This is a genomic window from Caballeronia sp. LZ032 (assembly GCF_031451315.1).
Classification (GTDB): domain Bacteria; phylum Pseudomonadota; class Gammaproteobacteria; order Burkholderiales; family Burkholderiaceae; genus Caballeronia.
On record NZ_JARUXP010000005.1, the window covers coordinates 285,539 to 340,665 of the forward strand.

The window sequence follows — 55,127 nt, forward strand, 5'->3', positions numbered from 1 at the left end:
TCGAGGCTGCTGAGGCACGCATCAATCAAATCCCTTTCTTGTGCATGCCGGACAACAACCGCTTTGCGCCAGAAGGTGTGCTGCTTCCGGACTCGGATCGAACTCACTGACATTGGAAACGAACTTCTCTGCGCTCCCGGTCTTGACCCGCGGCGGCGCTGGAAATGCTCGACCTAACACAACGACGGGAGGACCCCGCATGGACTTACGCGAAATTCAACGACTGCATGCGCAGTTCGCACCGGACTCGATGACCATTGACCTGCCGCGGCAGCTCGCTGCGCTCCCGGCGCCGGCCAATTTGACGGTAGACGCCAGGACACCCACGCTCAAAGTGCGGCTCCCGAAGGTGGTGCCTGTTGCTCGCCGTAGCCTCGTCGCAGTCGCTATCGCCGCTATGGTGGCTATGGCGGGTATGGGAGCCGCGTCGTTGTACAAGTCGGTGGGCGCGCCCTCCTCGCACAACCTGAAGAAGACGGTTGCCCAACCGCAACCCGATCAGAGCCAACGGGCTGCAACGGAAGGACAGCCAGTCGCCGCAGCGACGCGCCCGATCGATGCAGAACCGCCTCATCCGGTAGCGCTCGCTCCGACGCTGACCGGGAAGGACGTCGCTCCTGCTTCCTCGATCGGCCTGACGGCTGATCAGTTCAAGAATTCGCTGGGCACGACGGGCGGCCCCTCACCGAGCGTGGCCGCCACCAAGCCGCCCCCTGCAGTCTCCAACGATGAGCAACGAGCGGCTGCCTCACCTATTCATCAAGCGCATCGCGAGACAGAGGCGGCTACCCAGGCTTCCAACAAGTCCGCGACCTCAGTGACGCCTGCGCAACCTCCGGCACAGCCTGCCGCAGACGAACATGCGTCGCAACAGAACGTGGCACCAACCCGCACGCACAGCTACCGCCACCGCTCGCATTCGCGCGATGAGCAGGTAAGCGATGGCGATACCGGGTCGGGAACGAGCAAGAAGTCGGCACCTGCGAACCGCGCCGGCTCTAACGAAGTGCAGATGTTCTGAGGAAACGACACCATGAAAACCGAACTCAATATCACGCTTATTGCGCGCGGCTGCGCGATCACCGGCGACATGGTCGTGGATCACGGCATTTCGTTCTTCGGCCTGCTCGACGGCGGCATCATCTCGACGCAGGGTCTGCTGCACGTCGGCGAAGGCGGACTCGTAAAGGGCTCCGCGCAGGGCGAGCACGTTCGCATTGACGGGCGCGTCGACGGAGATGTGCACGCTCGGGGCTCGCTGGAAATCAACGGCCAAGTCTCGGGCGACATCTTTTACTCCGGCACGATCCGCCTTGGTCCGCGTGCGTCTTTGAATGGCACGCTGAAGCGCGTTGCCAGAATGCTGACGATCGAGGCCGATTCGACGCCGGACGAAGGGCCTATCGGCGGTCCGCGCCTGGACGACGTGAAAGGCCAGGAACGCGCGGAATCAAATGTGACAGAGCTCTCCCGCGCAAAGGCCTGAGCTTCCCTATAAGCCCGATGATTTGCCGATAACGGGTCAAAGTCTCTTAAGGACCCATTGCGCCGTCGGTGGTGGCGACCACCGATTCACAGGTTTGGGCGGATGCGCAGCGCAAAGCCCTCGACGCCCAACTAGACGAGCTTTTCGGTACTTCGGCTGACGATCTCGAAGCCGCGCCCGCGCCTCGTTCCAAGATCTCCTGACGCTCTTTGATGCAAGTATGACAACCCTCGTTCACCTCTTCGGTATCTCCCCCAACGTTCTCGAACTTGTTGGGAAGTCCCTCGTTTTCGCGCTCTTGCTGGCCCTCGCGAGCGGCATGCAGTTCGCAAACATGGGCTTCGTTCGCTTTAAAACATCCACTAGCGGCGACGAGAAGACGCCGGCACGCGACGCACCGACCCTACATCCGGCGCCCGGGAAAGGAGACGCAAGTGCGTGAGTATGCGCTGTTGGATGAGGACACGACCACCGGATGGGACGCGACAGCCGACCATGAAGCCGATTGACCCTATCTTCGACTTTCTCACTGTGACGTGGGACGCGGCCGCAAGCGCTGACCATCAGTACGGCACCGGCGAACTAGCAAGCCCAGTCACTAGACACTCTCGCCGGTACGGAATTCCAAAGATGCGTCCAAAGTACATCGCGAGTTCGCTGGGCAGATGGCCTTGATAATCTGCGTCTGCGACGTCGCCAGCTATCTGCTTCAGCATATCTGCTGCCCGTATGCCCAGCCGCATCCGCAACTGCTGCGACCACACCATCACGCCGTCAAAATCTCCGCTAACCACGAACAACAGCAAGACGGGAGGCGGGGCATGTCGCCTGTTGGGCAGCGCATGGAGCTCCGCCCAACACCCGCGCGTAACTAGATAAGCGGTGCGTTCGGCCATGTTCAGCAGTTCAAGAGCGAAATCTTCGCACTGGGGACTTCCAGCCACGCGTCCCGTCAGTCGGAATTGGACAGTAACCTGGTCAACCGCATCGTTGGGAACGCTGATGGCGACGTCTTCGCCGCAATCATTGAATTTGGACAGCGTCTCCGCCACGTCACGCGTGTCAAGAGCGTCGTAATTGACGTGTGGAGGCGGGATCTCACCCCGCTCGACAGCCGAGAAATCGGGCACTAACCATAGACCAAGGACGTGGCGAAATGTCGACATGACCGGTTCCTCGAGCGTGGCGGGAGTGGTAGTCGATGGTATACGTGAAATTTTGGAGTGCCGCCAGGCCTTTAGGGGCGTGAAACGGGCGCGCACAGATCAGGCGGCTGCAGCTACCGCCGTCAGTTGCGCTTCCACGACGAATCGTGATTCGAAGTTCTTCGACGTGCCGGAGATCATGAGCGACTCTCTCGCACGCGTCATTGCGACGTAAAACAAACGCCGCTCTTCTGGTTCGGTGGACTTCGGGTCCGGCACGATTGTCTCCTCGCTGCGCGCAATCCACACGTGGTCCCATTCCAGCCCTTTCGAGCTGTGCATGGTCGTCAAGATAAGCGCGCCCGGCGTCGGCTCATTGTTGTCCTGGCGCAGGAACAGCAGCCGCTCGGCGAAACTTCCGGAAAGGCGTGACAGGACGTCGTTCGTCGCCTGAATCGCCCGGATCGCTGAATCCTTCTTCGCGTATTTCAGCATCCACTCGGCGACGCCGGAGAGCGTTAGCGAATAAAACTTGCGATCGCACAGACTTTGCCATTCGGCGAGCCGCTTCATGAACTCGCGATAGTTGGTCGCCACGTCCTCTGGCAGCCCGAGGACAACCAACTCCGCCCGTCCTTTTTGGGTCAGTTCTGCCCCCATATCGGCATGGAGTGCGCGTAACTGCTGAGCGGTCAGCCCTAGGTGCGCGAGTACAGCATCAAGGCCCGTGTCCTTGATTCGCTCGACGATTTCGAGCAGGTTGCACATTAGGGCACCCTCCGGGCGGCTCAGCACCGACGCGCCCGATGCACGGTAATATTTGACGCCATGCGAGCGGCAGACAGACTCGAGCGGGTCGAGGATGCGATTGGTACGCGCAAGGATCGCGCAAGACTGCCCTTGCGCGAGGAGCGGCCCGAGCACCTCGACCGCCGCAGTTGCTTCCTCATATTCGTCTGGATGGCGGGAGGTTTGCACGTTACCGCCCGAGCCCTTCTCCGCACGCAGCACCTTCGCGATCCGGTCGACGTTGTTGCGGATCACCCGGTCCGCTGCGCCCAGAATCTCTGCCCGGCACCGGTAGTTGCTGCCTAGGACAACAGGCTTCGCGGCGAACGACTGGATAAACGACTCCATGCCTCGGTAGCCCAGCGCCTCGCGGAAGGCGTAAATGCTTTGGTCATCGTCGCCGACGACCGTCACGATCGAGCCTGCCTGGGCGTGCAGTTCAATCCAGCGGTACTGCAACGGGTCAGTGTCCTGAAACTCGTCAACGAGCAGATAGGTGAACGCGTATGGGGCGATGGTGCCTTGCTCCATCCCCTCTACAGCGAGGCGCAGCATGTCCTGGAAATCGATCTTGCCGTTCCGTGCAAGCGCGTCCTGATAGGCGTGATACAGCTCGCCGTCGGCAGTGTCCGGGTCGCACCGCCCGAAATTGGTTTTGATCTTCTCGATCGTTGGAATGACGTCTTCTGCCTTTCCGTCGCGGCCGAGTTCCTGCATCACGCGAATGAGGAGGCCGAGCCGGTCGCCATCGGAGGCGATATCGAGCGCGCGCGCGCCGGGACGCTTAAGTTGCTTGAAGGCCAGCGAATGGAAGGTGCCTGCGATCAGGCGCTTCTTCACCGACTCGCCGGCAGCGGCCAGGATGCGCTCGCGCAATTCGAGCGCGGCATCCTTCGAGAAGGTGACGGCGCCGACCGTCGCCGAGCTGTCTTGTAGCAGCAGGGCTGCTTTCGTGGCGATCGTTTTCGTCTTGCCCGCGCCCGGACAGGCGATCGCCACGCAATGCTGGCGCAACTGGGCGACTTCCCGTTGCTGGGGATTGAGTTCGTCCAGCATCGCGTTTCCTTAGTTGCCGCGGACCGTCGTCATCAGCTTCAGGTGCGTCATGTACCCGCGAATGCCAAGCGGGTTGAAGCGTTTGAGAAAGTTGACAGCCTCGTCGTCGACATCGGACTGATCGCGAATGCCGTTCCAGACCATGAAGTCGAAGTGATCCATCGCCCGGTCGAACTTCATGATCGCGCTAAGTACGCGCATCGAAAAGCGCGAGTAAGCCTCGACCTCGATATCCATCGCAGGCATCGGGATCGTCGGCTCGAACACAAACTCTTTGTTGGCACGAAGCTCCGCTTCCTTCTGCTGACGGAACCCTTCGGCCACACGCAGTTGCTCGTCGACGTAGCTCTCGATGCCCGCAAGCAGCTTTTCGAGCGCGCTGTTGACCACTTCCTTGTCGTTCTCGCCGAAAGTCGAGCGGCCGAAACGCTGCATGTTGATGCTCATGCGGTTGATGTACGGCCACCATTGTTCGAACAGCGGCTTCAGCCGGGTGTGGTTCAGACGCACGCGGGCGGTCACGACTGCTGCGCCGGAAAGCTGGCGGTCCAGCAACTGACGGCCGATCTCACGGCGGCGCTTGATGATGGCGATACGCTCAGCAGCCGGCAGGTCGCGGAAGAGCTTCCGCGTCTTGGCGACTTCTGCCCGCTTCATGTCGGCGTCGTCGGTGGAGATCACACCTTCCTTTTGGAGGCGGTCTGCATCGGCCTCCATTTGCGTCAACTCCCTCTCGAGTTCGCCGTCGTCCGCGCCGTCCGTCGTGAGCGGCGCCTCGACCGTACCTTGTTCAAGCGCGCTCAGCGCGACCTTTTCTTCACTGCCGGGTTCGACAACCGTGCTCATTCGCCATTTCTCCTATCTGGACCGCATCGGGCCCGTTTCATCGTGGGGGATAAGGCAAGCGAAGCGCGTTGCCCATATTCAATATTGTTGCGGCGGGGGCAGCGTGTGGTGGCTTGAAACGGTGACTATTTGAAGCGCCTTTCACCGATTGGCAGGCGCGCGCGCAGGCAGGCAGTTTGGGACGGTGGCAATGCGGACGGACGAGAAAAAACAAAAGCAACGCTATCCGGATAGCGTTGCTTTTGAAGAATGAAGCTGTTTTTCGTGAGCTTTCGAGGTGTCGTGCGATTTATTTCCCTATCTCGACGACTGGAACGACTCGGCCGCCTTCCACAGGAGACCTCCGAGGAGCGCCGCAACGGCGACCCAGTAGCCGACCAAGACCGGCAACGGAACCACTAGCACCGCGAATAGCGTGCCGGTCACCAGCAGCAGCCCGTGCCCTGCCAGATGGAAAGACAGGGGACTCACAAAACCCGCAGCCGACGCTTTGATCTTGCGGCGTGCCGCACCGTCGATGAACATGCCGAGGGCAAAAAGCAGCGTTCCGATGATCCACATCTTCATCACCATTGCGCGGAACAGCATCCGGTACACGAGCAGCCAGAAATTCTCAGTCCAGGTATGGGCGAACGATGAGAACCCGCCGTCGTCCAAGCCGCCTACCTTTCCGGAGGCATTTAGCGTGCGGTGCAGCAGTCCGCTATCGACAAACGCATGGCGGAACTCGTCGTTGGCGCTGCGCATGGCGCGGTCGACCCGGTCCTGCCCTACTGACTCAACGAGAGAACGTGTCTCCGCTTCCGGCACCTCGAATAGCTTTCGCTCCGGGATCGCTGGCATGACCGCGATAGCTAGCACCGGCACGAGCAGAAACCACACCTTGATGTGCGAACCGAACCGACTAGCCATGCAGCACCTTGACCAGCATGAGGGCGGGCACCGCCACGAGCGCCATCAGTCCGCCCCAAAAGAGCGCCGGCCGGAATTCGGCGATCGTCGCCAACGCGTAGCACCGGGCGCCCGCGCCGTAAGTGAATTCCTCGGGCACGGCCGCGCTCACATCGCCGTCGAATGCAGCAGCCGTGTCGCGTGCGCGCTGGGCCGTGCGCGGCTCAACTCCCGACAGCTTCGCTATGATCGTAACGGTGAGCGACATCGTATTCCTCGAAGTAACGGCGGAAAGCTTCCCCTTGAAGCACGCGTGCGGCGAGCTGGAACGCCGCGGTTCGCTCGGTGATCTCTTCCGGGCAACGCTCATCGACCATTTCGAACTGGTACTCAAAATGGCGCGCTTCGAACGCCGGAATCGCCTCGACCATCGGACACCACACGGACACCTTGTCGCCAGACCGCGCGACAAGCCGGCGGGCGTACAGAGCTTTCGATGGCTCGAACAGTCCCTGCATGAACGCGATATGCTGGTCGCCCGTGCGCTTGGCGCGCCGGAAACCATCCAGCGCCGACTCGATCATCTCGGCGACCAACGGCCCTTTGTCTCCGACAAAGCGCTCCCCGATGAAGTCGGCCACACGCGAGCAGGCGAGCTCCAATTCCGGTGCGACATTAAAGACCGCAACCAGTCTGTGCGAGAGCTTGTGATCGCGAATGACGTTTTTATATGCAGCGGACATAATCTTGTGTTTTAGCCTTCGATGATAGGAATTCGACCTTGGTACACGGCACCGCCAGAGATGCGCATGAAGTACTGCAGATTCGGCAAACTGTGAAGCAGCTTGACGGGAATGAGCGGCACCTTCTCCAGCTGGATGGACCGGGACTGGGAGCCGCTGAATTCAAGCGCGTGCGCCTCGGTCGTGGTGTTGGTGCTGTTGGACACGTTCACCACGCGGATCGCAGTCTCGCCCACCTTGTCCGAGAACCACTTTGCTGTATCTGAGTCCTCTAGTCTAAGCACCACCTGATTATTGAGGTTACCCAAAACCTGCAGCATTTTCGCTGCGTTTCCCAGTTTCGCTTCGAGGTCGGCACGCGCCTGGAATGCGACAAACGCCTTGAATCCCGCACCGCGGCCTTTGTTCAGGATCTGAATCACCTGCTCGTTGATGGCCTCCGCGATCTCATCGATGATCAGCACGACATCGGGCTTCTCAGCATAGAAGTTGTAGATCGCCCCGCACACGGCCGCCACGTCCGACAATGCCATCGAGGCGATTGCCTTCTGCACGATGTTGTTTGATAGCGAGTCGAGCCCCATATACAAGACCGCCTTCTGCTTGATGATCTTGTCGATGTCCCAGATCTCGCGCTCGTCGTCGAAGTCGTCCGCTTTTGGCGCGAGCATGAGACCGGTTTCCCCGGTCGCCAGCATCTGTAGCAGCGGCAACGCGGACGCGATGATCTTCATGTAGTGCTCGCGGTCGTGGGTGTGCGTGGCGATCAATCCATCGATCGTCTCGTGCCCGCGATCGTGAGCGGCGAAGCGCTCGAGATACAACTTCACCATCCCGTCAATCAACGAGGCGTCGTTGCGGCGCTGCGCGTCTTTTACGGTCGCCGTCACCGTCAGTTCTTCCCAGTCGGTGAGGCCCTTCTCGATGAAGAAACGCCGAAGCCCGCGGTCGAGTAAATTAGCGATGCCTGACTGTGCGTATTTGAGGATCGAGCGCAGGTTGGGCTTGTCGCCGACATACAGCTCGCCTTTCACGGCGCGGTCAATGAAGAGAAAGGCGAAATCACGGAACTGGCCTTCCTCCATCAACTGAGCGATGCGCGACGGGATTTCCGACGGCTGCGACCAGTTCTCGAGCGGGTTCAGGCGGATCGACTCATGCGGCTTCGCCTGATTGAAGTACAGGAACTTGCGCCCGGTGCGCGCGCACTCCTTCTCCACGCGCTTTTTCCACTCGTCATCGTTCTTCGGGTCGACGATGATCAGGACGTCCTTCGGGTTGTGGATCACCTGCGTGGAGATGACTTCGTAGGTGCGGGTCTTTCCCGCGCCAGTCGTGCCCGCCACCAGCGTGTGACCGCCCATCGCCTTATAGTGAAACGGCACCTCGACCTTCTTCTGCTCCATACCGTGGATCCAGGACGATCCCTGCGGCATGCGATCGCGAATGCTGTCGCGCGGACCGAATAGCCGCTCGATGCGCTCCTCCACGGTCCGGCCTATCTCGGTTTTCGGCAGCCACTTCGGCAACGACGGAATGTCGGTTACGGGCATCCGGAGGATTTCGTGGGCAATCTGCGTATGCTTCTGCGTCCACTCGTATCCGATGCCCAGATACATCGAGTCCGCTGTCTTCCGCATCGCGTTCTGCGTGGCAAGAAGGTTTTCGATGCGAATCTTGCTCAGCCATTTCGTTGAGATGGCCATGCGAAAGCTCAGTGCCTTCCATATCTGGAGCGCACGGATCGACAGCAGGGCCGCGCCGGCTAGCGCAAACGCCCAGCCGTATGGCATCCCGGAGATCAAAATGCCAACGATGACGATGGGCCAAACGAGAAACGGACGAAACTCGTAGATCGGACGGAAGTGATTGACGTAGTTCATGCCGCGGGTCGCTCCACGATGAGACGTCCGGCGCGCTCAACGATGCAAATGTCATTGCCGTGTGCGCGCATGAGGAGACTGCGCTTCTTGAGTTGTTCGACAAGGGTATCGCTCGTGATGCCGTATCCGCCGACGAGCCGCTTCTTGACGGCCAGCCCCTTCTCTTCCCACGTCACTTCCGCCTTTCCGGTCGCCACGTCGCCAGCAAGGGCTTTGAAAAACTCTTTCAGCATTGCAGCGCCGGGTCCCAGGAGTTCCGTCAATTCTTCGTCAGTCGGACCAACTCTGCTTGCATTGGACCTTGCGGGACGCGCTGCGGCAGGGTCGACGGGCGCCGGGCGCGACGCAGGCGCGCTCGGGCCGGTCGAGGGCTCAGCCGCGGCCGCACCAGCGGCCTGTGCTTCGCTGCGCTCCAACGCATCGAGCAACGACTGAGAGAACTTCGGCGCAGAGGCACTGGCCTGCTGCTCCGACGCGGCCGTTGCTCCAACAACGGCATCGTTCTGCGCGGACACGTCGGCTTGAGGCGCTGAAGCGGCGGCCGCCGACGGCCGTGCCTGGCCTGCGGAAGCATTGACAGTCTCCGGGGCGGGCGTCGCGACGAACTGCGGCTCAAGCGCGAGCGCGACGTGCACGGCTGAGGGAACGTCATACTTGACCGGCGCGAAGACGGCGCGTTGCGCCTTGCGTTCAAAGTCCACCGCAACGTCCATGGCCTGCCGCACCACCTTGTGGACGAGGGGTTCGAACCCCTGCGGGCTGCGCTCAGGATTGATCGCGTTGAAGAGGTCGTCCAGCACCGTTGTGTCGAACCCTGAGAGCAGCTCGGGTGTGATGACGGTCTGGGCAAACATGGCGGTGCGCATGCGCTCGCTTTTCAGTGGCGTCACACGCCGCTCAACCGCAAACTGACCGGCTCCGATCCACGTGCCGAACGCCCCGTGCGCCGCCGGATTCCACTTCGTGCGGTCCGAGAGCCGCACCATCTCGAAGTGGCGAAATGGCTCGTCCAGCAGCGTGCACGCAGCGGCCAGGAAGACGGCGTAGTTGTATTGCGGCTCCAGCCGGCGACGCTTGTCAGACGTGAGGTCAGCCGCGAACTTCTGCCCACCCGCGAGCCGCATGGCATAGAACGTCGATTCGATCGTCGCGCGGAATGCACCGCCCGGCTCGCAATGCAATTCGGGCGTCAGCGGCATGGAAGAAAACCAGTTCGCGCAGCGACGTAACACTGCGAGCCACTTGCGCGCGAACTCCGTTTCGGTGCTCTCGTTCGCGCATTGTCGAACAAGCTCAATGCGCTTCTGGTGCGTGGCGAATAGGTCCTCGGCAAGGATAGCTTCGTGAGCGGTGGTCATCACATGAAACCCTTTGCCAACTTCAGCGCCGCAGTGCCCGTTGCACTTGCACCGCCGCCAAAGATCGCCGCAAGCTTCGGAATCTCGAGCGACAACAACAGGATGAATATCGCCAAATTGAAGACGTAGATCGAGTTCACCGTTGTGGCCCCACCAACGCCAGACGCCTTCGACACCGCATCGCCGATCGACGATCCAATGAGTTTCATCAGGATCGCGACGACGACGACATACATTCCGGCGCTGATCATCCAGTCCAGCCACTTAACGAAGTAGTTGCGGGTGTAGGACGAGAAGCCGAGAGCGATCGCGATTGGCCCAAGCACGATTCCAATGGCCGACTGAATCTGCCCGACTGCCGAGTAGTAGATGAACACGATCGCCGCCAAGCACATCAAGAACGCGGCCAGCAACATGACCATCGCATCAGACAAGACCGCGGGAAAGTTCCAAAGGCTGATTGACGTCAGTTTCTCCTTTAGCCCGTCGAAGATGACCCCCGCCAAATGCGCCATCTGCCCACCCGTCGACGAGTCCGAGGCGCCGCTGATATGAGCCGCCAGTTGCTGAAACCATGTCCAGAACCCGCTCGCGCTCGCCGTGTAGCCGAGGTAGAGGGCAACGAAGATGCCAAGTACAGCGACCTCCTCGAATAAATTGACCCAAGCAGAGATCGGGTGATGGGTGCCGGCGAATCGAACACCGACGAGGACCAGCGAGATGACGCCCAAGCCCCAGGCGAACTTGTTCGCCTCGTCCATCACGCCCGAACTCGCAGTGATCGCGTTGGGTATCAAATTGCCTACGAGCGAATCGATTTGGGTGACTGCCGTCTGCGCGCCCTTGCCAAAGTCGCCGTCCGGACTGGCAAGGAGAGCCGCCGACCCAGCGGCGGTCGCAGAACTCGCAGACGCATTAGCCGCTTGGGCAAGCGCTCCAGCCGGGAACATCGCCGTGGCGACGATCGTTGCCAAGAGCAGGACAACAATCCGAAGTGTGGCCATGCAAGAACGCGCCATCACTGCCCCAGTACTTTTGACGACCCGATTTGCGCGTCGAATGCAGCGCGCTGCTGGTCTTGCTTTGCCTTAATGGCCGCTTGCGTCGCATTGTTCGTCTGCTGGTCCGCGACCGTCGCCGAATCCTTCACCGCATCGCTGCGCTGCTTCGCTGCCATCATCGTAAGAAGGTCGCTGTTCTGACTGGAGATGATGTCCAGCATGTGCGTGGTCAATTGAGCGGTGGCTTCCATCGTCGGCGACATGTTCAGTTGGTCCTGGATCTCCTGCCGGCGCTTCGCGAGCGTGCTCACATGCGAGATGACGTCGTTGCCCTGCTGGAACAGCTGCTTGGCAGTCTTGTCGTTGTTCTGCAGCCGCGTGTTTTGGTCCGTGAACCACTGCTCGGGCGTCTTTCCCGACTGCGTGATCAGAGCCTGCACCTTGCTTGCGTACTCGGCGTTGTTCTGCAGCCCACCGTACAGGTCCTTCAGTGCGTCGGTGTACTTGGTCAGGCTTGAGATGTCGCTCGTGATGCTTTTGAATTGCGCAAGCATCGCGGACGGATCGAGGTTGGTCGCCTGCTTGAGCTGGTTAAGCATCATCTGGTACTGATAGACCAGGTTCGAATCCTGATAAACCTCACCCTTCACGGCGGCCACTGCCGTCATGGTGTTTTGAAGGAAGTTCGATGCGTCGAACACGGGCATGTTCGCGTAGGTCTGCTGGACGAGACCAACCGTCAACACGCCGGTCGCGGCGATGCAGCGGAGCAATTTTTTCATCATGGCGGTACCTTGCAGATAAAGCGTTAAGCGTTGACGAGTACGTCGCGCACGTACTCCTCCTGCCACTGTGGGCTGCCGGACTTGACGTGCTTGTCGAGGAGCGCCTGCGCCCGGCCGTCCGAGCGGAGGTAGGCGAGCGCTTCTTTCGGGAACTGGGCCTGCAGCATCCGGCTTTGCTTCGCCGTCACCCACAGGTAATCGCGATTGGGCACTGCGTCCGAGATCATCTTGATCTGATGCGGCGTGAGGCCGAACACATCGCGGTACAGGTTTTGGTTGTTGATCGCGTCGCTGTTGGGCAAATAGATCAGGTTGGGAATGTTCTCTTTCAGAATCTCGAAGTTCGGCACGCGTGCGAGTTGCCCAAGAGACTGCGTCGCCATCACCAGTGCCGCGTTGAGCTTTCGGATCGTCACCGCCCAGATTTCAAGGCGCGCATAGAACTTCGGGTAGGTAAAGAAGAAGCCTGCCTCTTCAATCTCAATCACGGTGTAGCGCTTGCCGTCGAGAATCTGCGCGATCCGGTAGAACGCGTAGTCCATGAACAACGCGGCGGCCACCGGGAAGTTCTGGAACAGGTCGCCCATTTCGATCGACAAATCGTCCGAGATTGCGAAGCCGTCTTCGGCGTGATCGAAGAACTTGCCGTTCTTGTTGCCTTCAGTCCAAACCTGCAACCGTTCACGCAAGTCCGCAGGCAGCAGCGTGATCAAACTCGACAGACGCCACTTTTCAGGCGGGAAGCCCAGCGCCAGCGTCTTGATTCGGTCGAAGATTTCGGTCTGCTGCTGCGGCGTGCACGTGTAGTCCTCGCCCTCGATGGCAAGCTGCACCCAGTCCGCGACGTAAGACCAGTGCTTTTCTTCGCCAATCAGGGAAAGCGGATTGACCGAGGTCGCGGCCTCGAAGCGGCCGGTGGCATCGATGAATCGACCGCCGCCGAGCAGTGTCGGTATCCGCGTCGAGCGGTCCTTGTCAAACCGGATGCGGCGCGCGCCGTGGCGGCCCGTCTGGGTCATCAGGTAATTCAGAAACACGGACTTACCCGCGCCGATTGGACCGACGACGAGTGTGTGCGCCTTGCCGCCCGGATGATGCAAGTCGAAATACTGGAGCGTGCGATGGCGGGTCGGCAGGCACGTGAGCGGGCCGGTTTTCGTACCGGACTGCTGCGTCAGCCATTCGTTGACCTTCGAACCCTCGCCCACACTGCAAAGCGGGGCGATGTCGGACACGGCGGGCGTCTCAACGAACTGCAGACGCCTTTGCTGGTCCCACCGGCCCGGCAGCGTCGCGCTCCACGAGGCGAAGAGGTTCGTTTTCTCGAGGATCACACCGAAGCCAGCATTGCCGATGACGCCGACCACCTGACGCGTTGCATCCTCGCACTCCTCAGGGGTGCTCCCATAGACGACCACCGAAATGTTTGCGAAGCCGTACTGCTGGCCTTCGGCGTCGAGCTTTGCGAGCGCGTCACCCGCTTCCTTCGCGAGAATCTCACGGCCTTCGTCGTTCTTTTGCTCTTCCTTTGTTGCCCACTGCTTGAGGATGGCGACCGGATTGAAGGCCGCAACCTTATAGAACCCTCGAATCTTCCTGATGTACGCGCTTGCCCGCGAGGTGTCGAGGAAACGGAACATTACGCAGACGTCCAATTCGGCGTCCACCTGCGAGAGCACGTCGAGCGCCGCCTCTTGAAAGCCCATCCATTCCTTGATGCCGATGATGCGGGCGTACACCTTGCCGTGCGCCGATTCGAACATCAGCTCGGTCGCGCCTATCGTGACTTCGGTCTCGGTCAGATGCGTGTCCAACATCGTGACCGGATAGCGCACGCGGCGCTTGGGCGTCGACGGATTCGCTCGCTGATGCAAGAACGACAGGACGTTCTGGAGCTGCAGCCGCTTCATCTTCAGGCGCGTAACGCCGCCGACGAATCCGTCGATCACCGACTCGAACCGCTTAATCTCGTTCTGGATCTTGGTCAGGTCGAACGCGAAGGCGCTGCGCGCGAGAATCGTATCTTTCGCCGCTTCGAACATCGCGACAGCCAGATTCTTGCCGCCGACCGTCATGTGATAGCCGATCTTGTCGAAGATCCGCGAGATGCCGGTTTCAGACGTGAACGCCAGCGCGAGCGAGTGCGAGTTCTTGAAGTACTTGCCGCTGCCGATGATCGCTTGATTAATCGCGTCGACGCGCGCATCCGCTTCCGACGCGAACGTGCCGTCGATGCCTCCGCGCACGCGCCGGTGCGACATGCGCCACCACGCGGTGATGCGGTGATCGAAGTTGCGGCATGCATGGTCGAGATTGTCGCGGGCGGCGGTGATGTCGCCGGGATTTGGCGAGTCAGCGTCGATGCCTTCAAACTCGAACACGGTCAGCAGCGACCCGTCCTTGTTGAGCACCAGTTCGGGCGTAACCATCGTCGCCCAGGGCGCGATTTCCTGCACCGCGCGCTTGGTGAACATCATTTTCAGCATGGAAGGTCCTGATCAAACCCATACGGACGCTTGAAGCGCGCGCTAAAACGGCTGCTCGGCCCCGGCTCATAGACGTCCGGGTAGCGGTTGTACACCAGCATCACGATTCGCCACCACGGGTCAGTCGAGCTTTTCCAGCGCAAGAACACATGCACCACCACGCCGACAAGGAGAAATCCAGGGGTCCAGCTCGTGTAGGTGAGCAGCGCCGTCATCGTCCCGTTGAAAATGGCGAGTCCCCGGTCTGCGCCGCCCATCTGGCGCGGCAATGAGAGGCCTCGACTAACCTTGTGCTGGCGCATATCAGCAGGCGTTGGCCATGTGGAAGTGGCTCTGCATGATCGGCACAGCGACCGACGCAATACCGAGCCCCACCAGCACCACCGAGAACGTCTTGGCGATATTGCTTTCCGAGTTCGCCACTGCGACGCCGCCAAGCGTGATGAGCACGATGCCGATGCCGTACAGGTACGGGCCGCTGATCAGGTTGCTGATCGTGCAGATGATGTCCGTCAGGCCCGTCAGGTTCGAAAAGTCCCCCGCTGCCATCGCGGCCACCGACACCACGCTCAGCAGCGCGCCGACCAACATCGACTTGCCCGGGCGCAAATGCTTCGCGACCGTGGCGGCTCTATTCAGTACATTCTTTCCCTTCATTTGATGCTCCCCTTAAAAAACGCGTTGTAGGTCGTAATCGTTGTTTTTGAATCCCCGGATTTCGAGGATCTCGGAGACGTGCCGCATCTCGCCGGTGCGCTTGAAGTGCACGACGTAGTTGAAGCAGTCAGCGATGTTTTTGCGCATGTCTTCCAGTTCCCAGCGTGATCCGGTCGGGATGCCGAGCATGGCGAGCGATTCCAAGCGGCTGAGCGCCGTGCGCCCATTGTTCGCGTGGATGGATGCGAGACCGCCGTCGTGGCCGGTGTTGAGCGCCTGCAGCAGGTCGTAGGCTTCGCCGCCGCGCACTTCGCCAACGATGATGCGGTCAGGCCGAAAGCGCAGACACAGCGCGACAAGCAGTTGCGTCGTGACGTTGGTATCGGCGTTGGAGAGCAACCGCACGCGATTGGGCACGTGCAGCTTCAGTTCCATCGTGTCCTCGATGGAGATGACCCGCTGGTCTGGCGGGATCTGCTCGATCAGCGCATTGAGGAACGTCGTCTTACCCGCGGATGTGCCGCCGGCGACGAGCACGTTCTTGCGCGACTGGACGAGCGCAACGAGCGCGCGCATGAGTGCTTCGTCCTCGATGCCGTCTTCGAAGTGAATGGCTTCCGCAAACTCCGGTCGCGCATTCGCTGCCGAGAACGCCCCCATGTTCACGTAGTCCGACAGCGTGAGCTTCGACTCTCGATGCTTCCGGATGCTCAGCGCATGGCCGTCGATCGACGTCGGGCTCATGACCGCCGCGATACGCAGGTTCTGGTGACCGGCGTTGATCATGCCCTTGTCGCTACCCGCCTTCGCCGATTTCTCAACGGAAGAGGCGAGCGAATGGATTGCCCCTTCCAGCTGTTCCGGGCGCAGGTCGATGTTCTCGCGCGTCATCACGCCGCGACGCTCCACCCAGACGTTGCGGTAATCGTTAATCATGATTTCCGCGAGGTCGGGCGAGTCGAGCAGCTCGCGCAGCGGCGAAAGCGCATGGAAGAACATGCGCACGGCTTCCGCTTCCAGGGGGCGCAGCTTTAGGACTTGATTGTCGGCAGACTCGGACATGCGATGCTTTGTGGGCTATCTAACATGTCGGATATTGTTGTTGTTGGCAGACGTGCGCAGGCACTGAAAGAGGCGTCAAATTGAGCGGCTTTCGCGGCCGTAGATGCGCTCAGGCAGAGCAGCGCTCGGACGATACCCTGAGCTCACAACATCTGTGACCGAGGTCGACGGCTCGCATTTTGGTTGAGCGAGCCCAGTGACGCTATCCGGATAGCGGCCGTTTTGGGGAATGACGCATGAAAACATATAGCTTTCGGGTTAAGCGCGACCGGAAGTAGCTGTTAAGTGTTTGCCGCAAGCACTTGGCTGTCATGACCCCATTATGAGCGAGACATCCTTCGGGGCGCGCCTGGAAGCCATCCCGCCCAGCACCGGCGAAGGCGACGTGGCCCTCATAGACGAGCGGCAGCAGCGAACTCGACGGCTGCCTCGCCCGCATCACTCCATAAATGTAGGCCGTGGCCGACCAAAGACTGCTTCAGCAGACACGCCTGCTATATTGGGTGTTCCCGTCCCGGAGTCTTCGGCGATGCGCGTCGGAAAACCAGTCAAGCCTCTTCCCAATCCCAATTGCGACTACTGCGGCATGCAGGCGACGCTGGTGCACGCCGGCGACGACGCCTACCCTTACCGTGACGATCACGGCCCGTTGTGGCTTTGCGCGGACTGCCTGGCGTGGATCGGCGTCTTTCCGCGCAGCACCCGCCATGTACCGCTCGGCCGTCTCGCCGACGCGCGCCTGCGCGAACTGAAGGCCAAGCTCCACGCAGCGCTCGAGCCGTTGGTCGCGGCGAAGGTCCGGCGGGATGGCTGCAATGTGTTCGAGGCGCGCGCCAAAGCGATGAAATGGCTGGCTGGCGAGATTGGGGCGGATGCGCAGAAGTGCTCGATCCATTCGCTCGACGCGGACCAATGCGAGCGCGCGATCGCTGTCGTCGAGCGTTTTCGACGCGACCGCACCGTTACCCCTTCAGAAACGGCGTGGGAAGATCGTTAACCCGGGCAGTCAACCAAACGTTTGCTATGTCTCGCACCCTTCCCTTCCAGCGATCCGCTCAAGCGGCCCGTGCGCGCCTGACCAAGGCGCAACTGCTCCCGATCCCGCGTGCAATCGCCGATGACCTCGCGCTTCGTGCCCATCTGTCGTTGGAAGCGATCCGCGGCGCCTGCGACCACATCGGCCCCGCGCAGCACATCACCGAAGTTGTGTTGCTCGGCAAGTTCCTCAGTGAGGCCGGCCACGGCGAATTCTCGCTCGAATCCCTGATGGCGGCCGACCGGGCGATGGCCGAGGTGTTCGAAGGCGGCAGGCAGACCGGGACGTGGGGGGTGTCGTCGGAGTCCGCCTTTGCCCTGCTTGCTGCCATCGTCAGCATGTACGACAGGCAACTCCATAGCGCAACGCTCGGCGCGCTGACCACGGCGAGCGACCGTCTGGACCGGTTCAAGGCGGGCGATGCGTACCAGCCGCTGCAGAAGAAACGCCGCGCCTGAGCCCGCGCGCAGTCGAAAAAAAAAGCCCGGCATGCCGGGCTTTCGTTCTTCAGGGAATGCCCGGCCAAGCCGGGGACTAACAAATCACCTCCATGGTTTCGCCAAACGGCGCTTTCCGAGCCCGTGCCAAAGGCGTGGTTGAAGCCCACAGCACCGGGTAATGCGGCGCGACCGTCGGGAAACGCCCCACCATATCTGTCAGATAGACCAGAAAGGCGGGGTTCATGCCGTCCTGTGCCACGCGGTTGAACGGGTCGACGAACGCCGTTCCGCCTCCGCCGCGTACAGGTTTGATATCGGGTGAGTCGCCTCGCTCAAAGATCTGCACCTGTGTCACGCGGGTATCGCAATCCATCACGATTAGCCGCGCGGGCTTCAACGAATGGAAGACCGCGAGAATCTCCGCGTCGAACTGCGCCTGCGTCTCGTCGAACACTGAGCCGCTGGAGTCGCGTACAAAAACCGCATCGCCGATCGCCGGTGTATGCAGCGACGGCAGATAAAAGCCGAGATGCAGATACCGGCGGTTAGGCGTTGCAAAGCTGTAGTCCGACGGCGACGATTGCTGCGCAAATCGATGCAGCACTGAGCGCCAATCCACGACAGGCCGTACTGCCTCGCCCGCCATTGCCTGCAGATCGCCGGGAAGCTTGCCGCGCATCGCAGCCGCTTTCGCGGCCTGGGTGACGGCAACCTTCCACTCCGCTTCCTTTACCGGTTTGTCCGGCCCCTTGTAGGACCGCACTTCACCGAAGGAGCCGGGATGCGAAGGCTGATCGCCGGGCGACTGCCCCGGCGCGGTGCCGTTCTGGCCACCCGGCTTCGAGGGCTGCTTGCCGCTCGGCTGCTGCTGATCTTGCGGACTCGGCTGCGGCTGCTGGTTCTGCGGCTGCTGGTGATGCTGCGGCGACTGGTTCTGCTGCTGCTTCTCCTTCGCCTCCTGCGTCAGCAAACCGTAGATTTCCTCCGCCGACTTGCCCGTGTAGCGCGGATCGACGAGCGCCCCCTTCGGCAGAACCATGCCCGAGGACAGCACGATCGGGTTGATCGCGTAGTCACAGGCGTCGTTCCATCGATCCGGGTCACGCGCGCCCTGCCTCCAGCAATGGCCGTTGGCTACGTGCAGCACTTCGTGCGCGACGACACCCCTGACTTCAAGGTCGCTGAGCGATTCCATGTACGTCGGGTTATATCCGAGCGTTTCTCCATCCACCCAGAACGTCTTGGCAGTTGGATCCTCGCGCACATTCAAACGGAGCGCGAGCACCCCGAAAAATGGTTGCGAGAGGACGAGCTCGGTCCGCTGCCGGGCAATGCGCGGATGGACCGCGCTACTGCCCAACACCACATCGTTGCGGTCCATGACGCCCCCTTATGCGACGAGGCGCAGTTGGCTCGAGTGCACCGATTCAACTTCCATCGACTCCGGCTGCATGCCCATGAACGCGGCCATCAGCCCTTCAATCTCCTGTGCCTTGCTGGCCACCTGGGAGCGAAGCACGCGCGAGTCCTTCAATTCCGCGCCCGTGTGCACGGCCAGATGCGCCTTGGCCTGCTCGAGGATGTGCGTGAGCTGCGGGTCGTTCGCGAAGTTGAGCTTTGGCAGCAACGCGCAGAGCTCGCGCACGTTATTGGCGACGTCGAGCCGCACGTTGCCCGTCGCATACAGCCGGTTGGCCATCTGCGACACGGCTTCGTACAAACGCCGCGCCAAGTCCTCGTTCGCAGTCGCGATCGAGGCCAGAACGTGCTGGTCCAGCTCGCTCTTGAGCGTGTTGAGCACGTTCGCCGGAAGCTCGACGCCGAACTGGCTGGCGTCGGGAAACGGCAGAACCGCCATCTTCACGCCGAACTTCGTGGACAGTTCCGCGAGGGTCGGATAGTCCGCCTCGTTGAACAGCCCATTCAGTTCTTCGCGAGCCGCCTCCTTCAGGTTCAAGTAGTCGGTGAGAAACACGGAGACCGCCAAGTCGAACTCGTCTTTCAACGAGCGCATCTTTTCGGCGAAATCCATGTAGACCATCGTCGGCAGTAGCCGCACGCCCAACTGGTCGTACTTCAGCGTGTGGTCGTAGAGGTACGAGCGGATGCGGCCGGCGAGCGTCACGACTTCCGCAAAGCTCGGCGCGTGCTCGGGCAACAGGCGTTTATTGAATCTGCCGATGCCCTTCGCGTGGTGCTTGCTCTCGACTTCCTGCGTCACCTTGCCGTCGAAACGGCGGGCAACCCAGGTGGAAATCGTGACGGAGCAGAGCATGACCTTCGATTGGATGGAAGTGATGTCCATGAGAAAACCTCGTCGAAATGGAATGGTTAAAGCCAAAAAAAAGGCCCTGTGCGTCCGAAGACACGACAGGGCCAACATGGGTAATGCTGAGAAAAGCGGAGTGCTTGGTTACTCGCCGCGGATGATCTTGCCGATCTCCCCGCCTTGCGCGCCAATGAAGGCATAGGAGTTCTGGATCTGCGGCGTGCGCTGCACTGCATCGCGCACCAGCAGCGCCGCGAACTCGCGGTGCCCTTCACCGATCAGACGCTCGGTGTAACGCACAACGCGATCGAAGTTGTTTTCGTTCGCGCGTGCCGCAAGCGCTGCCGCGATCGCGTACAACGCGGAAGGCGTCGTCGGGATCATGGCCGTGTCGGGCGCAAGAAGAATCGCGTCCGGATTCGGCAGCTCGCGGAAGATCTGGAGGAACGCGACGAGTTCGGTCGCGGCACCCTCTCCCACCGAACCGGCGTAGGAGATGTGCTCCAGGTGCTTGGGGACTACATCCATGGTTTTCGCCACGAAGCCCCAGCTACGCGGGCTCGGCGCATTCTCGATGTCGCGCGACGTCTTCTGCACGGACAGCAAGTCCGGACGGAAGCGCAAGAACGCGACGAGCGCGGGCGGGATGTTTCCGCGCACGGCCCACTGCGTCCAGTCGTCGATGGTCGGTTCAAGCTCGACCACGGTGGCGAAACGGGAAATCACCGGATCTAGAATCCCGGAGACACCGGCGTTGTCCGTGCGGCGATTCGTGGCCGCGAGAAACGTGACCTGCGGTGGCAGGACGTGCTCCCCGACGCGCCGCGCGAGCAGCAACTGCATCTTCGCGGCTTGCACGGCGGGCGAGGCCTGCCCGAGGTCGTCCAGAAACCAGATCAGCGGGCGTCTGGCCGTCATCGCGCGTTCCAAATCCCCGAACGGCAGGAACTTGGCGGTCGTGCCATCGGGCGAGGGAAACGGCAACCCTTTTGAGTCGGTCGGATCCTCGACAACCGGGTGGCTGATGAGCAGTTCGTGATCAGTCGCATGCGCGGTCTGTTCAACGATATCGCTCTTGCCGATGCCGGGGCGGCCTGTGATGAGCACCGGCAGACGCTTCGGCACGTACAGCGAGAGGAGTTCGGTAAGTTGAGCGGGCGTGACTTTCATGATGGCTTCCAAAGAGAAGCCCCATAAAGACTACGCCCGTAGGGACGTGGTCCCTGTGGGGCAAGATATGAAAAAGCCGGCTCGTAGCCGGCTGGTCGATGCGTCAGTGACGCGGGTGATAGATGCAGTGTAGGGATCGGGCGGTCAGGCAATCCGTGCAAAGGTCGCTAATTCAGGGTGCCTTAAGCCATCTCGACGGCCGACGCGGCGAAAAAAAACCCGGCACGCAGCCGGGTTGGTCGAAAGTGAATCAGCTTGCGCGCTGTTCGAGCGCCACGCGCGCATAGGCGAGCGTACCGTCGTTCGCGCGAAGCGATACCTGCAAGTGCCGCACAGGATCAGCGAGCGCGTAACGCACGCTCGTCCCCTGCCGAACGCTCACGATCTCGGAGAAGCCTTCGGCGATCGTCCTGTCCACCCACTGCGCACCAGTCACGACTGCACCGTCTTGCATGCGGATACGCGAGATTTCAGCCGCCTCACGAGCGCGTGCGACTTCGCGCGCGACACGCCTTGACTCACGTTGCGAGACCGACAACGCCTCCCACTCTGCTTGCTGCACGGCGTCCATACCTGCCAGGTCGAAGATGCCCCGGCGCCGAGCCGCGGCGCGAACGCCGATGAGCTTGATGCCGAACACCTCGCGCACCGCTTGCTTGGTCGCCCGGTTGGCGTCGTCTGGCCGGTCCAGGATGCTGAGGAGATAGGACATGTCGGCCGTCTGCACTGCCTTCGCGACCTCGTTGGCGAAGGTGTGCGTATGCCTGCCGTGATCCAGAATGGCCAGTTGCGAGTCGAGTTGAAAGCGGCGTGCGCTGATGCTGCCCAACTTCCGCGCCTTCTCGAGTTCCGCCAGCCGGTTGTCGCGCGAGCGATCGGCGAGCGTACGCCGCAGCACTTCCGCGAACTGACAGGTCGGCGAGCCGACGTCGACAGGCTTCAGGTACGCCTCCGGCAAAGAGTGCGCTTCGAGAATACCCTTTGCGTACAGCAAGTCGTCGACTTCGACTGTCGTCGGCTCCTTCGGCGCGAGACCCATCACCATCGCGAGCAGCGCGGCATTGTCGGAGGTGATCGCCTGCTTCGAATGGCGCATCACCGTTGCCAGCGGCACCAGCTTCGTAAGCGGCAGCGCACCGCGCAACTCCGGCACCGCGAGAAGCGGCTTCGCCCATTGCAAATCGGATTCAAACTTCGACAACGAAGCGTAGTCGTCGATCACCGCTTGCGGAACGGGCTTGCCCGCCGCGAGCGCGTAGGCGACATGAACCTCGTGCCGACCATTGCTCTGCCGGTTGTCCAGGATCGGGCCCGCGTAGCGGAACCCGAACCGGCGCTGCGACTCGTCTTGCAGGAGCTCGAACAGATCGAGCCCGCGACGGCCGCTCTTTGCCGCTTCTTCGTTGGCTTGCGCCATCTGATCCGAGGAGAACAGATACAGCGGCTCCCGCGCCAGATCGAAAGCCAGATAGAGCAGTTGCCAGTGCTCGCGCCGGATTTGCCACGGCTCAAGCGCGGCGAACGACGGTCTGAAGTAAGCCGCGTCGATTTCGTCGATGAGCGACAGGAAAAGGGTCGTCGCCGTCCCGGGCCGACGAACGGTGAGCTTACCGTTGAAGCGAGTGACGGATACGGGGTGGCTGAAGAACGTGAGAGCGATCTCTGCCGCGTCGACTGCTGCCACGCACGTGTCGTCTCGCAGGAAACGGAGCACTTCGAGGATCGTGCGGAAAGACTGGGCGAAGCCCGAGAAGGAAAGCTGGTACATGGTCGACTGCCTCGGAAAGTTGCGGGCAATCGCTCCCTGTCGGGTCGATGCCCGGCAAGGGTTAAATGCGCCGAAACGGGCGCGGGGAAGCTGAAAAGCTATTACGCCGCGTCGAGTAGACGGGCGATCAGACGAGCGAGCGACCACGCGTGGTCACTGGAGAACACCTTGGCGCGAAGCAGCGGCATGATCGCGCAGGTCCGATCAAGCGAGTCGCTCAGCCGCGGTCGACTGACGAAGTCCACATGAACGATCCAGCCTTCCGAGTTGCCGATGCACACAGACACGGAAATCCGATCATGTGCCGACGGTTCAGGCCACGGTCGGTTGTGGCGTGCTCCGTACATCGCTTCGTTGGCGTCGTCCTGCAGGTTCGCGTGACAGAGCCATTCCGGTTCGAGCTCCGTCCCGCGCAAGAAGCGGCACAGACCCTCGAAAACCTGATCGACCGTCTTGCCGTCGGTGTTCAGCCGGGCGACTGACTTGACATCGACGGCGCCAGAAGCGGTGATACCGCTGGTGACAGCAGCCGGCAGCACATCGGCGTTTGCTTGAGACATAAACTGCTCCTGAAATGAAAAACGCGCCCGAAGGCGCGCCAGAAAAAGAAAGTCGAAAAAAACCGCACCCTGGAAGGTGCGGTTTTGTCTTTTGACTCAGCTTGCGCTGTGTCGAATCATTTGCCCCAATCGCGTTCGCGATCGGCTTTACGGCCATTGTTGGACGTCCACATGAAAAAAGCTGCAATGGACACGCCAAGCACTAACGTAAAAATCGATGCACCCATTTCACTCTCCTTTCATTGCGTGATAACCCGCGTACCACAATACTACTCCAAGCGACGCGAGAATCGTTGCCCCCACGACAGTCGAGAGGTTCCAGGACGATGCGGAGTGGACGTAGCCCACAGTGCCGCCGATAGACGCAGCCGATAGCGTATGGAGGTAACGCCCGTTCTGCTGGCGTTGGTCCTTCGACGGCGTCGCGACCGCATGCAGGATTTGGCGGATTCCCGGGGGCGGGTCTGCGGGAAGAACAACCACATATCCGCCGTTGACGACCGGCGTAACCGGCAAGACGTGGCCTCTGTACTCCAGGCTGAACGCCGGAGAACACTCAGACTCGTCCATCTTGCTCAACAGTCCGAGCAATCGCGGAGCCAAGTGAACCCGGCCTGTCGCGGGATCGAGCGTCACTCGGTCCACAATGGTGGTGCCGGAGCTGTACTCGATTTTCACCTTCGCCAGTTTCATCGACGACCTCCGCACTTCAAGTCGATGCCACCGGCCAAACGCAGGCCGTCCAACATCGCTCGATAGCCCGCGAGCGTCTCGAGTTGCGTCAGGGCGACGTGATTCTCACCACCGCCCGTCAGGTCGGAGCGGCCGCGCCGGGTTCTGAAGCTCAGCGCGACACCCGAACCGCCTCGACGCTCCAGCACGTCGACAAACAACGTCTCCGTGCGCAACGACACCCGTACCGCAGAGCTGCCGCGACGCGTATCGGTGACGATCTCGTGAGCATGCGCCGGAAGACGCAAGTCTTGGGCGACGCGTCGCAGAACGCGCGCCGCATGACGTTGCAGAGCCGCTTTCGCGCCGGCATTGGCACTACTGCGGTCCGCATAAAACACTCGGGGAAATTTCATGATTGCCTCATTGCAGACGAGGCAGGTCCCTTGCGGGGAGCCTGCCCCGCAAGTGTTGGCGCGATTTTCACCGCGCATTCAGAAGATGCGTACTGCGATGGTCGAGGCGTTACCGCCAGTTAGTGGGTGATCCGGTAGCCGGACCCATTCGAGACGAGAAACACCTGCTGACCCGCGGCGAACTGCTGATCGTCGACCTGCGTAACAACCACCGTCTGACCGTTTGCGCGACGAAGGAAAACTTCGACACCGCTGTGGCGAGACATAGCGGCGCTTACGCGCTGAGCGACCAACCCGGAAACGGAGCCGGAAAGCGCGCCGGCAATATAGCGGCCGCTCCCGTTGCCGATTACTTGCGAGCCCAGGAAGGCACCTGCTGCTGCGCTGACGATCGATGCAATGCCCGACGAGCCAGAATTGCTCTCGATGGTGATCGGACGCACGCGCAGGATGGTTGCCTGCTCGAACTGGCCGATGCGTTGAACGTCGTAGCGCTGGTAGGTATCCGGCGAGCCGAAGTCCGCCGTGGCGCAGCCAGTCAGAACCGAAAGAAGCATCACGGAACAGAAAAACTTGATCATTGATCACCTCGATTGAATGTGAGGCAATCCATTCCCGAAGGGGCTGGTTTGCCCCAAAGGGAAGAGAAACGGGAAATACGCAGCGAAAAGCTACGTGAGTCAGTGGGTGAACGAGGCGATTGCCGTCGAAACGTACACAACGACAACGAGAAACGACAGCATCTTCCAGGCTTCGGCGTCCTGCTTGGCGTACCAGGCGAGGCTGCTGAAAGCGTGTTTGAGCATCGGAAACATGGGCAACTCCTGAGAAAGGTAGGAGCCGCCCTCGATGGGAGGCTCCCATCAAGGAAAGATTTGGACGTGAAGAAACGGCGTCCAGCAGGCTGCACTGGACGCGTCATTTATGAAGGCCTACGCGGGGGCACGGCTGAGGTGATGCAGTCTGACACGACCGCTTTGCACCAGATGCCGTTCGGCTTGGGGATTGAGCGAATAGTCCCAGTCCACCATAGCCGTGCCGTCGCTCCACACCGAATGAATACGTCCGGTGTAAAGCTGCGGCGGACTGACCTCGACGTCCTGACCAACCACACGCTGATTCGCCATGAAACCGTTCTTGCTGGAAACTTTGACGACAGGTGCGAGATTGCGAGGCATAGACAGCTCCTAAAAAAAATGGGAGCCGTCTCCCGTGGGATTGACTCCCAACGGGACGAAAAAAGGCGACCAACGAGGGTCGCCTAGAAGATTGCCGTCAAAGACGGCTGGAGAGAAGATGGTCCTCCAGCACGCTGGAGGGGTAGGTCGATGCGCAAAAGCGCGGGGAATGGAGCCAGTCTACGGAGTCGGCCGCGCGGTGGGTGTCCGAAAGCTCAACGATTCGCTATGGCTTTCGCTCAGAAACGAGAAGGAACTGCCGCTGGTCACGCACGACAATTACCCGGCTCGGGACCGGAAGCGCACATCCAGGACGAAAAAAAAGCGCCTGCTCCATTGCTGGAGCGGCGCTTGAAAGTCCGTCGCATATCCGAGGGCCGTCGACGAACCTGAAAGAGAGGCCATTCTAGCCATCGACACCGGCGCCGATGAGTTGAAAGAGCCGCTAAAAACGCCGCGATTCATAGACAGCGGGCCGACGCGAAGGGGCGCGCCCGACCGAAGCACAAGGTACGAGTAAGTGATAGATGGCGTAACAGGGCGAAAGAAAGGCCACCCAGGGACGCGCCATGGGTGGCCTCAGTGCGGTCTCTCAAGCACCCTTATTAGCGGGTAGGGACAATATAGACTGACAAATTGAATCCAAGTGTTCGAAACATCACGTTCTCTGCGTCGGACGCCGGCCCGTCTTACCTGTAGGCGGGCTTTTTCTTGCGCATCGGAGATTAGCAACTAAGCTATTACTGCGTGTCCTCTGGCTGTGGGCGCGCTGTTGTAGATCATCCAAGTCTTGGCCCGCTATCGTTCGCCGCGATGCGGGCTTTCTTTCGCCCGGTCTGGCGCGCAGCGGGCGTCGGAGCCCCGCCCGCCTTGACTTTGCGCTGTAGCTGCGAAGATGAATCATCTACCCCGATTCTTCTTCGACCATGCTCCAGACCATCGACTTGTCCTCGCTTCGCACCCGTTCACACGCCTACATCCCAGCGCGTGCCCGTAACGTCGCACTCACGCCGGAGGTGTCGGCGCTGCTCGAGACCGATGCTGTCGTCGCGATCGGCGTGAGCGGCGGCAAGGACAGCGTCGCCTGTGCGCTCGCGGTCGCCCGCCATCTGGATGCCATCGGCCACACCGGTCCGCGCATCCTCGTCCATTCCGACCTCGGGCGTGTCGAGTGGAAGGACAGCGGCCCGGCGTGCGAGCGGCTTGCTGCCCACCTCGGCTGGGAACTGCTGACCGTCCGTCGGCAAGCAGGCGACATGCTGGCTAGATGGGAGAAGCGCTGGTCGAACAATGTTGAGCGATATCGCGATCTCTCGTGCGTGCGGCTGATCCTGCCTTGGAGCACTCCCGCTCTCAGGTTCTGCACCTCAGATCTAAAGCGCGGGCCCATAAATAGCGCGTTGAACAAGCGCTTTCCGACGCACAACATCGTGAACGTGACCGGCGTGCGCCGTCAGGAAAGTACCGCTCGCAGCAAGATGCCGGTATCGGCACCGCTCGATGCGCTATCGACCAAGGGGCGGACGAGCGCGACATGGAATGCGATCATCGAATGGACGGTCGACGAAGTCTTCACTGAGATTGCTGCGGCCGGACTGGCGCTGCACGAGGCGTACACGGTGTACGGTGCGTCGCGCGTCTCATGCGCGTATTGCATCATGAGTTCGTTGGACGACCTGCGAGCAGCGGCAAGCTGCGCTGACAACCACGACGTCTACCGTGAGATGGTGCGGCTCGAGGCGGAATCGACCTTCGCCTTCCAGGGTCAGCGATGGCTGGCAGACGTCGCGCCCCACCTCCTGTCGCCCGAACTGGCGGCCGACGTCGCACGCGCAAAGGCAGCGGCCATCGAGCGCCAAGCCATCGAGGCGGAGATACCTGCACATCTGCTTTTCTCGTCGGGGTGGCCGACCGTGCGCCCGACGCCCGACGAAGCGAAGCTGCTCGCGAGCGTGCGCCGCCGCGTCGCTCAGACGGTCGGCATCGACGTCGCATACGTCAGCGGTGCCGATGTCCTGCGCCGGTACGACGAACTGCTAGCACAACGTCCCGGCGCACCCTTGGCAACAACGCCCGGAGCGACGACGGTCCCTGCCCAAGCCAGCTTCGCTTTCTAGCGGGCGAAAAAAAAGCCACGCCCCGGAAATCCGGGGCGTGGCGTTGATCAAAACAGCACTAGGCGAGACACAGCGAGAGCTGAACGTCCGCCGCAAAGAATGCAGGATCCGGCTCGGCGCCTGCGCGCGTGACTGCCACCTCCCACTGGAGTTGCGCATCGCTGAAGGAACCCAGCCCGTACAACAGCCGGTCGGTGTCTTCGCGATTGAGCAAGTCGCCGAACGCAAAGCTGAAGACAGCCGGCGCAGATGCGTCCTCAGCCACGAGGCCGAGCGTTCGTGCAAGCTCGTCAGCGCGGCGGACCTTCCACTCCTCGGTGCCTTCTGGCGAACGCGTCACGGTGATGCGCGTCGCGGAAGGGACCTGCGGGGCGTTGCTCACCGCGTCACGGAACGCTGGAATCGCCTTCTTGGCGAAGCCCGGCGCTTCCATCTCCAGCGGATAGGCAACCTCCGTGACGAACGAACCGACCGCGCTGTACTGCCAGCCAGCGTGACGCCACGGAGCTGCACCCATTGCGACCAGCACATTGTGTTGGTCGATGGAATGACACCGCACCTCGGGCATCCGCTCCATCGCCGTCTTCGTTGCCGACGGCACCGGCACCTCGATCTGGGCGGCCCCACAGTCGTACTCCTTGAGCACTCGCCACACGCTGAGCGGCCCGCTGTTCCCGTAGATTGAGAGCAGCAGGTCGATGTCCGCATGCAGGGAAACGCTCAAGCTGCCGCCGACCAACTCATCGATACGGGACTCGAAGCCTGCCTGGATCAACGACAACCGGACGTCATCGAGCTGCGACTCAGGCACCGCCGAGTAGCACGACGAGCCGACCGACAGATCGATCGCCCGATCCCGAAGCAGCGCGGGCTTGGCGAGTTCACTTCTCCAACTCGCGATGTAGTTTTCCGGCCGGATCGATCCATTGCGGCTTCGGAGCATTCCGCCTTCGCAACTGGTCGCATGCGAGAAGACGCGGCGCATGACCTGCGCATAGTTGCCCAGCGCGACAGCCGACCAGTGGTCGGTGTGCGGATAGACGTTCGACTCATAGCCGCGTTCGAACAACGCGTAAATCCACTCGCCGTCCGCCTTTTGCAGTGCGCCTGCGCGCTTGCCCGTCAGAATTGAAGAACCCATGTTTTGCTCCATTGGTGCGGGGAGCAGCCCTTGCGGGCTGTCCCGCAAGGGTAGAAAAGACGGCCCCGTTACGGAGCCGATGAAATGCCTGTATCAGGCGAGGCGTTGGTGCAGGCGAACCGGCTGCGCACGGGTGAGCCAGTGCACGGCACACAGCAGCCCCGCAACGTCGCCTGCCATCTGCGCAAGCTGTGCCGCGTCATGCGTAGCTCGGTACTGCAGGTAATCCCAGCCCATTGTTGTCAACGCAAAGTAGGCAACCGCGCCGATGAAACAGGCGAACATCCGGCAGCGGGTTGTCGACTGCGTCCAGCAGACCGGCAACACCAGCAGAGACAGCGTGCCGAACGCGGCGAGTGCGTGCTCCAACGTCGATGGCAACGCGCTGCACAACCCAGCCTCGAGCGCCCTTAGACCCTGATGCGGGAACTCATACCCGAGCCAGCGATGGACCATTGCCGCAGCGATAGCCGCAAGTGCAAGCAACAAACAGCGAAGAATTCCCGCGACGTTGTTGCCATATTGAGCCGAGGGTCCGGCACAAAACCAGTTACTGATTTTTTTCATCTTGTTTTTCCGTTGATGAAGTTGAGAAATAGAGACTCGCCCACGCGTATAGCGCGAGGGAGCCACCATGAAAGACACCGCCCCACAAGAGGGGCGGCAGCGGGAGGAACGTCTAAGCGGCGAGCGCGGCCTTTCGGCTTTTCCTCGCCTTCTTGACGGGCGGCTTCGGGATTTCATATCCAAAGCGCGCCCATGCCGCAGGGTCCAACGGAATCGGATTCGTGCGCCCACTTGCAAGGTTCACGAACACGCCCGAGAACGGCACTGCACCGGTACGAAACATGGTCCACAGCATGTTGAACGCCTGGACTGCGATCGCCTGGTTGATGACCAGGGACTGCTTGCGCAGCGCCTCGGCCATCGAACACGACGGCGTTTCGTCTTTCGCATCGAGCTTGGCGTCGAGCAAATCCGGAAACAACTCACCGACATGCGGCAAGCGTTCGGGGTTTTTCTTCGCGTAGCTCTTGTTGCAGACCTGCCCAATGACCACTTGGCCGCGGTCTGTGTCGTTGCCGCAGTCGAGGTAATAAACCCCGCTCGTTTCCGCCGCGCTGACAATCGCGCGCCGGGCGGCACGCGTATCGACACAGCCGATCACGAGATCCACGTTGTAGAGCGGCTCGCCTGCACCGAAGCGCCGCGTTTCCGCCCGCCAGTTCGTGCCCATCAGCGCGTTGAGCCGATTGACGATGAGCGAGGCTTTGTACTCACCCACGTCATTGGGATAAAAGCCTTGACGGCCGACGTTGGTCGGGCTGACCGTGTCGTCGTCGAACACCGTGCAGTCGATGCCGCCAGGGTGACCGAGCTCTAGCATCGCGTGATGCAGCCGCGCGAGGCTCGGGAGCACCGCACTTCCGGTGCCGCCAGCGCCCACCACGACCACATTCCAGCTTCGCTCGAGCATCCGCGAAGGAAGTTGATGACGGATGGCGCTTGTCATGCCACCTCCTTCAACTTGGCCGCCGCGTACCAACTGCTCGGCACGCGCTCGACGTCCTCGAAGATGCCCTTCGCGCACAACCGCATCGCCATGCTCGGAACCGATGATGCGCAGTTCCCAACGACGAACGCGAATTTCGTCTCGTGCCGGTCATCTTCGTCGTCTGTCGACGAGAAGAAGGCCGGATGAGCGCCATGCGAGTGACAGTCGATCACGCGCAGTTCGCCTGCGAGTAGCTCCGGCCGCTCATACTTTAGCGAACCGGTGCCCTGCGACAGCACTCTCACAGGTGCCAGGCGAAACTGCTTGGTCCCGACGTTCCAGACGATCCACGCACCCGTTTCAAGGGGATGCGCGGCACGTGCCATTTCCACGAACTCGCCGATCAGTTCCGGCGGCACCGCGCCACAGCGCAGCACCGTCGATTCGACCACTCGCCCGTAGGGGATCGCAGTCGGAACCGTATAGTGCGCGACGCGGCGAACGACCGACAGCCACGGCAGATCGATTTCGATAAAGACACCGTTCTCGCCGATCAACAACCGCTCACCTGCCGCCCGCATGGGCGCTACCGGCTCGCGCCGGGGAACCATAACGGTCGGAAACGAGCGTTGAAGCGCGGCGTCACCAGCATTCAAGCCACCGGCATTCGAAACACCAGCATTCATTTCAAATCTCCTTTTTTGCCGGTGATCAGATCAGCGACGGTAATGTCCATAGGGACGAGCGCCTCTTTCGGGAACTGCTCGCCGTACTTGCCGTCGAGCATTCCCTTCCAGAATGCGAACTCGCCATTCGGATGCGAAACACGTTTGTTGCCGTGATTCGGGTGTGTGAAGGCCGATTCGAAGAATCCGCTCTCCCATCCGGCAATCGATTCGATGTCGATGCGCTTGGGTACATGAGCCGAGCCGACGCAGATCCGCCCCCAGTCCCAGGTGTTAAAGTAAGGCGGTTCGTGCAGCTTCGATGCAGGCGTTGGCCGGCTGTCTTCCTGCAGCGCGAACACGGAAAACCCGTTCGAAGCTGCACGGAACACCAACCCCGGATGCGGGACGACCGCGCTGCGTCGCCCGATCTCCTGACAGTCGAAGAAGACTCTTCGCATCGCCGGTCTGCACCACCACATCACCGCCTCTTGCGAAACCGCGAGCACCGTCTCAGGCAGGAATTCCGCCTTCGGGGCCGCGTTCTGCGCCAGCTCACGCAGGCATTCGACAAGTGCTATGCGGTCGATCGGCCGTCCGGCACCGATCGTCGCCCGGCCGCTCTTGCCCGGCGTCACCGGATGAACGGTGCCGTAGACGGCGCTGCGGTCCTGACGGCCATACAGCAAGATGGCACTGATCGCGGCGAGTTCGTCGACGCGGTCCGAGCCGATATCAAGCCCTTTCATAGAAAACTCCGGTTTATGCCGCGAGACACGCGATGACGCGGTCCAGTTGGCCAAGAATGGATAAGCCCTGCGACCAGTCCGCGTACTGCTTGCGGATGGCATCAGGCGTAGAGGCAAGCGGCGTAAAGCCGTAGTAGGTCGTGCCGTCGCCGGCGCTGGCGAGGTACTCGTAGTGAGAATCGAGTACTTCACCCACGCGGCTGTCGTTGTGCACCGTGAGCGTGGCGGCTGCATACGCGCAGCGAGGCCGATACTCGTATCCGAAGAGGTCGCGATTGCCGACCCGCTGCAGCATCAGCGACAGCTTCTCCAGCTCCGCACAGATGCGACGCGTGCGACCGGAGGTGAACCGCTGAAGCCGCCTAAGCGCCGCAACGCCAAGTGCCCGTTGAGGCAGATAGCGCCGGGTTTTCGCGTGCCACCGGTAGACGTCCATGTCGTCGGGACAAAGCTGCGGACGCACAACGGAAGGGAGGTAGTGCTCGATCTCCGCTTCATCCTCGCCGAATCGGTCGGTCAGCGTCTCGCGGGCTTCCTCGTCGGTCGCTTGCGAGTCGCCGTCCCAGAACCATGAGGCGAATTCGCCCAGGAACTCGTCCGGCGTTCTGACCCACATCGTGCGTCCCGCTGCACGATTGATCAGCACGATCGCCGTCGACACCAGGCGTGGATGAACATTGCGAAGCTCGGCGGCACGCCTACCGATCTCGAAGATGCTCTCCTCCGTGATCTCGATGCCGAGATACACAGGCGAGGTCGGATTGAAGTCGCTGCTGTCTTCCTGGTACTGGACGACTTCTTGCACCGCCTGCACGTCGCACAACACGAAGTCAAAGCCGAGGCAGTCCAGACGCGGCGTATGACGCTTGGCCCACGCGAAAAAGCCGTGGGCAAGCGCGTCACCCGCGCCTTTGAACTCCGGTACGTCGCGCGGCCTCAGCACGCCCGAGTTGAACTGGGCGGCGATGAGACCGGCGACATCCTTTTCGGCTTGCCAACGCATCACTGCGCGCGTTTTGACGTCCGAGCCGATGGCCGGCAGGCTTAGAAAATCATTGGGAGTTCGACGTCGGGCAGCGGGAGCGCGTCGCGGTTGCCAAGGCTCTCCCGAGACAGCGACCTCTGCACTAGACGGGCGAGGATCGAAGAGCATTGCTCGATCTCCTTGTCATGAAAAAAAACCGCCCTTCCGGGCGGTTGCTGATGAGAAAGAGCCAAGTCCGGATCGGACAGGGCTTTGAGGAGATCGCGCTTACGCATGGACGCGGCAGGGCATGACTGCACCCTTGGCACCGGCCGCGCGCACGAACGTGAAGCGCATGACATCGCCCTCCGTCGTGGGTCCGTCGATCGCCGCGGTCGTCAGCTCCGGGTACTGCGCGGAGTAGAGATCACGGACATCGTCGGGCGAGAACGTCGGCCCGGGATCGGGGAACGTCACGCCGTTGTAGACGAACTCGCGCGTGAGCTTCGCAACTTTGATAGCCATGTCTGCTCCTTAGTCGAAAAGCGATGCGAGGTTGGTGCCGGTGTTAGCCGGTTCCGCCGATGCCTCTGCTGCGGACGATGCCGAAGACGCAGTCGGGGCGGTGCTCTGCCCTTCAGCGTCGGCACTTCCGTCGTCATCATCGTTGTCCGCATCGATGCTCGATCTGCCGGGTGCAGGCAAAACAGGCGTGCTTCCGCCCTTAGCCAGCGTCTTGGTCGCCTTCGAGACTTGCGTCGTCTTGGCGGCCTCGAGGATGGCGGTGGTCGCAGCAACCTGCTCGGCGAGCGACGCGTGCGCGCCGGTGTAGGCCACGAGCGCGTCCACGAAACCCGCTTCCAGCTCAGGCGCCGTCGCGGTGAGCGCGAGCGGCTGAAGCATGGCGGCGTCTTTTGCCGTGCCTTGCGGCATGACGCAGACAACCATCTCTTCGCCCTTCATCTGCAACGACAACGTGAGCTTCGTGCAGTGACGCAGAAGCGGTTCAATAGCTACGAACATGGAAACTCCCGAAAAGAAAAAAGACCGCGCAGAGGCGGTCTATAAAGGATGGAAAACTACGATCGATGCACGGGGACGCCGCGCAACTAGAACTTGAGCACCTTCGGGATCTTGCCCGTGTAGTCGAAGCCATCGACCGCCAGAAGCGCGTCGATGACTTCGGACTTGGACTTGCCCAAGACCTTCTTGAAGTTGTCGCCGAGCGCGGCACGAATGCCGAGTTCGTCAGCGACCACCATCATTTCGGACTTCGTGATCAGCTCCAGAAACTCCTTGCAGAGCTTCCAGTGCTTCGCGAGATCGAGGTGATGGTGCATGCACAGACGGGTTAGGTACTGGACGTCGAGGCCTTGAATCGCGGCGACCGTCACACCGGTGACCGCGTGCGCGAGCTTCGTATCGTCAGCGGCAGCCGTCGAGGCAGCCGCTTTCGTCACATCGCCGGACCCGACCTGCTCCTCGGTGAGCTTTTCCCAGATGCCGGAGAGCGTCTTTTGGTCGACGCAGCGCATCTGGTCGGACAGCGCGATCGCAACGAGGTATCGCTGGGCAAGCGCAGGATCCGCACCCACCTCACGGCGCAGGGCTTTCCGCCACAACGCCACACGATACTGTTTGATCTTGTCCGACTCCGCCACCACCGTCGCCGGCGGATTGCTCGTCGTCGATGGTGCGGCCGCGCCCTTCGCTGCTGCGGGCGACGCTTTCGCGCCGGCCTTGGCTGCCTCGGGCTTCGGCTGCGTCGCGGATTTCACCGCTTGCAGTTGCGCCGCCACCTTCTTCATGTTGCAGACGGTGTCAAAGCACTGGCCGCGATAGACCTTGCCGATCGAGTCAGGCAGACCGCTCACCGCCGCGCCGTAGTTCTGGCACGCGTGACACGCCTTTGCCTGCTCTTCGCCGACGCCCTTCGGGCCATCGACTGAGAGTTGCACGCGCGTGTGGTTGTCGCCAGCACGCACGATGCGCACGACCGGATATTCGTCGCGCAGGCCGGTGGCCGTCACTTCGAGCATCTTTTCGGTCTTCTCGTTGTAGCAGGTGCGGTTGGTGCAATTGCCCGTACCGATGGATTCACCGAACATCTCGCCCTGCGTGGACGAATTGTGCGGGCATCCGGCGCAGTCGGCCTTGTCGAAGATCGCGGCCGCCAACGAACAGGCAACCTGCTCGATGGTTTTCTTGACCTCAGCGACCGCCTTGCCCTCCTTGATGATCACCGGCAGCAGCTTGTCCTGCGTCTCTTTGGGGAGCGCAGCAAGCAGCTCGGCGTGACCGAGAAGGATCTGTCGGGTGCTCAATGCATCGAGCACGGCAGTGCTGCAGTTCATCAGCGCAAGACGCTTATCCAGCGTCGCACGCGACCAACCGAAGATGCGCGCGACTTCGTCGCGATCGCCCTTGCACAGCCCGACTTGCTCGGCTGCCGCAATGGCTTCTTCGGCCGGCGACATGTCGGCCCGCTGGATGTTCTCGATGATGGCGAGCTGCTTCGCTTCCACCTCATCGATGTCTCGAACGACGACCGGGATTTCATAGTCTTCGCCGTGCGCCGCAAGCGCCGCCTTGTATCTGCGGCCGCCAGCGACGAGGCTGAATCCACCGTCAGCGAGCGTGCGCACGATGACAGGCTGGATGACACCCTTTTCGCGCACAGACGCGGTCAGCTCTTCCATCTCCGCCGCATCGAAGTACTTGCGGGGATTGACGCTGACCTGGATTTGCTTGAGGGAGAGAGTAGGCTGTTGTTGCATGGCTGGGCTCCTGAGAGGGAACCTGCCCCCTTTGGGAGTGGTTCCCAAAGGGTTGAACAACGTGGGCTGACTGACGTCAGCGCGGGGTCGATGCGTCTCTGACGCGGGTGATGGAGCAACAATAGCGGTTTACTTTGCGAGCACGCCACGCAAAAGCTCACGAATTCATGCCGTCTTTCATAGCCAGGCGGGTCTCGGCTCATTCTCATCAGCATCCAGCGGCTTGCCTCGTGTCCACGCAAGGCGATGGACCGCGACGAGGTCCGCCGCTAGCCGCTCCGAATCGGCAGCCGACAGCGCGAGGCTGATCGACCGAACATCGTCGATGCCGACAGCCACTTTTACGACCAAGGTCACGTCGCGATAACCCGGCGCGTCGAGCTTGCTGTCGTACTGGCACGAATGCACGACGTCGTCGTCCGGCAGCGGCGTGTGCGCCGGCTCGTCAGCAAGCCCCCATCGTTTGATCATCGCCTGCCAACGGACCTCGCCATTCGGAAAGTAGCGGTGCACTTCGGTCGCGTGTCGACTGTCCAGTCGCAGAACCTGGATGCAGTGCTCCATCAGATCGTCGTCGAGTCGTCGAAAGTCCGTGAGGCTAAAGGGGAAGTCGAAGCCGTTGTAGAGGCCTGCGAGAAACTGAGCGGCGACGCGCGCCTGCCCTGAGCTGCCCTCCGCCACCTCAACGAGATCGGCGAGTGAGTCCAGGCTCGCGTCGCGATCTTGAGCGCGTATCTCTGCCGCTCGCTGCGCAGGCGTCACTCCGCCCGCCGCGGCCGCCAGGAAGTCGTCAACGGTCTCTTTCAGCGCTGCCGCTAAATGCGTTGGGACAGTGAAGGCGATGGATTGGGTGCTGGGTGTTGGCGAATTACTCATTGCATTTGCAGTAGCGTAGTTGGCGCTTCAAATCGCGCCTGCCCGCATGATGCCATGAGTGAAAAAGTGCGCCGGCAGAACGCCGGCGCCCAAGACGGCCGGCGCATACGAGGGGGACGCCATACCGCGAACGGAGCGTATTTCCTGCGATGCGCAAATGATGCGGCGCAGCGAACACTGCCGCTCGCGATGGCGAAAACACGCCGACGCGTGGCCGAACGGTCGTCTGATCCCGGGTACAAGGTCGAAAAAAAACCCGGCTCGAAAGCCGGGTTGATTAAAGGGTGTGACGAGCGGCACCGAGGATGCCGCTGTGTCTTATGCCGCAGCGCCAGTCACGGGCGGCAGCGATCGTGACAGCAAGGTCGTGACTGCGCCCGCCAACGTCCACTCGCCGAACTGCTGCTCATGGCTTTCATGAACGAGGCGGTCGAGGCACAGCACCTCGACGCCATCGACTTGTACCTTGTTTAGGACTTTCGCCAGCACCGCGCGATTGGAGCCTTCACGTTTAACCGTGACGACGCCCTCCCCGATCACCACAAACACATTCGAGTCTTTCGGCATTTAAGCTGCCTCCTTCAGAAGTTTGCGCATGTCGCCCGCGGTCTCGGCCGCCAGCAATGCGAGGTCATCGACAAAGCGGTCCAGCAACGAATCCATATGCAAAAACGTCTCGTCTTCAAGTTCCGGCGTCGCCCAGTCCAGCCCCGCCTGCGTCGCATCACGTTTGTGCGCGACCATTTGGTCCTGATACTCGTCGATGCTCCCCGGGAGATGAAAATAGACCACCTTCAACACGCCCTTCCGGTTCCATCGCAGCGCGCGCCGCATCGCCTGATACTCGATGCGCCACGTCCACGAACGGTCGTAGAAGAGGATGTAGTCGGCGTTCGGCAGGTTGTAGCCCGCGCGGCCCGATGCCTTGGTAGCCATCAGTCCGGTTGCCAGTCCGCCCAAGAATCGCTTGTCCTTATCGGCCACGCGACGCTTGATCGGTATCTCGCCGTGAAACGGCACCGTCTGCACACCGTGCGCATCCAGCTCGCGCGCTAGAAGATCGAGCACGCCCGGATTCTCGGCAAACACGATCGCTTGCTTTCCTTCCGCCGCGATCGCGCGCATGCGCGCGACAATTGCGCGTTGCTTGCTCGTCAGCCCGCCGATGTACTGCACGCCATCCATCCCAAACTGCGGGTAATTGGCGGAAAAGTGAACGGCACGGATACGAGCTAGGATCGTGACTAGGTTGCACGCTTTCTTGTCATCGCGCGATGAGCGGTACCAGTCGGCGAACTCGTCGGCAGCGCGGAGATACGCGGCCAAATGCCCGCGATCCCAATCGACCGTTTCCACCTCGAACTGCGGTGGTTCGATCTGGACGTAGCGCGACACCTCGGGTTCTGCGACCAGCCGCCGCTTGATGTGCGGGGCGAGCATCGCCCGGTACAGGTGCAGCTTACCGATCTTGGGCACCTCGCGTTTCGCCCCATCCTGCAGGCTCTCCGCGAATTGCCACGTGACCCACTCCAGCACCACGAAGTCATCCCTGAATCGATCGACGCCACGCATGGCGTACTCCACCGAATTCATCCAGTTCTGCTCCAGATAGCCCAAGCGATAACCATACGGCTGAGCCGCCGTTCCATCACCGCCAGAAAACGCGATCAAACCGAACGCATCTCTCGGGTAGTTCGGAATCGGACTTCCCGTCAAAACAAACCTTCGCCGCGCCGAAAGCTGCCAAAGCGCGCGGCTCTGGTCGCTCGTGGGATTGGCAAGGCGCTCGCCTTCGTCGGCTACCAGCAGGCCGATGCGGCGACGCAGTCGATGGGCATACGTCACGCGCGCCGAAGCTGCCTTATCGACCGGCATGCGCAGGCGCTCATACGAGATAAGGTTAATCTGCCGGAGGTCGTTAAGGTCGGCCGCCGATTCGATTACCTTCACCTGCTCAGCCGAGATAGGCAACTGCCCCACCTCCTTGAGCATTTCCTCGATGAGCCGTGACTCAACAACGATGAGGCCGTGCTTCACGCCCGAGACGAGGATCAGCGCCAACGCGAGCCGGGACTTGCCGCACCCCTGCTCCCATGCGACGACACAGCCCGTCGGCTTGAGCAGCGTTTCGACCAGATCATCGACCTGAAACTCCCAGTCGAGCCACTGATCGACGCCGAGTGCCTTCACGCGCGACCGAAGCGCCTCGGCTTGGTCAGGAAACCGCGCGCACAGACCTTCGTGCACCACCTCCCATCCCTCGCTGACGTTCTCGACCGCAAACCGCGCATTAAGCTCGTCGACAGATAGGTGATACCCGACGCCATGCAGCGCGTATCGGTAGCGGCCGTCAGCTTCGCGATCAAACTGGACTTCGTCGCCCGCCTTAATGAGCGGACTGGCCCAGCGCGTCGCGTCGACCTTGTGGGTCTCCTTCGCGATGCCCGAGACGTGATCTCGCGATCCCGCACCGGTCGTCCACGCCACATGCCGCAACGGTATCGCCTGGCGTGCGCTTCGGCGCATGCGTCTCTCGAAGTGCTCCATGAAGCCGGGCGCGAGTTGCGGGTTGCCACCGACGCTGCGGATTCGATCGAGCAACTGATCAAAGGCCGCGACCGGATCGTCCTGCACAAGATACGTTTCCATATCCAGCAGGCCTTGCCCCGAGTAACGGAAGCCACGCGGCAACCGGTGGCCGTCGCGTGAGTAGATGCGCTTCACGAGAACCGCGTTGAGCACCATCGCTTCGTTGAAGCCACAGGCAAAGGACAAGCGAATGCGCCGGCCATCGTGCGACACCTTGACCGACTTGTCGCCCGTGACCGCACGCGTGATAAACGGCACGCTGTCATCGAGCTTCTGCAGTCGCAGCCGCGCCTCCCCGAAGGAGCGATCTTCGAAGTGAAGCCCGAGGTCCGGGCCGGGCTTCGCCAGATCGTCGACGACCGCACGCACGAAGTCGGAGGGACGATCGCGGTAGCGGTCGAACACCACAACCGCCGTGCGCACGTTCGCGCCCTCTAGCTTGAACGCGTCCGCCGGCAATTCGAACAATCCCGCCGCGCGGCGCTTCAGACGGTCGCCCTGCTCGCCCGCAACCATCGACTCGGCGGTCGTGATCGGCAGAAGCGCGACAACAACGTTCGCAGCCTCCAGCGCCTGATGCACTGCGTAGTCGTGGCTCAACGCGCTGGTTTGCGCGCCGTACCGGCCCCACGTCGTGCATTCGAGCGTCTGCAGATGCGGTGATTCGAGGTGGATCGAGAACGGCGGGTTGATGAGCGCGATATCGAAGCGTGTCGGATGGATGTGCTCCATGCCGGCCTGCCGGAACTCGCAATGAAACCCCGCGTCCTCGAACACCTTCTGGCACTGTTGGATGACATCGGCGTGGACGTCGACGCCGTACACGGCATGGCGTTCCGGGTCTGCATACTGAAGCAGCCTACCCGAGCCGACCGAGTTATCGAGGATGCGGATAAGCCGATCGACCTTCCAGCCGCTGATAAAGCTCCACATGAACGCCGCAATGGCGTCCGGCGTGAAGAACTGCCCGAGGTGCTGACGGCGCGCCGCGGCCAGCTCGCCCTGATGGGCAATCGACGGCGCCTGCGATCCCAGACTTCTGATCGCACGCAACGGCTCATACCAGTCAGGCTCAAAGGAAAACAGATCTCTCTGCATGAATTGCCTCTAGAAATAAAAAGACCCGCCGGAGCCGGTCGAAACGATGGGGAGGTGGATGCGTCAGTACCGGTCGCGCGAGGCGAGGTATTCCGCACCAAACTCACTAATGAAGAGGGACAGCGCGTCGCCCACGTCGTGAGCGAACTTGAACTGCCACTTGTCGTTGAACATGACGATCTCTAGCCCCGTGAACGACAGTTTTTCGCGGGTGGAAAACGTCAGCCGGTGAACGCTGAAATTGCGCAGTTGCATCGCCAGCGCGCCGAACTGATGCTTCTTCGCGAAGGTCGCCAGGCCGTCGAAGGTTGAGACCACTGCTTGCTGAGACGAGTAATAAACCTCGCGTTGACCCTTTGAATGAAAGGACGATTGAGAGGTAACGCGCTTTTCCAGGATGACCGCGCTGCTGGTGCGCTTGATCTCGGTATCGGGCTTGAGCCAGAAGCCGTCAATGATGGCCTTGGCTGCCTGCTCGAACGCGACGCGCTCGCCAGCTTCACCGCCGAACATTCGCTCGAGGTGTCGCCAGAAGCCGTCCATGTCAGGGACGTTGCCCTTCCTCAGATCTTCCTCAACGTCGAGGCCACATCGGTCAAGTTCGCGATGCTGGTCGATCTCGATTCTGCCGCCGGCGGGCGCGAACTTGCGGCTTGCCTCCATCACGAGCCGGGACAGCAGCCGTCGGCAGAACGTGTTGAGCTCGCGCTCGACTTTGTATTCGCTTCGGGCTTCCATCGCCGAATACTCAGTCATTCCGTCCGCAAAGACGTCGCGCTCCGCTTGAACCACCGCGCCGTAGGCCGCTGCTGCTGCCGTTTGGGCCGTCTTGAACTGCTCGATCAGCTGTGTGTACATGCGATTGCTCCAAAAGGTGAGCAGGCGCACGCCCGCGAAGGGGACATGCCCCTGCGGGTTGAGATAGGAAAATTGATTGCGCGGTGAGCTTGTGAAGGCGCCGCAACGTCGATGCGCGAGATGCGCGGGTGATCGACAAACGATACCTGCTGGAGATTGCTCATACAGGCAGAAAGACGAGCATTTGATGGTGCCTCTCGCCAAACGCTTCCGAAAGATATCCCCAGTTTCTCTGGATAAGCCTGGGGATAACTATTTCGGCTGCAATCACCGGTCGGGAGTGCGGTCCTGGCGCTGGTGCCGACCAACGCTATCCGGATAGCAGCCGTTTCGCGAAATGACGCATAAAAACATATAGCTTTCGCCCGCGCGCATTACGCCGCGCTTTCGGCTCATCGATCAAACAGTCCATTCGGCTGGCAAAAGACGCTTCATTCGGGGCGTCTTTCGGACACCGTCGCGGGCGGCGTCCAACGAAAATTGAGCACCGAATCAGCAATGCATAAAAAACGATCACCGACGTTATGAAGCTCAGTCACATCATCACCGTCGCCATACTCTGCGCATCCGCTGTTAGCTCCATAGCAGGGGTCGGCTTGGTCGCTCGCCAATTCACGATCGAGCGCACCGCTGTGCAGGTCGTCGTCAACACGGCGGTCGTTGAACGCATGCAGGGTGTTTCCGACGCAGTCGGATATCTGTCAGCGGCGGACCAACAAGCGTTGCTCCAGAAATATGGCTTTTCCGATCGCGATGCATTCGACAAGGCGTTGCGAGATAGGCGTCGGGAACTGGGCGAGGCGCAGCAAGTGCGGGCGGACACGCTCAGGGCCAACGACAAGCGTTTGGCGGGCTTGCTGGCTGCGTGCGCCTTTGCAGGCATCGCAGCGCTAATGGGCGCAATCGCCACCTACGACATAGCGGCCACTCGGAAGCAGCGGGTGGCGGACGTCACACCTTAAGGCGGTTCGGCCGCTTCTTCCCAACGATGAACTTGATTGTTGTCAGCTTCGAAGATTTCACTCGAGATCCGGCGGGCGCGCGCGCTGACTCGACCCCGTGCGCAGGCTTCCCGGACAGCTGGCTCGACGCGTTGGTCGGAACAGGTGAAGTTTTCTCGCGCGATTACGCGGCGCCCGGTGCGGTATCGACCGTTGGACTCCATTTCCCGAGCAGCGACCATGCCGAGCAGTTTTGCCTGTGCGTTCGCAAAGCGGCGAGTCTGCTAGGCACGCGCGCTCACGTTCACAAGGTTCCGATTGAGCAAGCGCACTCGACGTTGCGCGAGGTGAAGGGGTATGACGCTCGTTTCATTTGACGGCATAACCGTAGCGCTCACTGAGGTTCAAGACAACCCCGCAAAGTACGCGCGAGCGCTCGAGCGAGCCAAGAAGGTCCCGGGGCACGCCGTTTGCCGCTGCCTGCCAGAATCGCCGAGGGCGCCCTTACGTCTAGTCATCCGGCGTTACGGGGCACTTTTCCATCTCGCAAGGTGGCCTGACGACGCCAAGACTTGCTCGTTCTATCGCGCGGTGTCCCAGCCAGACAGAAGCAGCAGTGACACGCTGGCCGCGATTCGCACCATTGCTGGTGGGCTGGACGTCAAGCTGAGCACTTCGCTGTCGGTCCGCACCGTTGGTCCATCGAGGCGGCAGTCATCTGACCAGACCTCCGGCGGCACTTCGCGCCGCGCTGCGCCGCTGCTCGGCTTCCTGCAACGAGCATGGGAGGATGCAGGACTGAACGAGTGGGCGGGCGCGCCCTCGCGTGGGTGGGGCGCCTGCAATGCGCAACCTCTCTCCGTGCTCGGGGACGGAAAGCTTAACGGCAAATCCATGCAAGATGTGCTTCACGTCATGCGCCGATACGACGATGCTGACAGTTCGTCTGTGCTCGCCGAGTTCCAGTCATTCCTGGATCGAATAGTCACAACCCCGGCCCGGTCCGACCGCGCTCTTCTGATTGCCGAACTTCGCAGCGTCGAACCATCGAGATACGGATTCGTCGTCAGACTGCGCCAGACCAGGGAGACGTTCTTTGCGTCGAAAGCGGTGATTGACTCTGCCGCTGATTCGTTCCGGTCGGCGTGGGCCATGATCGGCGACGCTTGCGCTCGGGTGGTGACACTGGCCGTTATCGAGCGGACGAAAGAGGGCAACCTCCGGATCGTCGACTGCGCGCTGCAACTGTGCAACAGCACCTTCCTACCCTGCGACTCGAGCTTCGAGGTTGCAATGGCGAACCGGCTTGTGGCGCAACGCCGTCGGTTCGTAAAGCCCATGCGGCTCGAACCGCAAGATGCGATGCTGCCCGACTTCAGGCTGACCGATACGAACGTGCCCACAGCGATAGAGGTATACGGGATGCAAGGCAACGCGCAATACATGGCAAGGAAAGCCGAAAAACAGGCGTTGTACGCGCGTGAAGGTACGCCATGCGTCGAATGGGTGCCACCCAACGATCTGGCTTCAGTTCGACTTCCCGACGGAGCTTGACACGGCGCTTTGCCGCGATAGCGTGAGCGCATCTATAACCGCCGAAGGCCCCATGGACTCGAACTCTTTTTTCCTCAAGCGCGCAGTCGCGCGTGATTCCGACTGGCAGGTGAGCTATCCGGCACTGTCGATGGCGAGCTCCATCGACGCGGTCGACGAGCGGCGAAAACAGATCGTCGTCGCGGCCGCGGACGAGACAGACTTGCGCATGGTCTTCTTCAGCTCGCTCGGTGCAATCCTGGATTTCCAGGCTTCCTGGACGGAAATCGACGCGGGCGCGCGTGGCTGGCTCGCATTCACGATTCGTTGGAACCGATGGTGGTTGCCGAGCGTCCAGGACGCTCAGTGGATTGAACACAATGGTTTCGCGCCGACCGACCTTCGTTTTGTCAATCGGGACGTCGAAGGCGGGCCAACTGACACGACGTCGTTCCGCCGGTATCTGGACGCGGTCGAGGTTCAATACCGTCGCGACGAAACAGTCTCGCGCGTTTTGTTCCCTGACGGCTTGTACCGCGGCGATTCAGCGACGCACCTTCACGTTGACAGCCAGCATCCTTCACTGCCCGAATGAGTCGCGTCATCCCCTTCAGGCGCGTTCCGGTCATCATCGAGAAGCGCGCATTGCGCCCGGGTGTTTGCGCTCATCGCCGCATCCGGCTCGAAACTCACGGCGGCGTCGTGACTTGCGTCGATTGCAATGCAACGCTCGCGCCCTTCTGGGCGCTGTCCATGCTGTCCGAGCAGTACAGCCTTGCTATGTCTCAGATCGAGCGACTGACCACCCGGCTATCCCTCGCCGACGCTCGAGTGCTTGAACTGTCTGCCGAACTTGACGCATTCGCTCGGAAAGAAAGCCCTTCAAATCCGTCGTCTACCGAGCCTTGACGGGATGCCGAAAGATGGTGCAATAGCCTCATCGGCAACCTTATTGAATGCATCATGAAACAGACGTTTTCGTGCGGTCACACCGGCAAAGGGAAGTATTGCCACGCATGCGCAGCCGCAGAAAAGCAAAAAGCAGAACAGCGCCTTGCCCTCGAGCAAAAGCGCGCGGCAAAGCAGTCACACGCCGACGATCCCATCGACCTGTCCATCGTCCGGCACCTGGCCGCAGTCCAACGAGAAGCCAGGGAGCTGCTCGGGAAAGTCAGTAACGGCGTGCACCCGTTGTCGCTCGATGGCAAATACCTGAGATCGACTGCCGGCAAAGTACTATCAGTCCCCGTCGGCCGCTCGTATCGGCTCCTTTTCGACGCGCCGTCGCTTACGCCCTTACGTCTCGTCAGTCACGAGCAGTACAACGCAATCGCGGCAAGTCGCGTAGCGGCTTAGATTGTAAGCTTTTGTTAAGGTCGGCGTTTCCCACTAATTCGGCGAGAACGGCCGTAGCTATAATGCTTCACGCCAACTTTTATTCGCCGGGCCTCGGCGAGCGCCCCGGACCACGCTGCCATGACTGACGAGTTGTTCCCCTGCGACCATTGCGGTGGAAAATGGGCCTTTGGCTATTCTCACCGGCTACTTAAACGCCCGTCCGCACCCGCTATCGACTACCTAGGCGCGGACGCGAGCGTCGCGCCGGACATGAACGATCTCGAGGCGCGCTCGCTGTATGCGATCCCGCAGGAAAAAGTCTGCTGCATTTTCTGCGAAGACTGCGGGATGCAGACGCCCTGGATTGCAATGGGGAATGACCGGCACGCCGCTCTTGAAAAGGCCGGCACTATCTGGAACGCCCGCACGAGGCGTCCGGCCGCAAAAGAGGGCGACCTCTTGAAACTGATTAGGAAAGAGCTCAGCGCCGTCGACGCTCCTTTCCTAATTGACCTGCTGGCCAGAACGGAAGGTGACTGGGAGAAGCGCGGCCCCGTTTTCGCGATGCTCGCCAGGAAGATCGTCGACAGCAAGATCACCCTAAGTGATTTTTGGCCCGTAGACACCGTCCTCAACGATGCAGCCCGCTATCGAAAACTTCAACAGTTGGCCAAACGCATTTACATCGACGGAATCGCTTCAATCCAGTTTCCGCGCATCCCCGCCACAGGCGGTGACGAAGGAAACTTCGAGAACAGCATCAACCTGGCTGTCGACGATCTGCCAGATCGAAACTGCTGGTGACTTGACTCTGCGAAACGCCGGTCATACTGAATGTAACTCGGTCGTTCGGCCGAACTCAACTGGAAAGAGAAATGTCGCCCATCCAATACATCGCTGCTGCCTATCGGTTCCGCAGCAAGCTCGCACCGCAGATCACGACCGTGCTCGCGCTCGCTGCAATCCTCACGTATCACGCGGTAACAAGCCGTCAATTGGACTGGCTGCTCGGTTAAAACCGCAAGAGACGCTATCCGGATAGCGTCACGCGCGCTGCCCTCCGCTCGGCAAGTGCATGTTTTCGTTGACAAAAATGCGTGTTACAAAACCTGCCGTATAGTCACCACCCTCTTAAACGGCAGGTTTCCTTTCATTCCAGTAAGCCACTTTGCCGTTCCGCACACGCGTTGCCGCTAGGGTCATCGGCGTAAGCAACACCTTTCAGGTTGCTGCCTCTAAAATCCGATACACCTTCTGCCTGGAGATGCCAAGAGATTTGGCCGCGGCGGAAATATTGCCTTCCGCCACAGCAACGGCGTCGCGAACTTGGTCGACCGAGACCTTCGGTGACGTGAGTTGCCGCTGGGTGAAATAGCTCGACAGGTAAGCACCGGCCTTTTGCGCTTTACTGTGGCCGGCCGCCTCTACCACGGCTTGCATCGCTTCCCGATGAAGCGCCGGATCGGCCCGCTGATCGCTGCGCTTGATCGGCGCAGGAACGCCAGCGTGCTTTTCAAACATTTGCTGCAAGAACTGGTGCCTCAGGCCGTGGCAGGTCACGCCCAATCCCGCCTTCGTCACACCATGGCGTTTGAGAACCGTATAGAAGTGGTCCCTCCACTGTGTCTTGGTATAGCCGTCGGGGATAGTTGAACCGGTCGACCTGTTCGAAAGCTGAGCAGCTTCTAGTAGCACGTCCATCTTGAACTCCATCGGCACCACACGAGCGCGACCGCCCTTTGTGCCGTGGACTACGTTGAGCTTTCCGTCTTTACGGACTGCATCTCTGGGTCTCAACATAAAACTTTCTTCGACCCTCAGTCCGAACGCTACCTGCAACTTCATCTGCACTGCCACTACAGGCTCCGTTTCCGCAATTTCCTCGAGGATTGCTACCGCGTCGATTCCCTTGCCTTCCCACGATTTATCCTCTGTCGCAACGGAGGAGCGCCGGAAGTTATGCGCGTCCAGGTCGATGTATTCCGCCATCGTCTTAACCACGGTGGGCTTATTGATCCATCTTGTGAATGCGCGGAAATACGTCAACTTGTTCTCGATGGTTCCCGGACTCTGCCCCTCTTTGTGCCACAGCGTCACGAGACCCTCGATGTGCTTTTCCCTGAGCGCATACGGCGTTTGTAGCGCGAAGCCGATCTGGCGCAGCTCGACGAACGACCGGCAAAGCGTGCGCAGTCGAAAGCTTTGCGTCTTTACTGAAAGAGGCTTAGCGCTAACGCGCGTGCGACTGTGAACACGATTTACGTTGTTGGTGAAGATGAGCTCAAGGTGGGCTCGGAAGTCGGGTGGAAGCTCGGGATAATCGGCAACGACGCCCTTCACATAGATGGTTACTGTCATGCAGATGCTCCTTCCTCGTTGGTTGATTGCAGTTTCATGGCCGCGAAGTAGATCGCTCGGCCCCTCTCGAACGCCCTCGCCAGCTCACTTGAGCGCGGGAAGGCACCCGAGACCGCGCCGGGCGCGCACGACGTGGCGAAAATCCATCCAGCTATCGCCGCATGCCGTTTTGCCCTTCGCCGAGAGCGCATGTCGTCAAATCCGTAGCTGATCGACAGCCGCCACAGAGACCACGCGACTTCAGCTTCGAAGGCGTGATCTATCAGCGTGAAAGCCCGACGTCGTTGGCTTTGCTTGGGGGCTGTCGAGCGGTGCGGTCTCTCGTTCCGAGTCGCATTGCTCTGGACCTGGCAGCGCTTCACTGCCACGGTAGCGACGCTCGGTACCTCGTCCCGCCTGGGCCTCCACACAGACAGCGCTCGCGCCAGCGCATCAGCGCCTGACGCGTCGATCACATCAGCAAGCATCAGCGCTCGCAGTCGTGCGGTACCAGCCCAGCGCATACGACGCAATTGCAACGTCGCTCGAGACGAGCTCCGATCGCGAAACGTAATTTTTCAGCGGCTCTAGCAAGCGCGTTCTCCATCTTTGCGAACGAGTCAGCGACCGTGCACATCCGTGCGCGGTGCCATTCATTGCCCATGCGCCCCAGACTTCGGGAGCCTATCCCCGAGTCATGCCGCACAGCTGCTGCGTATCCCCGCCGGGTCCTGCCTTCCTGTCCTTTAGCGATTCCATCCGATAGCCCCGCACGTGGAAGAAACGTGCATCGACCTCCGTACTGCTGCGTGCTGCCAGTCGTCACGCTTCGCGTGTTGACCGCCGCTGATTTGCTGCCGGCGCACATCCAACGCGGACCCGCTTCGCGGAATATCTCGTCGTCGTGTACTTCCTGCTGCTCCCAGCAGTCGAACCGTCGCACTAGTGAGTGTGCGATTCGGCTATGCCGCTGCTACGGCTACCGCGCCGGCCAGCAACGCGCTGTCGCGCGCCGGAGTGCTTCGTCTTTGCGACGGCACAACCTCGGCCAAGTGCTCGGTAATCTCTTTGCGCTCGTTTTTTTCCGGGTGCGCCGCCCGTTCGTCTTTCGTACAGAGATCAGCTTGCCGTGTCGGCCTAGCTGGTCTCCCATCCCAAAGCGCGTTCACTCGGTCGCGGTGCGTCGGACCTCATGCAACGTACCCAGCGTCGTGTGCTGTAAGGATGCGTCCATCGTCATTGAGTGCTGAAAAGCGGATCACGGATAAGTGTCCATGCCCACTCCCAAGCCGTCTCAATTCGGACAATCGGGCAAAACCGCCCGCAAACCCAATGGATATCGCGTGTCCAGTGTCCTCAATGTGGGTCACTTTGCACTTGATTAGATTCAGAAAAAGGCCGCTTCATTTTGCGGCCGTGACAGAGGGGTTTCCGCTAGGCAAAGCGGTCCCCTCGATGGTCCTTTTCAGGAGGGTCGATGCGCATGCGCGCGGTTGGTAATTAAAAGAATACCGGCGCCTTGAACAATCGAAGAGTTAAAAGCTGCCTAAATGTTGCGAGCTTTTGCTTCCTTGACATTGCGTGTCGCTCTGTAGAGTTGGACAGGCGTAACGGGGACTTTTCTCACCGATTTCGTTCCGATAACTGACAGATTTTCGCCGCCTCAACGGGCAGATTCTTTATCTCACCGTTTAGGGGGAGATAACTGACACTTATGCGGACGTTTGGAGAAAGGGAGCCGCCACCACCGCCCATCTGCCACTTTTCGGTCAGATAACGGGCAGATAGCGCACCAATCGAACTGCTCTGGAGAGAGAATGAACACAATGAAAACGCATGCATCCGTCCTTGCCGTGGACGTCGGATATGGGAACACCAAGGTTGCCGTTCGCAACGGCTCGGAAGTCTCAACGTTCATGTTTCCGTCTCTGACCCCTGACTATCAGGCTAAGACGATGACGAAGCAAAGCAACGGCGTGTTGAAGGCAGTCCGGACCGTTGGAATTGAAGTCAACGGAAAGCAGTACGAGGTCGGACCGGAAGTGCCGTTGACCTCTCGCAACGGCGACCCTGGTCGCACGCTCGTCGGCAACTATTGCACTACAGATAGCTATGAAGCGCTCCTCGGCGGAGCCTTCCACTTCGCCAACGTATCGTCGGTCGACCGGCTTGTGCTCGGACTGCCCGTTCAGACATTTCAACAACACGCCGAGGCGTTGCGCAGCAAGTTTTCGGGAACGCTGCAGTTCGGCGATGAGGAAGTTCGCGTCGGAAATCTGATGGTGCTGCCTCAACCGTTGGGCGCTCTGGTTCATTTTTCACAGCACCCCGACTTCGCCCCGTCGCAGCGCAATATGATCATCGACGTCGGTTACTACACGACCGACTGGGTCGTCGCCAAGGGGCTGACGATGGAAGAGCGTCGTAGTGGCGGACATCAGAGCGGCGCGTCCCATTTCTTCCAGAAAATGGCGGAGCTTATCGGTGCAGCGACGAACGAGTCGGCCTTGGCGATCGAAGAAATCGACGAGGCGGCTCGCGCAGGCACGCCCTACTACGTTTTCAACGAAGAGATCGATCTGGGGCACTACGCCGCACAGGCTCAGTCGGTACCGGAAGCAGCGGTCAATGCGATCGGTAATTCGGTCGGGAGCACAAATGACATCCGCTGCATTTTCCTCACCGGCGGCGGTGCGGCGCTTTACGAGCCCGCGATCCGCGCGTTCTTTCCCCGCAACCGCATCGAAGTCATGAAGAACGCGTGCTTCTCGAACGTCCGTGGGTTCTTTGCGGCCGGCGAGGCAACGCTGATGCGTGAGCGCGATAAGAAGCGGAAGGAGGCCATGACCGCATGATAGGGGCTATTGAGATTAAACTGACCGTCAGCGAAGCTGTCACGCCCACTTTGTTTGCTGCATTAATGGCGGTCTCGAATCCAAGGCAACGGGCCGCGCTGCTCAAACGTCTTGCCGACGACGCACTGCGCGGCCGGGGAAGCGTGGGTCTCATTCCCACGGCCGACCAAGCGCACACGGCGGCCCAACAGAGCGAGGTTACCGACAGAGGAGCAGCGGCAATCGAAACGCAGATAAAGTCGGCATCTGCTGAAGACGAAAAGCCGCAAGCGCTGGCTGAATACCCGGAGCAGTCGTCGCCCATTGGCGATGATAGGCATCTGAACTACTTAGCAGATAGCCTCTCAGCTTTTGCTTAGAGAGCGCAGTTCTCTGCGCGTGTCACGGAGCGGTGGCGTCTCGCCGTCCGCCCGTGTCACCACCCCGCACCTTGACTTCGAACCTGTCGTGGCATCATTACTCATAAGGCCGAGCTAAGCGGCCACAAAGCCCAAGTGAAAATTCAAATGACAATACTCGATACTTTGACGCAACTCGACTGGACCCGCGGCGTTCGGATGTGGATTCTCGTGGCGGCCGCGTTCGCCGCATGCGAGGCGGCTTATCTGTTTCGTCGTGCCGTGTTCCGGCCAAGCGAGGGCGTCGACGATGTACGCTAAGTTTAAGACGTTGCCCCCAGTCGCACGTCGCGCGGTGATTGCGGTCACTCTTTTGTGCGTTGCCTGCGTCGCGGCTCGTCTGCCGGATACGCCGTTATGCAACTGGATTTTCGGACTTTCGCTCGTCGGTTCCTTTTGGGCTAGCGGCGTGATGGTTCCGGCTATGAAGGTCATACTCTATGTGTTCAAGGTCGCTTTGCGAATCCACACTAATCCGTGGTGAGAAGTCGCCACGACAGACAAAAAAAAACCCCGACCAATCGGTCGGGGTTTTTTTTAACGGGATACTCAGTGCAGCAGAGATACCCCTTGTGCGCTCGCCTGTCGACGAATGCAGTAAAACCAAGCAGTGTCCAGCGTGACGCCTTGTTTTTCAAGTCTGGCATGACCGCCTCGCTTTCGGTCGATGACGTCATAGGCTTCCGCCTCCGACTTTCCTACTCTCACGGAGCCGTTCTCAACGCCGGAAGTTGCCACGATCTGATACCGGCCAACAATCATGCTGAAGCTCATTTCCTCTTCTCCATTGGAAAAGCTCGGGCGGATTGCGGCCCCGGAGGGGACGAATCCCCACCGGGCAAAAAGTTACTGTTAGCGGCCAGAAGGCCGCGGAATTTCAGACGCGCAGTGCTTCGCGTAGCTCGCGACGCACCAGCGTTCTAACTGCAGGGCGACACGCAACCTGAGCTGTGCACCACTCGTCGGCAAAATCGGTTTCTCGCTTTTTCGGCCGGTGAACAATAGCCGTGTAGCCTTCCGCACGCAGCCGCTTCGCGAGTTTCAAGGCCGCATCGACGCCCGGCGATTTGCCGGTACGTGGGTCGACCGCATCGAAGTCCGCGAAGATATGGACAACGCGGATGCCGAGGCCGTCTGGTACAACGAAATCGGCGAGAAGGATTCGATTCAGGCAATACCAGACCGGCACACCAAACAGCATGTGCGCGGCATACGCCGTCTCAAGACCTTCCGCGACGCCGATTTCGCCATCGACCGGATCCATCAGCCGGACTGCGCCGCCGTTGAGCTTATGAAGCGTCACGTCGTTCAGCTTGGCCGGAAGGATCTCGCCATCGTTAGTGACGATCGACGCCTTCTCCGGTTTCGAGCGTTCAAGGAACGTGCGGTGCAGCGTTCCAAGACGGCCATCAGGCAGCGTGAAGCGAGCGAGGATGCCCGGCCACTGACCGATGACCTTCTTCTCGTGCCGGTAATCGAGCATCGCCATGCGCAGCGCTGAGGACGGCGCTACTGTCAGACCCGGCACCCGCTCGCGCAGGTATCGCGGAACGAGGCCATCGGAACCGACCAGCGTCGCTCGATCCCACATTGAGTCGAGGCGCTTGCGCGCCCACTCGGGATCGACCTTTCGGCCGGGCGCTGGGGCCGCAGGCTGCGCTCGGTTTTGCCGTGCATCGGCCAGGCTGCCGCCTTCAAGTTCGATCATCAGTTCGCGGAAGGTCATTCCGGCGGACTTGCAGATCAGCTCGAAGCCGTCGCCGGCTTTTCGGTCGCCGTCGTTGCACTTGCGGCAGACCCAGTCGCCGCGGCCGCGGTTGTTGTCGTAGGTGAAGCGGTCGTTTCCGCCGCAGATGGGACAGGGTGCGCCCTTCCCGGTCAATGAGCTTGCGGGCACTCCATACTTCTGGAGTAACGCAACCCATTGTTCCGGGGACAGCTTGATGTCCTTGATATTCATTGGCACTCCAGTTGTGGTGTGGTTGAGGTCGATGCCTGAACAGGCGGTGAAACCGTGCTCAAAAAAGCCGTCCGCCTCGCGCAAGGCGAGCACGGCGGGCGGCTTTTTTCAGCAGGGGAAGCGAAAGGCGGGTGTAGCGACCAACGATGACAAGTCGCGCAGGAAAGAGACGCTTCGCGGCTTCGCCGACCGTTTCCGGATCGACGAAGCAACGAAGGTGAGGAAATACAGGACGTGAGGTGAGCCCTTACGGGATCAAACGACCGACCATTTACTCCCCTCTAATTAGGGTCAGACCGTCAAAATGGGATATCGTCGTCCATGTCTGCGAAACCGCCGCCTCCTCCGGACGACGTCGATTGCGGATCACGGTGCGCCGGCGCAGCGTTGCTTGACCGAGGCGGATCCGACCTTCCTTGACGCGCGGGGCGTTGGCTTTCGAAACCGTCATTGGATGAGCGATCGCCAGAGGCGCGGCCGCCAAGCATCTGCATCTGCTCCGCGACGATCTCGGTCGAATACCGCTCTTGGCCCGCTTGGTCCGTCCACTTGCGAGTGCGGATTCTGCCTTCGATGTACACCGACGAGCCCTTTTTCAGATACTCGTTGACGATCTCAGTCAGCCGACCGAAGAACGACACTCGATGCCACTCGGTCTGCTCCTTCATTTCGCCCGAGGCCTTGTCCTTGTAGCGATCGGTCGTTGCTAGCCGGATATTCGCGACGGCATCGCCGCTCGGCAGATAGCGCGTCTCGGGATCAGCCCCGAGGTTGCCTACGAGGATGACTTTGTTTACTGATGCCATAACTGACTCCTTTAAGATTTTTTGGAAATAGACCAAAGCCACTTGTCCCACAGCACTTGCTCGCCGCTGGCATCTAGCTTGGGCCGTCCACGTCCATCGACTGCTGGCACTTTGGTTTTGCCGATCCGCTTGACTTCAACGCGGTCGCCAATGCGGCAGGCCGACTCTGCGATCGCGTCGCGCAGGCCCTCACCTTGCAGGACGTGCGTCTCGCCGCGATGCTCGAGCGTCACGCAAAACGATTCGTACGTCTTGCCAGGGCGCTTGCCATCGGGGAATCGTTTCTCGCCCCACTCTCTCAACACCCCGTACCTCGCGCGTTCAGTGCGTCGATGTGACGACTCAGCAGATCGAGGCGGCGTCGATTCGACGGCGTCCGCAATCGCAGGCCGGGGTCGAGCCTCGTTGATGGGGACCGATCGAGGGGGTTCGGTGTCGGGCACACGGCCAACAGGCGTGTCTTGCGCTTGGGCGCCCTTGACAGCAGCCGCAATGGCCTCTGTCAACGTTCCCTCGTGCTCGTGCAGCACTTCCCAGTGTGGCGCAAGCGTCGGTATCAGTTTCATACCGACAGCCGTTGGCCGCAGCTCGTAGTCGAACGCCGGACGGAACTGCACGACGACGCCACCTTCATCGCGAAACAGCATCGGTTGACCGGCGATGGCGATGTGCCGTTCGTTGGGGCCGCCCTTTCCGACCTCAACCGGAGATGAGCGGCCTGCGGGATAGCCGCTGCGAGGCTGCGTCTGGGAAGTCACCCCGAAAAGTGTGCCAAGCAGCCGACCGAATGTTGATGTGCTCATTGTCGGCCCCCTACAGCAGCGTGCCGAAGCACTCGCGACGCACCTCTTCCAAGTCGCGCCTGAGCAGTGGGTTGCTCAGGATGACGTCTTGCAAGATCTCGGGATCGACGCCATTGATCTGGCAGACGAACCGATACGGCAGCGCGCCGTTCCAGAACTCCATGACCCAACCGAGCGTAGCCCGGTAGTCATCGACTTCCATCTTTTTTCTGTTTTTGAGTCGCTCGCTGAAGAGGACAGCGCAATCCATCAACGACTCGGGCATGTTGTCGCCGCGTCTGCTGTCAGTCGCGAGACTGATCAACGCGTCGACCATTTTGTCTTTGACCGCCTCGCTCCACAGGTGCGGATCGGGCAGCGGATCAGGCTTGGCTTGGACACGCGCGATCGGCGCTGGAGGAGCGTCGAACATGTCCAGTTGCCACGCTGCTACTTCTATTTGCATGGATATCTCCGAATGAACGGGAACCCATGCCCGCAACGGGATGGTTCCCGTTGGGGTGAGGGGTCAAGACCGCCCGTACGGGCAGTCTTGACATTCAGGCGTAGCGACTAGTCGTCGGTGCCTGTCTTAAGTGGAACGACCACTGCGGACTTGGCGTACTGACGTTTGATGGGCGTGACGTTGGTGTCGGCGGTAGCCGGAGCAACAACGGCGGGCGCGGGCACCTTCGAATCCTCAGCTTTCTCCTCTTTCAACGCCGCTTTGATGGATCTCTTGATCCAGACAGCGACCGTGAAGGAGACAAACATAAAGGCGAAGAACGAGTGCGCGGCAAACCACAGGGCAAAGCAAACAGCGACCAACCAGCCGGGCGATTTCATCGCCTTCAATACCAACTGCTTCGGCATTTTTCTCTCCAGAAAAAGACGCACTAGGGGATGTCCAGCCAGTACAGCGCTGGATGGTTTTCGATGCTCGGGTGAGCAGGAAAAACGGGCGCGCGGAGAGGCGCTTTCGTCACGGCTCGATAAAGGCGTGGCGGAAGCAGCTCACTGCGGATGAAAGAAGAGATCGGAAGCACGCGCACCGATGCTTGGCGGCGGCTCGAGTCGATGCGTCGTTGACGCGGGGATAACAGGCAATTTACGCGCGGCGCCGATACGCGTGGTCGGGAAAGCTTCCGTTT

Annotated in this window: 61 protein-coding genes (1 of these 61 cut by a window edge); 17 read left to right on the forward strand and 44 right to left on the reverse strand. The window is 60.8% G+C overall.

What is annotated here, in order from left to right; genetic code table 11:
* The 3 genes from QCE69_RS35950 to QCE69_RS35960 all read left to right on the forward strand — a co-directional run.
* Positions 1-110: the 3' end of a hypothetical protein gene (locus tag QCE69_RS35950; RefSeq protein ID WP_062644210.1), read on the forward strand. 490 nt of this gene lie to the left of the window's left edge; only the last 110 of its 600 coding nucleotides appear in the window; the start codon falls outside the window, past its left edge; it ends in the stop codon at positions 108-110.
* Between the two features lie 89 nt (positions 111-199).
* Positions 200-1,021, forward strand: a complete 822-nt coding sequence (locus tag QCE69_RS35955) for a hypothetical protein (protein WP_309935682.1) — start codon at positions 200-202, stop codon at positions 1,019-1,021.
* A gap of 12 nt (positions 1,022-1,033) precedes the next feature.
* Entirely contained in the window at positions 1,034-1,486 is a 453-nt protein-coding gene (locus QCE69_RS35960; protein ID WP_097191154.1) for a polymer-forming cytoskeletal protein, read from the forward strand.
* Positions 1,487-2,049: 563 nt separating this feature from the next.
* On the opposite strand, the gene QCE69_RS35965 is transcribed toward QCE69_RS35960, so the two are convergent.
* From QCE69_RS35965 to QCE69_RS36030, 14 genes are all read right to left on the reverse strand, one after another.
* Positions 2,050-2,652 (reverse strand): hypothetical protein, encoded by a 603-nt coding sequence (locus QCE69_RS35965; RefSeq protein WP_309935684.1) that lies wholly within the window; start codon positions 2,650-2,652, stop codon positions 2,050-2,052.
* Positions 2,653-2,751: 99 nt separating this feature from the next.
* Positions 2,752-4,476: an ATP-dependent helicase gene (locus tag QCE69_RS35970; protein WP_309935685.1), complete on the reverse strand. Its 1,725-nt coding sequence runs from the start codon at positions 4,474-4,476 to the stop codon at positions 2,752-2,754.
* Between the two features lie 9 nt (positions 4,477-4,485).
* Positions 4,486-5,322: an ATPase gene (locus QCE69_RS35975; RefSeq protein WP_116565414.1), complete on the reverse strand. Its 837-nt coding sequence runs from the start codon at positions 5,320-5,322 to the stop codon at positions 4,486-4,488.
* Between the two features lie 297 nt (positions 5,323-5,619).
* On the reverse strand, positions 5,620-6,234 hold the full coding sequence (locus QCE69_RS35980) for a DUF4400 domain-containing protein (protein ID WP_097191158.1): 615 nt from the start codon (positions 6,232-6,234) through the stop codon (positions 5,620-5,622).
* Positions 6,227-6,481 (reverse strand): hypothetical protein, encoded by a 255-nt coding sequence (locus tag QCE69_RS35985; protein WP_225936572.1) that lies wholly within the window; start codon positions 6,479-6,481, stop codon positions 6,227-6,229. The genes QCE69_RS35980 and QCE69_RS35985 overlap by 8 nt, the downstream gene beginning before the upstream one ends.
* Positions 6,438-6,956, reverse strand: a complete 519-nt coding sequence (locus QCE69_RS35990; protein WP_062644340.1) for a hypothetical protein — start codon at positions 6,954-6,956, stop codon at positions 6,438-6,440. Before QCE69_RS35990 ends, QCE69_RS35985 begins: the two co-directional genes overlap by 44 nt.
* Positions 6,957-6,967: 11 nt before the next feature.
* A complete protein-coding gene (traD, locus tag QCE69_RS35995) occupies positions 6,968-8,839 on the reverse strand; it encodes a conjugative transfer system coupling protein TraD (RefSeq protein WP_309935686.1) in 1,872 nt (623 codons plus the stop codon).
* Positions 8,836-10,197: a TraI domain-containing protein gene (locus QCE69_RS36000; RefSeq protein WP_309935687.1), complete on the reverse strand. Its 1,362-nt coding sequence runs from the start codon at positions 10,195-10,197 to the stop codon at positions 8,836-8,838. The genes traD and QCE69_RS36000 overlap by 4 nt, the downstream gene beginning before the upstream one ends.
* Complete coding sequence (locus QCE69_RS36005) at positions 10,197-11,201, reverse strand: type IV secretion system protein (RefSeq protein WP_309935688.1); 1,005 nt, start codon at positions 11,199-11,201, stop codon at positions 10,197-10,199. Before QCE69_RS36005 ends, QCE69_RS36000 begins: the two co-directional genes overlap by 1 nt.
* Positions 11,202-11,215: 14 nt before the next feature.
* Positions 11,216-12,049 (reverse strand): type VI secretion protein, encoded by an 834-nt coding sequence (locus QCE69_RS36010; protein WP_309935689.1) that lies wholly within the window; start codon positions 12,047-12,049, stop codon positions 11,216-11,218.
* Complete coding sequence (locus tag QCE69_RS36015) at positions 12,007-14,469, reverse strand: type IV secretion system protein VirB4 (RefSeq protein WP_309935690.1); 2,463 nt, start codon at positions 14,467-14,469, stop codon at positions 12,007-12,009. Before QCE69_RS36015 ends, QCE69_RS36010 begins: the two co-directional genes overlap by 43 nt.
* A complete protein-coding gene (locus QCE69_RS36020) occupies positions 14,463-14,726 on the reverse strand; it encodes a conjugal transfer protein (RefSeq protein WP_053572942.1) in 264 nt (87 codons plus the stop codon). Before QCE69_RS36020 ends, QCE69_RS36015 begins: the two co-directional genes overlap by 7 nt.
* A 46-nt stretch (positions 14,727-14,772) precedes the next feature.
* Complete coding sequence (locus QCE69_RS36025; protein ID WP_309935691.1) at positions 14,773-15,126, reverse strand: conjugal transfer protein TrbC; 354 nt, start codon at positions 15,124-15,126, stop codon at positions 14,773-14,775.
* Between the two features lie 12 nt (positions 15,127-15,138).
* Complete coding sequence (locus QCE69_RS36030; protein WP_309935693.1) at positions 15,139-16,188, reverse strand: ATPase, T2SS/T4P/T4SS family; 1,050 nt, start codon at positions 16,186-16,188, stop codon at positions 15,139-15,141.
* A 529-nt stretch (positions 16,189-16,717) separates the two neighbouring features.
* Here QCE69_RS36030 and QCE69_RS36035 point away from each other — a divergent pair.
* Both QCE69_RS36035 and QCE69_RS36040 read left to right on the forward strand, forming a co-directional pair.
* Positions 16,718-17,185 carry a zinc-finger-containing protein gene (locus QCE69_RS36035; protein ID WP_309935694.1) on the forward strand — a complete coding sequence of 156 codons (468 nt, stop codon included), beginning with the start codon at positions 16,718-16,720 and terminating at the stop codon, positions 17,183-17,185.
* Positions 17,186-17,211: 26 nt separating this feature from the next.
* On the forward strand, positions 17,212-17,682 hold the full coding sequence (locus QCE69_RS36040; protein ID WP_309935695.1) for a hypothetical protein: 471 nt from the start codon (positions 17,212-17,214) through the stop codon (positions 17,680-17,682).
* A 76-nt stretch (positions 17,683-17,758) separates the two neighbouring features.
* On the opposite strand, the gene QCE69_RS36045 is transcribed toward QCE69_RS36040, so the two are convergent.
* The 10 genes from QCE69_RS36045 to QCE69_RS36090 form a co-directional block, all read right to left on the reverse strand.
* Positions 17,759-19,045 (reverse strand): DUF2201 family putative metallopeptidase, encoded by a 1,287-nt coding sequence (locus QCE69_RS36045; protein ID WP_309935696.1) that lies wholly within the window; start codon positions 19,043-19,045, stop codon positions 17,759-17,761.
* Positions 19,046-19,054: 9 nt separating this feature from the next.
* Positions 19,055-19,969 (reverse strand): hypothetical protein, encoded by a 915-nt coding sequence (locus tag QCE69_RS36050; RefSeq protein ID WP_309935697.1) that lies wholly within the window; start codon positions 19,967-19,969, stop codon positions 19,055-19,057.
* A gap of 108 nt (positions 19,970-20,077) precedes the next feature.
* Entirely contained in the window at positions 20,078-21,103 is a 1,026-nt protein-coding gene (locus tag QCE69_RS36055) for an ATP-binding protein (protein ID WP_309935698.1), read from the reverse strand.
* Between the two features lie 250 nt (positions 21,104-21,353).
* On the reverse strand, positions 21,354-23,018 hold the full coding sequence (locus QCE69_RS36060; protein ID WP_309935699.1) for a hypothetical protein: 1,665 nt from the start codon (positions 23,016-23,018) through the stop codon (positions 21,354-21,356).
* A complete protein-coding gene (locus QCE69_RS36065; protein WP_309935700.1) occupies positions 22,973-23,431 on the reverse strand; it encodes a hypothetical protein in 459 nt (152 codons plus the stop codon). Before QCE69_RS36065 ends, QCE69_RS36060 begins: the two co-directional genes overlap by 46 nt.
* Before the next feature lie 228 nt (positions 23,432-23,659).
* Positions 23,660-24,124, reverse strand: a complete 465-nt coding sequence (locus QCE69_RS36070; protein WP_309935701.1) for a hypothetical protein — start codon at positions 24,122-24,124, stop codon at positions 23,660-23,662.
* Positions 24,121-24,519: a hypothetical protein gene (locus QCE69_RS36075; RefSeq protein ID WP_061167970.1), complete on the reverse strand. Its 399-nt coding sequence runs from the start codon at positions 24,517-24,519 to the stop codon at positions 24,121-24,123. Before QCE69_RS36075 ends, QCE69_RS36070 begins: the two co-directional genes overlap by 4 nt.
* A gap of 119 nt (positions 24,520-24,638) precedes the next feature.
* Complete coding sequence (locus tag QCE69_RS36080; RefSeq protein ID WP_053572901.1) at positions 24,639-25,100, reverse strand: glycine zipper 2TM domain-containing protein; 462 nt, start codon at positions 25,098-25,100, stop codon at positions 24,639-24,641.
* 99 nt (positions 25,101-25,199) lie between these two features.
* The gene (locus QCE69_RS36085; protein WP_279630629.1) at positions 25,200-25,334 is read right to left on the reverse strand and encodes a hypothetical protein; all 135 of its coding nucleotides are present in this window, start codon (positions 25,332-25,334) and stop codon (positions 25,200-25,202) included.
* A gap of 117 nt (positions 25,335-25,451) precedes the next feature.
* Positions 25,452-25,697 carry a hypothetical protein gene (locus QCE69_RS36090; protein WP_309935702.1) on the reverse strand — a complete coding sequence of 82 codons (246 nt, stop codon included), beginning with the start codon at positions 25,695-25,697 and terminating at the stop codon, positions 25,452-25,454.
* Between the two features lie 926 nt (positions 25,698-26,623).
* On the opposite strand from QCE69_RS36090, the gene QCE69_RS36095 reads away from it, so the two are divergent.
* Positions 26,624-27,814, forward strand: a complete 1,191-nt coding sequence (locus QCE69_RS36095; protein WP_309935703.1) for a phosphoadenosine phosphosulfate reductase family protein — start codon at positions 26,624-26,626, stop codon at positions 27,812-27,814.
* 58 nt (positions 27,815-27,872) lie between these two features.
* Here the strand turns inward: QCE69_RS36095 and QCE69_RS36100 are convergent, their stop codons facing one another.
* The 13 genes from QCE69_RS36100 to QCE69_RS36160 form a co-directional block, all read right to left on the reverse strand.
* The gene (locus tag QCE69_RS36100; RefSeq protein WP_309935704.1) at positions 27,873-29,003 is read right to left on the reverse strand and encodes a hypothetical protein; all 1,131 of its coding nucleotides are present in this window, start codon (positions 29,001-29,003) and stop codon (positions 27,873-27,875) included.
* A gap of 45 nt (positions 29,004-29,048) precedes the next feature.
* Positions 29,049-29,522: a hypothetical protein gene (locus QCE69_RS36105; RefSeq protein WP_309935705.1), complete on the reverse strand. Its 474-nt coding sequence runs from the start codon at positions 29,520-29,522 to the stop codon at positions 29,049-29,051.
* Between the two features lie 112 nt (positions 29,523-29,634).
* The gene (locus tag QCE69_RS36110; RefSeq protein WP_309935777.1) at positions 29,635-30,468 is read right to left on the reverse strand and encodes a PRTRC system ThiF family protein; all 834 of its coding nucleotides are present in this window, start codon (positions 30,466-30,468) and stop codon (positions 29,635-29,637) included.
* A complete protein-coding gene (locus tag QCE69_RS36115) occupies positions 30,465-31,136 on the reverse strand; it encodes a PRTRC system protein A (RefSeq protein WP_309935706.1) in 672 nt (223 codons plus the stop codon). Before QCE69_RS36115 ends, QCE69_RS36110 begins: the two co-directional genes overlap by 4 nt.
* Positions 31,133-31,864 carry a PRTRC system protein B gene (locus tag QCE69_RS36120; protein WP_309935707.1) on the reverse strand — a complete coding sequence of 244 codons (732 nt, stop codon included), beginning with the start codon at positions 31,862-31,864 and terminating at the stop codon, positions 31,133-31,135. Before QCE69_RS36120 ends, QCE69_RS36115 begins: the two co-directional genes overlap by 4 nt.
* A gap of 13 nt (positions 31,865-31,877) precedes the next feature.
* A complete protein-coding gene (locus QCE69_RS36125; protein WP_309935708.1) occupies positions 31,878-33,017 on the reverse strand; it encodes a PRTRC system protein F in 1,140 nt (379 codons plus the stop codon).
* Between the two features lie 99 nt (positions 33,018-33,116).
* Positions 33,117-33,353 (reverse strand): PRTRC system protein C, encoded by a 237-nt coding sequence (locus QCE69_RS36130; protein ID WP_309935709.1) that lies wholly within the window; start codon positions 33,351-33,353, stop codon positions 33,117-33,119.
* Between the two features lie 9 nt (positions 33,354-33,362).
* Entirely contained in the window at positions 33,363-33,851 is a 489-nt protein-coding gene (locus QCE69_RS36135; RefSeq protein WP_309935710.1) for a PRTRC system protein E, read from the reverse strand.
* Positions 33,852-33,937: 86 nt separating this feature from the next.
* Positions 33,938-35,605, reverse strand: a complete 1,668-nt coding sequence (locus QCE69_RS36140) for a PRTRC system ParB family protein (protein WP_309935711.1) — start codon at positions 35,603-35,605, stop codon at positions 33,938-33,940.
* Positions 35,606-35,782: 177 nt separating this feature from the next.
* Complete coding sequence (locus tag QCE69_RS36145) at positions 35,783-36,481, reverse strand: hypothetical protein (protein ID WP_309935712.1); 699 nt, start codon at positions 36,479-36,481, stop codon at positions 35,783-35,785.
* A 318-nt stretch (positions 36,482-36,799) separates the two neighbouring features.
* Positions 36,800-37,048, reverse strand: coding sequence for a hypothetical protein (locus QCE69_RS36150; RefSeq protein ID WP_309935713.1), 249 nt, complete (start codon positions 37,046-37,048; stop codon positions 36,800-36,802).
* A complete protein-coding gene (locus QCE69_RS36155) occupies positions 37,049-40,168 on the reverse strand; it encodes an SNF2-related protein (RefSeq protein ID WP_309935714.1) in 3,120 nt (1,039 codons plus the stop codon).
* Between the two features lie 63 nt (positions 40,169-40,231).
* On the reverse strand, positions 40,232-41,026 hold the full coding sequence (locus QCE69_RS36160; RefSeq protein ID WP_309935715.1) for a hypothetical protein: 795 nt from the start codon (positions 41,024-41,026) through the stop codon (positions 40,232-40,234).
* Between the two features lie 524 nt (positions 41,027-41,550).
* Here QCE69_RS36160 and QCE69_RS36165 point away from each other — a divergent pair.
* The 8 genes from QCE69_RS36165 (at position 41,551) to QCE69_RS36200 (ending at position 45,854) form a co-directional block, all read left to right on the forward strand.
* On the forward strand, positions 41,551-41,988 hold the full coding sequence (locus QCE69_RS36165; RefSeq protein WP_309935716.1) for a hypothetical protein: 438 nt from the start codon (positions 41,551-41,553) through the stop codon (positions 41,986-41,988).
* A gap of 26 nt (positions 41,989-42,014) precedes the next feature.
* Positions 42,015-42,344, forward strand: a complete 330-nt coding sequence (locus QCE69_RS36170) for a hypothetical protein (protein ID WP_133246985.1) — start codon at positions 42,015-42,017, stop codon at positions 42,342-42,344.
* The gene (locus tag QCE69_RS36175; RefSeq protein WP_309935717.1) at positions 42,325-43,521 is read left to right on the forward strand and encodes a DUF1173 family protein; all 1,197 of its coding nucleotides are present in this window, start codon (positions 42,325-42,327) and stop codon (positions 43,519-43,521) included. Before QCE69_RS36170 ends, QCE69_RS36175 begins: the two co-directional genes overlap by 20 nt.
* 52 nt (positions 43,522-43,573) lie before the next feature.
* Positions 43,574-44,095: a hypothetical protein gene (locus QCE69_RS36180; protein WP_309935718.1), complete on the forward strand. Its 522-nt coding sequence runs from the start codon at positions 43,574-43,576 to the stop codon at positions 44,093-44,095.
* Positions 44,092-44,409 (forward strand): hypothetical protein, encoded by a 318-nt coding sequence (locus tag QCE69_RS36185; RefSeq protein WP_309935719.1) that lies wholly within the window; start codon positions 44,092-44,094, stop codon positions 44,407-44,409. Before QCE69_RS36180 ends, QCE69_RS36185 begins: the two co-directional genes overlap by 4 nt.
* A gap of 54 nt (positions 44,410-44,463) precedes the next feature.
* Positions 44,464-44,856, forward strand: a complete 393-nt coding sequence (locus QCE69_RS36190; RefSeq protein ID WP_309935720.1) for a hypothetical protein — start codon at positions 44,464-44,466, stop codon at positions 44,854-44,856.
* Between the two features lie 120 nt (positions 44,857-44,976).
* A complete protein-coding gene (locus tag QCE69_RS36195) occupies positions 44,977-45,642 on the forward strand; it encodes a Lar family restriction alleviation protein (RefSeq protein ID WP_309935721.1) in 666 nt (221 codons plus the stop codon).
* 71 nt (positions 45,643-45,713) lie between these two features.
* On the forward strand, positions 45,714-45,854 hold the full coding sequence (locus QCE69_RS36200) for a hypothetical protein (protein WP_309788864.1): 141 nt from the start codon (positions 45,714-45,716) through the stop codon (positions 45,852-45,854).
* Between the two features lie 205 nt (positions 45,855-46,059).
* Here QCE69_RS36200 and QCE69_RS36205 read toward each other — a convergent pair whose 3' ends face one another.
* The gene (locus tag QCE69_RS36205) at positions 46,060-47,196 is read right to left on the reverse strand and encodes an integrase domain-containing protein (protein WP_309935722.1); all 1,137 of its coding nucleotides are present in this window, start codon (positions 47,194-47,196) and stop codon (positions 46,060-46,062) included.
* A 1,796-nt stretch (positions 47,197-48,992) separates the two neighbouring features.
* Between QCE69_RS36205 and QCE69_RS36210 the strand changes: the two genes are divergently transcribed.
* Together QCE69_RS36210 and QCE69_RS36215 are read left to right on the forward strand one after the other, a co-directional pair.
* On the forward strand, positions 48,993-50,030 hold the full coding sequence (locus QCE69_RS36210) for a PRTRC system protein D (protein ID WP_309935723.1): 1,038 nt from the start codon (positions 48,993-48,995) through the stop codon (positions 50,028-50,030).
* Complete coding sequence (locus tag QCE69_RS36215) at positions 50,027-50,389, forward strand: hypothetical protein (RefSeq protein WP_309935724.1); 363 nt, start codon at positions 50,027-50,029, stop codon at positions 50,387-50,389. The genes QCE69_RS36210 and QCE69_RS36215 overlap by 4 nt, the downstream gene beginning before the upstream one ends.
* Positions 50,390-50,977: 588 nt before the next feature.
* Here QCE69_RS36215 and QCE69_RS36220 read toward each other — a convergent pair.
* Positions 50,978-51,202: a hypothetical protein gene (locus QCE69_RS36220; protein WP_061167942.1), complete on the reverse strand. Its 225-nt coding sequence runs from the start codon at positions 51,200-51,202 to the stop codon at positions 50,978-50,980.
* Between the two features lie 103 nt (positions 51,203-51,305).
* Positions 51,306-52,388, reverse strand: a complete 1,083-nt coding sequence (locus tag QCE69_RS36225) for a primase-helicase zinc-binding domain-containing protein (protein WP_309935725.1) — start codon at positions 52,386-52,388, stop codon at positions 51,306-51,308.
* 31 nt (positions 52,389-52,419) lie between these two features.
* Between QCE69_RS36225 and QCE69_RS36230 the strand changes: the two genes are divergently transcribed.
* Entirely contained in the window at positions 52,420-52,626 is a 207-nt protein-coding gene (locus tag QCE69_RS36230) for a hypothetical protein (protein ID WP_309935726.1), read from the forward strand.
* Positions 52,627-52,687: 61 nt separating this feature from the next.
* Here the strand turns inward: QCE69_RS36230 and QCE69_RS36235 are convergent, their stop codons facing one another.
* The 4 genes from QCE69_RS36235 to QCE69_RS36250 form a co-directional block, all read right to left on the reverse strand.
* Positions 52,688-53,194: a single-stranded DNA-binding protein gene (locus QCE69_RS36235; RefSeq protein WP_309935727.1), complete on the reverse strand. Its 507-nt coding sequence runs from the start codon at positions 53,192-53,194 to the stop codon at positions 52,688-52,690.
* An 11-nt stretch (positions 53,195-53,205) separates the two neighbouring features.
* Complete coding sequence (locus QCE69_RS36240) at positions 53,206-53,997, reverse strand: hypothetical protein (protein ID WP_309935728.1); 792 nt, start codon at positions 53,995-53,997, stop codon at positions 53,206-53,208.
* 10 nt (positions 53,998-54,007) lie between these two features.
* Entirely contained in the window at positions 54,008-54,442 is a 435-nt protein-coding gene (locus tag QCE69_RS36245; protein ID WP_309935729.1) for a hypothetical protein, read from the reverse strand.
* A 107-nt stretch (positions 54,443-54,549) separates the two neighbouring features.
* Positions 54,550-54,849, reverse strand: coding sequence for a hypothetical protein (locus QCE69_RS36250; RefSeq protein WP_309935730.1), 300 nt, complete (start codon positions 54,847-54,849; stop codon positions 54,550-54,552).
* Between the last annotated feature and the right edge of the window lie 278 nt (positions 54,850-55,127).

What these genes read in the sequence shown, in the direction of transcription:
- QCE69_RS35955 (WP_309935682.1), top strand. Translation starts at nt 200, where the DNA reads ATGGACTTACGCGAAATTCAACGACTGCATGCGCAGTTCGCACCGGAC.
- QCE69_RS35960 (WP_097191154.1), top strand. Translation starts at nt 1,034, where the DNA reads ATGAAAACCGAACTCAATATCACGCTTATTGCGCGCGGCTGCGCGATC.
- QCE69_RS35965 (WP_309935684.1), bottom strand. Translation starts at nt 2,652, where the DNA reads ATGTCGACATTTCGCCACGTCCTTGGTCTATGGTTAGTGCCCGATTTC.
- QCE69_RS35970 (WP_309935685.1), bottom strand. Translation starts at nt 4,476, where the DNA reads ATGCTGGACGAACTCAATCCCCAGCAACGGGAAGTCGCCCAGTTGCGC.
- QCE69_RS35975 (WP_116565414.1), bottom strand. Translation starts at nt 5,322, where the DNA reads ATGAGCACGGTTGTCGAACCCGGCAGTGAAGAAAAGGTCGCGCTGAGC.
- QCE69_RS35980 (WP_097191158.1), bottom strand. Translation starts at nt 6,234, where the DNA reads ATGGCTAGTCGGTTCGGTTCGCACATCAAGGTGTGGTTTCTGCTCGTG.
- QCE69_RS35985 (WP_225936572.1), bottom strand. Translation starts at nt 6,481, where the DNA reads ATGTCGCTCACCGTTACGATCATAGCGAAGCTGTCGGGAGTTGAGCCG.
- QCE69_RS35990 (WP_062644340.1), bottom strand. Translation starts at nt 6,956, where the DNA reads ATGTCCGCTGCATATAAAAACGTCATTCGCGATCACAAGCTCTCGCAC.
- traD (WP_309935686.1), bottom strand. Translation starts at nt 8,839, where the DNA reads ATGAACTACGTCAATCACTTCCGTCCGATCTACGAGTTTCGTCCGTTT.
- QCE69_RS36000 (WP_309935687.1), bottom strand. Translation starts at nt 10,197, where the DNA reads ATGACCACCGCTCACGAAGCTATCCTTGCCGAGGACCTATTCGCCACG.
- QCE69_RS36005 (WP_309935688.1), bottom strand. Translation starts at nt 11,201, where the DNA reads ATGGCCACACTTCGGATTGTTGTCCTGCTCTTGGCAACGATCGTCGCC.
- QCE69_RS36015 (WP_309935690.1), bottom strand. Translation starts at nt 14,469, where the DNA reads ATGCTGAAAATGATGTTCACCAAGCGCGCGGTGCAGGAAATCGCGCCC.
- QCE69_RS36020 (WP_053572942.1), bottom strand. Translation starts at nt 14,726, where the DNA reads ATGGGCGGCGCAGACCGGGGACTCGCCATTTTCAACGGGACGATGACG.
- QCE69_RS36025 (WP_309935691.1), bottom strand. Translation starts at nt 15,126, where the DNA reads ATGAAGGGAAAGAATGTACTGAATAGAGCCGCCACGGTCGCGAAGCAT.
- QCE69_RS36030 (WP_309935693.1), bottom strand. Translation starts at nt 16,188, where the DNA reads ATGTCCGAGTCTGCCGACAATCAAGTCCTAAAGCTGCGCCCCCTGGAA.
- QCE69_RS36035 (WP_309935694.1), top strand. Translation starts at nt 16,718, where the DNA reads ATGCGCGTCGGAAAACCAGTCAAGCCTCTTCCCAATCCCAATTGCGAC.
- QCE69_RS36040 (WP_309935695.1), top strand. Translation starts at nt 17,212, where the DNA reads ATGTCTCGCACCCTTCCCTTCCAGCGATCCGCTCAAGCGGCCCGTGCG.
- QCE69_RS36045 (WP_309935696.1), bottom strand. Translation starts at nt 19,045, where the DNA reads ATGGACCGCAACGATGTGGTGTTGGGCAGTAGCGCGGTCCATCCGCGC.
- QCE69_RS36050 (WP_309935697.1), bottom strand. Translation starts at nt 19,969, where the DNA reads ATGGACATCACTTCCATCCAATCGAAGGTCATGCTCTGCTCCGTCACG.
- QCE69_RS36055 (WP_309935698.1), bottom strand. Translation starts at nt 21,103, where the DNA reads ATGAAAGTCACGCCCGCTCAACTTACCGAACTCCTCTCGCTGTACGTG.
- QCE69_RS36065 (WP_309935700.1), bottom strand. Translation starts at nt 23,431, where the DNA reads ATGTCTCAAGCAAACGCCGATGTGCTGCCGGCTGCTGTCACCAGCGGT.
- QCE69_RS36070 (WP_309935701.1), bottom strand. Translation starts at nt 24,124, where the DNA reads ATGAAACTGGCGAAGGTGAAAATCGAGTACAGCTCCGGCACCACCATT.
- QCE69_RS36075 (WP_061167970.1), bottom strand. Translation starts at nt 24,519, where the DNA reads ATGAAATTTCCCCGAGTGTTTTATGCGGACCGCAGTAGTGCCAATGCC.
- QCE69_RS36080 (WP_053572901.1), bottom strand. Translation starts at nt 25,100, where the DNA reads ATGATCAAGTTTTTCTGTTCCGTGATGCTTCTTTCGGTTCTGACTGGC.
- QCE69_RS36085 (WP_279630629.1), bottom strand. Translation starts at nt 25,334, where the DNA reads ATGTTTCCGATGCTCAAACACGCTTTCAGCAGCCTCGCCTGGTACGCC.
- QCE69_RS36090 (WP_309935702.1), bottom strand. Translation starts at nt 25,697, where the DNA reads ATGCCTCGCAATCTCGCACCTGTCGTCAAAGTTTCCAGCAAGAACGGT.
- QCE69_RS36095 (WP_309935703.1), top strand. Translation starts at nt 26,624, where the DNA reads ATGCTCCAGACCATCGACTTGTCCTCGCTTCGCACCCGTTCACACGCC.
- QCE69_RS36105 (WP_309935705.1), bottom strand. Translation starts at nt 29,522, where the DNA reads ATGAAAAAAATCAGTAACTGGTTTTGTGCCGGACCCTCGGCTCAATAT.
- QCE69_RS36110 (WP_309935777.1), bottom strand. Translation starts at nt 30,468, where the DNA reads ATGACAAGCGCCATCCGTCATCAACTTCCTTCGCGGATGCTCGAGCGA.
- QCE69_RS36115 (WP_309935706.1), bottom strand. Translation starts at nt 31,136, where the DNA reads ATGAATGCTGGTGTTTCGAATGCCGGTGGCTTGAATGCTGGTGACGCC.
- QCE69_RS36120 (WP_309935707.1), bottom strand. Translation starts at nt 31,864, where the DNA reads ATGAAAGGGCTTGATATCGGCTCGGACCGCGTCGACGAACTCGCCGCG.
- QCE69_RS36125 (WP_309935708.1), bottom strand. Translation starts at nt 33,017, where the DNA reads ATGCTCTTCGATCCTCGCCCGTCTAGTGCAGAGGTCGCTGTCTCGGGA.
- QCE69_RS36130 (WP_309935709.1), bottom strand. Translation starts at nt 33,353, where the DNA reads ATGGCTATCAAAGTTGCGAAGCTCACGCGCGAGTTCGTCTACAACGGC.
- QCE69_RS36135 (WP_309935710.1), bottom strand. Translation starts at nt 33,851, where the DNA reads ATGTTCGTAGCTATTGAACCGCTTCTGCGTCACTGCACGAAGCTCACG.
- QCE69_RS36140 (WP_309935711.1), bottom strand. Translation starts at nt 35,605, where the DNA reads ATGCAACAACAGCCTACTCTCTCCCTCAAGCAAATCCAGGTCAGCGTC.
- QCE69_RS36145 (WP_309935712.1), bottom strand. Translation starts at nt 36,481, where the DNA reads ATGAGTAATTCGCCAACACCCAGCACCCAATCCATCGCCTTCACTGTC.
- QCE69_RS36150 (WP_309935713.1), bottom strand. Translation starts at nt 37,048, where the DNA reads ATGCCGAAAGACTCGAATGTGTTTGTGGTGATCGGGGAGGGCGTCGTC.
- QCE69_RS36155 (WP_309935714.1), bottom strand. Translation starts at nt 40,168, where the DNA reads ATGCAGAGAGATCTGTTTTCCTTTGAGCCTGACTGGTATGAGCCGTTG.
- QCE69_RS36160 (WP_309935715.1), bottom strand. Translation starts at nt 41,026, where the DNA reads ATGTACACACAGCTGATCGAGCAGTTCAAGACGGCCCAAACGGCAGCA.
- QCE69_RS36165 (WP_309935716.1), top strand. Translation starts at nt 41,551, where the DNA reads ATGAAGCTCAGTCACATCATCACCGTCGCCATACTCTGCGCATCCGCT.
- QCE69_RS36170 (WP_133246985.1), top strand. Translation starts at nt 42,015, where the DNA reads ATGAACTTGATTGTTGTCAGCTTCGAAGATTTCACTCGAGATCCGGCG.
- QCE69_RS36175 (WP_309935717.1), top strand. Translation starts at nt 42,325, where the DNA reads ATGACGCTCGTTTCATTTGACGGCATAACCGTAGCGCTCACTGAGGTT.
- QCE69_RS36180 (WP_309935718.1), top strand. Translation starts at nt 43,574, where the DNA reads ATGGACTCGAACTCTTTTTTCCTCAAGCGCGCAGTCGCGCGTGATTCC.
- QCE69_RS36185 (WP_309935719.1), top strand. Translation starts at nt 44,092, where the DNA reads ATGAGTCGCGTCATCCCCTTCAGGCGCGTTCCGGTCATCATCGAGAAG.
- QCE69_RS36190 (WP_309935720.1), top strand. Translation starts at nt 44,464, where the DNA reads ATGAAACAGACGTTTTCGTGCGGTCACACCGGCAAAGGGAAGTATTGC.
- QCE69_RS36195 (WP_309935721.1), top strand. Translation starts at nt 44,977, where the DNA reads ATGACTGACGAGTTGTTCCCCTGCGACCATTGCGGTGGAAAATGGGCC.
- QCE69_RS36200 (WP_309788864.1), top strand. Translation starts at nt 45,714, where the DNA reads ATGTCGCCCATCCAATACATCGCTGCTGCCTATCGGTTCCGCAGCAAG.
- QCE69_RS36205 (WP_309935722.1), bottom strand. Translation starts at nt 47,196, where the DNA reads ATGACAGTAACCATCTATGTGAAGGGCGTCGTTGCCGATTATCCCGAG.
- QCE69_RS36210 (WP_309935723.1), top strand. Translation starts at nt 48,993, where the DNA reads ATGAACACAATGAAAACGCATGCATCCGTCCTTGCCGTGGACGTCGGA.
- QCE69_RS36215 (WP_309935724.1), top strand. Translation starts at nt 50,027, where the DNA reads ATGATAGGGGCTATTGAGATTAAACTGACCGTCAGCGAAGCTGTCACG.
- QCE69_RS36220 (WP_061167942.1), bottom strand. Translation starts at nt 51,202, where the DNA reads ATGAGCTTCAGCATGATTGTTGGCCGGTATCAGATCGTGGCAACTTCC.
- QCE69_RS36225 (WP_309935725.1), bottom strand. Translation starts at nt 52,388, where the DNA reads ATGAATATCAAGGACATCAAGCTGTCCCCGGAACAATGGGTTGCGTTA.
- QCE69_RS36230 (WP_309935726.1), top strand. Translation starts at nt 52,420, where the DNA reads ATGCCTGAACAGGCGGTGAAACCGTGCTCAAAAAAGCCGTCCGCCTCG.
- QCE69_RS36235 (WP_309935727.1), bottom strand. Translation starts at nt 53,194, where the DNA reads ATGGCATCAGTAAACAAAGTCATCCTCGTAGGCAACCTCGGGGCTGAT.
- QCE69_RS36240 (WP_309935728.1), bottom strand. Translation starts at nt 53,997, where the DNA reads ATGAGCACATCAACATTCGGTCGGCTGCTTGGCACACTTTTCGGGGTG.
- QCE69_RS36245 (WP_309935729.1), bottom strand. Translation starts at nt 54,442, where the DNA reads ATGCAAATAGAAGTAGCAGCGTGGCAACTGGACATGTTCGACGCTCCT.
- QCE69_RS36250 (WP_309935730.1), bottom strand. Translation starts at nt 54,849, where the DNA reads ATGCCGAAGCAGTTGGTATTGAAGGCGATGAAATCGCCCGGCTGGTTG.